A 41,326-nucleotide genomic window follows, 5' to 3' on the forward strand; every position below is an offset into this window, starting at 1 on the left:
GAGCCGAAGCAGAAACCGCCAGCGCGCTTGTTCGGCACGTAAGGGATGTCGTCGCCGAAGAACCACAGCACCGAGTTGGTCGCCGATTTACGCGAGGAACCGGTACCGACCACGTCACCGACGTAGGCGATCGGGAAGCCTTCGTTGCGCATCTGCTCGATCTGCTTCATCGGGCCGATGGCGCCTTGCACGTCCGGCACGATGCCGTCGCGGGCCATTTTCAGCATGGCCAGGGCGTGCAGCGGGATGTCAGGGCGCGACCAGGCGTCCGGAGCAGGGGACAGGTCGTCGGTGTTGGTTTCGCCGGTGACCTTGAAGACGCGCAGGCTGATCTTGTCGGCCAGGGTCGGACGCTTCTTGAACCACTCGCCGTCAGCCCAGGACTGCAGTACCGCCTTGGCGTGAACGTTGCCGTTCTTGGCTTTTTCGGCCACGTCGTGGAAGGCGTCGAACATCAGCAGGGTGTGCTTAAGCTGTTCGGCGGCAACGGCGGCCAGTTCGGCGTCGTCCAGCAGCTCGACCAGGGTGGCGATGTTGTAGCCGCCCTGCATGGTGCCCAGCAGTTCAACGGCGCGCTGCTTGCTGATCAGCGGGGAGGTGGCTTCGCCCTTGGCGACCGCCGACAGGAAACCGGCCTTGACGTAGGCGGCTTCGTCCACTCCTGGTGGTACGCGGTTGGTGATCAGGTCGACGAGGACGGCTTCTTCGCCAGCGGGGGGATTCTTCAGCAGCTCGACCAGGCCTGCGGTTTGTTCGGCGTTAAGCGGCTGGGGCACGATACCCTGGGCGGCACGCTCTTCGATGTGTTTGCGGTAGGCTTCAAGCACAGTTATTACCCTCATCAGTGGTCCCAAATGGGTGTCCGGGACGCTCATCCAGAATGGCCGGCACCCATGCGCAATACGGCTTTTTGAGCCGCGTAGCCAGGGTTGCAGGACATCCTTACAGAAGCTGCTTTCAAAGTTTTACGCCTGTAGAACGGAGGCTGATGAGGGCTGGCGCGGTGCATTCGATGTTCGAATACCCCGAGCCAACGCCGTTCTACCGGATCAACTGTGCTCGTGACGCTTTGAAAACAGCTTCTAACGGACATTGCTGCCTTAAAAAGGCCGGGTGATTCTACGGTAAAAACGCGCCAAAGGTAAGGCGATTGCAACGACTTTACGGCGTGACCCCCGTTAGACAAAGGGCTAACATGGCCGTCTGTTCCATCGCCATGCCGTTGAATCTTTCATGTCCAATCAGTCAATAAAAACGCCTTGTGTCGGCCTGTGTTCCACGGTTTACGGGGACCTGGTGTGTCGCGGGTGCAAGCGTTTTCACCATGAGGTGATCCACTGGAACGGCTACAACGACGATGAAAAGCGTGCGGTGTGGCTGCGCCTGGAACACCTGCTGGTGCAGGTGATGGCGGCCAAGCTGGAGGTGTTCGACGCCGACAAGCTGCGCGGCCAGCTGGAGCTGCGCAAGATTCGATTCGTGCCGCATCAGTCCGAGTATTGCTGGGCTTATCAGCTGATTGCGCGGGGTGCGCGGGTGATTCGCGAGCTGGAAGCGTACGGGATGGTGCTGCTGCCGGAGTTTCGCGACTGGGAGCTGCCCGAGCTGCGCGATGCCATCGATCGGGAATTCTTTCTGTTGTCCGAGGCGCATTATCAGCGCTACATCGCGCCGGGCTTTCTCAAGGATGCGCTGGGTTAAGCGGTGTTCCCATCGCGGGTCACGCCCGCGCCCACTGGATCACCGCTTACCCTGTGGGCGCGGGCTTGACCCGCGATGGGGTCTTCAGCCTCTGGCCAGCTCGTCCAGGTGCTTCACCTGGTCCTCGGTCTTGAGCACCAGCACATCGCATTCCAGCGAATCGAGCACCACCTCGGCGGTGTTGCCGATCAGCGCACCGGTAATCCCGCTACGCCCCACCGTACCCATCACCGTCACCACGGCTTCGTACTTTTTAGCCGTGTGCGGAATCAGCACGTCCGCCGGGCCTTCGGCCACATGCAGGCGATCGTCGGCGATATCGAATTCGGCCTGGAACGCAGCGCATTCGTCGCGGTACTTCTTCTCGATGGTGTCCTTGAGCTGGTACACCGGGTCCGCCGCCGAGAGCATGGGCGAGGGGTGGGCGCTGATCACGTGCAGGTTGCCCTTGGCCACGCTGGCAATGGCATAGCCGTGGTCGATGATGCTGGCGTGCAGCTTGCGATGCTCCTCATCGTCGTTGCCCACGTCCACCGCCGCCAGAATCACGCCACCGGTCCAGGGGCGCTCGGTCTTGACCATCAGCACCGCGCACGGGCACTGGCGCAGCAGTTTCCAGTCCGAAGGCGTCAGCAGGAACTTCTTCAGCGCGTTTTCCGGTCGGTGTTCCTTGATCACCAGCTCACAGCCTTCGGCTTTCTGCACGTCGATGATCGACTCGTGCAGGGTGTCGTGCCAGGCCTGCTCATAGGTGACATTGTCGTAGCCATCGTCGTGCAACTGGCTGGCGAGCAGGCTGAGCAGGGCACTGTGGTCCTGCTTCTTGTCGCACATCAGCAGGTGCAGGCGTGCCTTGGTGACGCCGGCGATCAGCTTGGCGCGGGTCAGGGCCTTGCTGTGGGCGTGGTCGGGGTCGAGCACCACCAGGATGCTGCGAACTTCTAAAAGCATGAGGGAGAACTCCTTCGACAATGGCATGCGATGCCTGACTATAGTCGGCGCCCCGGATGCGGTGGATGTTGATATGCATCAAGCATAGTCACTGGTGATCGCCACTGCCGCCGGTATAATCGCCGGTCTTGTCGACACCCCATGCCCGTTTGTGAGCCTATGTCCCTTATTCCCGAAATCGAAGCCTTCCTCGCCTGCCGCACCCCGGATGCCTGGGTCGATGCCGCCCTGGCCGACCAGGAGACGATGCTGATCGACCACAAGAACTGCGAGTTCAAGGCCGCCAGCACGGCGCTGAGCCTGATTGCCAAGTACAACACGCATGTCGACCTGATCAACATGATGTCGCGCCTGGCCCGCGAGGAGCTGGTGCATCACGAGCAGGTGCTGCGCCTGATGAAGAAGCGCAAGGTGGCCTTGCGCCCATTGTCGGCAGGGCGCTATGCCTCGGGGCTTCGCAAGGTGGTGCGCGCGCACGAGCCGGTGAAGCTGGTGGACACGCTGGTGGTCGGCGCGTTCATCGAGGCGCGCAGCTGCGAGCGCTTTGCTGCGGTGGTGCCGCACCTGGACGAGGAACTGGGCAAGTTCTACCACGGGCTGCTCAAGAGCGAGGCGCGCCATTACCAGGGGTACCTGAAGCTGGCGTACCAGTATGGCGAGGCGGCGGATGTGGAGCGCACCGTGGAGCGGGTGCGCGAGGTGGAAGCCGAACTGATCACCACGCCGGACGTGGAGTTTCGCTTCCATAGCGGCGTGCCGGCCTGAAAGCATCGCGGGCCAAGCCCGCGCCCGCAGGCTGATGACCCATCCTGTGGGAGCGGGCTTGGCCCGCGATACGGGCGCCGCAAGACCTCCTTTTGTCGGCCAAATAGAAAGCAAGCTAATTAATGCTTGGCCATTCGCTGCCTGGGCAGTAATATCTGCGGCATCCACTGCCTAAGCAGGTATCTCCCTTCATGCAGCACTTCACCCCCGAAAACTTCCAGTCCTGCACCATCGGCATGCTCCTGGGGCGCGCCGCACTGGTGAAGGACCGCATTCTGGACAGCCACCTGCAGGACTTCGGCGTCACCGCCGCGCAGTTCAAGGTGCTGATCATCGTGTCCCAGTACGGGGTCGATACCCCCGCCGAACTGTGCCGTTTCCTCAGCCTGGACAGCGGGTCGATGACGCGCATGCTCGATCGTCTGGAGCAGAAGGGCCTGATCGCCCGCAGCCGCTGCCCGCAGGACCGGCGCCAGGTACGTCTGGAGCTCACCGCCGATGGCGATGTGCTGGCCGGCCAGTTGCCCCAGATCGGTGCTTCGGCGATGAACGAGCTGGTTGGCGTGCTGGCCCCGGACGAGCTCAAGACCCTGGAAAAGATCCTGGCCAAGGTGCTGCTGGCGGCCGGCGATGCCGTCACCGCTCTGCGCGTGGAGGCCCAATGAAACCACGAGCCCTGCGTGCCGGTGCAAGCCTGCTGGTGCTTGCCCTGAGCCTGGCCGGTTGCGCCAACTACAGTGGCCTCGATACCCAGGGCCGGCGCCTCGGCGCCGCCGACCTGCAGGCTGGCAAGACCCTCGGCGGCGTTGCCCTGTCGCCTGCGGCCTGGCCCAAGGGCGACTGGTGGACCCGCCTTGGCGACCCGCAACTGAACAGCCTGATCGGCGAGGCCTTGCGCGACAGCCCCGACATGCAGGTTGCCAGCGCTCGTGCCCATCAGGCCAGCGCCGCAGCCTACGCTGCCGACGCCGAGCGCATGCCCACGCTGGATGCCAGCGCCGGGATCAGCCGCTCGCGCCTGGCCCGTGACCAGGACCCGACGGGGCAGGGCGGCAGCTACTCCACCCTGCGCAGCCTGAGCGCGACCTTCAACTACACCTTCGATCTCTGGGGTGGGCAACGCGATGCCTGGGAAGCCGCCCTGGGCCAGGCCCGTGCCGCCGAGGTGGACCGCCAGGCCGCACAACTGACCCTGGCCGCCGACGTTGCCCGTGCCTACAGCCAGCTGGGCCAGGCGCACATCGTCAATGACCTGACCCAGGAAGACCTCAAGCGTACCCGCCAGATGCTCGAACTCAGCCAGCGCCGGCTGGCCTCGGGTATCGACAGCCAGTACCAGCTGCAGCAGACCGAAAGCCTGGAGGCCAGCTCCCAGGAGCAGGCCATCAATGCCCAGAAGCAGCTACGCAGCGCGCAGATCGCGCTGGCGGTGCTGCTGGGCAAGGGCCCCGACCGTGGCCAGCAGATCGCTCGCCCCAATGTGCTCAAGCCTGCTGCGGTGGCGCTGCCCTCGGTGCTGCCGGCCGAGTTGCTGGGCCGGCGTCCGGACCTGGTGGCCGCGCGCTGGCGGGTCGAGGCGGCGAGCAAGTCGATCGATGCGAGCAAGACACGCTTCTACCCCAACCTCAACCTGAGCGCCGCCGCCGGCACCCAGGCACTGCTGGGCGATGCGATTTTCGGCGCGCCGAGCCGCTTCTTCAACATCGCCCCGACCGTGTCGCTGCCGATTTTCGACGGCGGGCGCCTGCGCGCCGACCTCGATGCCCGTGATGCCGACTACGACCTGGCCGTGGCGCAATACAACAAGAGCCTGGTGCGTGCACTGGGCGAGGTCAGCGACAGCATCGACCAGTTGCATGCACTGGGCCAGCAGATTGCAGCCAAGCAACGTGCCACCGACATCGCCCAGCAGTCCTACGACACCGTGATGCAGCGCTATGGCTCCGGCATCGGCAACTACCTGGATGTGCTGAGCATCGAACAGCAGCTGCTGCAGTCGCAGCGTCAGCTGGCCGAACTGAACGCCGAACAGATCGACCTGTCGATCCAGTTGATGCAGGCGCTGGGGGGCGGCTACCAGGCCGACACCCAGGCCGCCGCATTGCCCTCGACTTCCCGCAATCAATAAAACGCCAAGGTATTTCTCATGGCCACTGCATCCTCCCCGGACACTGCCCCTACCGAGCAGGACCTCAACAATCAGCGCAAGCGCAAGACGCTGCTGCTCGGGCTGCTGGTGCTCGTACTCGTGCTTGGCGCCGGTGTGTGGGCCTGGCACGAGCTCTACGGGCGCTGGAGCGAAAACACCGACGACGCCTATGTGAACGGCAACGTGGTGGAAATCACCCCGCTGGTCACCGGCACCGTCACCAGCATCGGCGCCGACGATGGCGACCTGGTGCACGCCGGCCAGGTGCTGATCCAGTTCGACCCGAGCGACACCGAGGTCGGCCTGCAGAGCGCCGAGGCCAAGCTGGCCCGCGCCGTGCGCCAGGTGCGTGGGCTTTACAGCAACGTCGACGGGCAGAAGGCCCAGGTGGCGGCGCGCAAGGCCGAGCTGCAGAAGGCCCAGGAAAACTACAACCGACGCAAGACCCTGGCCGCCGGCGGGGCGATCTCGCAGGAGGAGCTGTCCCACGCCCGGGACGACCTGGCATCGGCACAAAGCGCGCTGAGCAATGCCCAGCAGCAGCTCAACACCACCACCGCGCTGGTCGACGACACCGTGGTCTCCTCGCACCCCGAAGTGCAGGCTGCCGCCGCCGACCTGCGCCAGGCCTACCTGGACAATGCCCGCACCACCCTGGTGGCGCCGGTCACCGGCTATGTGGCCAAGCGCACGGTGCAACTGGGCCAGCGCCTGCAGCCGGGCACCGCGACCATGGCGGTGATTCCGCTGGATCAGCTGTGGATCGACGCCAACTTCAAGGAAACCCAGCTGCGCAACATGCGTATCGGTCAGCCGGTGGACATCGTTGCCGACCTGTACGGCAGCGACGTGAAGTACAGCGGCACCATCGACAGCCTGGGCGCCGGTACCGGCAGCGCCTTCGCCCTGCTGCCGGCGCAGAACGCCACCGGCAACTGGATCAAGATCGTCCAGCGCGTGCCAGTGCGGATCCACATCAACCCCGAGCAACTGGCCGAACACCCGCTGCGGATCGGCCTGTCGACCCAGGTCGACGTCGACCTGCACGACCAGAGCGGCCCGGTGCTGGCGCAACAGCCGCCGCAGAAAGCCTCGTTCGCCACCCAGGTGTACGACCGCCAGCTGGTGGAGGCCGATACCCTGATCGCGCGCCTGATCCATGACAACAGCGCCGCCAGCGGCAAGACTGCGCAGCGATGAGCGGGCAGGCTTCGTTCACCCCGCCAAGCCTGCTGCTGACCACCATCGGCCTGTCGCTGGCGACGTTCATGCAGGTGCTCGACACCACCATCGCCAACGTCGCCCTGCCTACCATCTCCGGCAACCTGGGGGTGAGTTCGGAGCAGGGCACCTGGGTCATCACCTCGTTCGCGGTGAGCAACGCGATAGCCTTGCCGCTGACCGGCTGGCTGAGCCGGCGCTTCGGCGAGGTGAAGCTGTTCATCTGGGCCACGCTGCTGTTCGTGCTGGCGTCGTTCCTGTGCGGTATCTCGCAATCGATGCCCGAGCTGGTCGGCTTTCGCGTGTTGCAGGGCGTGGTGGCCGGGCCGTTGTACCCCATGACCCAGACCCTGCTGATTGCGGTGTACCCCCCGGCCAAGCGGGGTATGGCCCTGGCGCTGCTGGCGATGGTCACGGTGGTGGCGCCGATTGCCGGGCCGATACTCGGTGGCTGGATCACCGACAGCTACAGCTGGCCGTGGATCTTCTTCATCAACGTGCCGATCGGCCTGTTCGCTGCCGCCGTGGTGCGTCAGCAGATGCGTACCCGGCCGGTGAGCACCAGCCGCCAGCCGATGGACTACATCGGGCTGCTGAGCCTGATCGTCGGGGTGGGGGCATTGCAGATCGTGCTCGACAAGGGCAATGACCTGGACTGGTTCGAGTCCAGTTTCATCGTCATCGGCAGCCTGATTTCGGTGGTGTTCCTGGCGGTGTTCATCATCTGGGAACTGACCGACAAGCACCCGGTGGTGAACCTGCGCCTGTTCGCCCACCGCAACTTTCGCATCGGCACCATTGTGCTGGTGGGCGGGTATGCGGGGTTCTTCGGCATCAACCTGATCCTGCCGCAATGGCTGCAGACCCAGATGGGCTACACCGCCACCTGGGCGGGGCTGGCGGTGGCGCCGATCGGCCTGCTGCCGGTGCTGATGTCGCCGTTCGTGGGCAAGTACGCGCACAAGTTCGACCTGCGTGTGCTGGCGGGGCTGGCGTTCGTGGCAATCGGTGCCAGCTGCTTCATGCGGGCAGGGTTCACCAACGAGGTGGACTTCCAGCACATCGCCCTGGTGCAGCTGTTCATGGGTATCGGCGTGGCGCTGTTCTTCATGCCCACCTTGAGCATCCTGCTTTCGGACCTGCCGCCGCAGCAGATCGCCGACGGCTCGGGGCTGGCGACCTTCCTGCGGACCCTGGGCGGCAGCTTTGCCGCGTCGCTGACCACCTGGATCTGGATTCGCCGGGCCGACCAGCACCATGCGTACCTGAGCGAAAGCATCAGTACCTATGAGCCGGCCACCCGTGACATGCTCGGCCACCTGGGCGGGGCGAACGGGCAGTCGTATGCGCAGCTGGAGCAGATGCTCAACAGCCAGGCGTACATGATGTCGACGGTGGATTACTTCACGTTGATGGGCTGGGTGTTCGTCGGGCTGGTGCTGCTGGTGTGGCTGGCCAAGCCGCCGTTCGCGGCCAAGGCCGGGCCGGCGTCGGCCGGGCATTGAGCCACAGCGTCAGCGCGCTGCGCTGACATCGCGGGTCAAGCCCGCTCCCACAGGTACATCAATGATCATCAGAGCAATGATCTACCTGTGGGAGCGGGCTTGACCCGCGATAGGGCCCGCACGGCCTTCAGGCAAAGTCGAAGGGGGCCAGCTGGAACCCTTGTTCATCCACCTGCAGCGCCCACCCCTGGCGATCCCAGTCGCCCAGCACGATACGCCGCGCCGGCGCATCGCCCACCATCAGCTTGTGGATCGCCGGGCGATGGGTGTGCCCATGCACCAGGGTGCGCACGCCATGCTGCTGCATCACCCGCGGTACCTCCTCGGGCGTCACATCGACAATGTCATTGGCCTTCATGCGCGTCTGCGCGCGGCTTTCGCTGCGCAGCTTGCGCGCAAGCTTGTGCCGCGTACGCAACGGCAGGTGGCGCAGCACCCACAGGCTCACGGGGTTGCGCAGGTAACGGCGCAGCTTCATGTAGCCTTCGTCACGGGTGCACAGGCTGTCGCCATGCATCAGCAGCACCGGCTCGCCGCCCAGCTCGACCACGCTGGGGTCGGGTAGCAGGGTGGCGCCTGCGGCCTTGCAGAACGCCTGGCCGATGAGGAAGTCGCGGTTGCCGTGCATCAGGAACACCTGGGTGCCCGTGTCGCTCAGCGCACGCAAGGCCTGGCAGATCGAGGCCTGGTAGGGCGTCATGGCATCGTCGCCTATCCAGGCCTCGAAAAAGTCCCCGAGAATGTACAGCGCTTGCGCGCTGCGGGCACGGGTGGCCAGCAGATCAAGAAACGCCCGGGTAATGTCCGGGCGTTCTTCTTGCAGGTGCAGATCGGAGATCAGCAGTATCACCCAATGATCTCGGCTTTCTCGATGATCACGTCTTCGGCTGGCACGTCCTGGTGGCCGGCTTTGGAACCGGTGGCAACGGCCTTGATCTTGTCGACCACGTCGGTGCCTTCGGTGACTTTGCCGAACACTGCATAACCCCAGCCCTGCACGTTCTTGCCGCTGTGGTTGAGGAAGCTGTTGTCGGCGACGTTGATGAAGAACTGCGCCGAGGCCGAATGCGGCTCCATGGTACGGGCCATGGCGATGGTGTACTTGTCGTTGCTCAGGCCGTTGTCGGCTTCGTTCTGGATGCTCGGGCGCTTGTCTTTCTTCTCTTTCATGCCCGGCTCGAAACCGCCGCCCTGGATCATGAAGTTGCCGATGACGCGGTGGAACACGGTGTTCTCGTAGTGACCGGCTTTGACGTACTCGATGAAGTTGGCCACGGTGATCGGGGCTTTCTCGGCGTTCAGCTCGATGACGATGTCACCGTGATTGGTGGTCAGTTTGACTTGGGTCATGCTCAAATTCTCGCTTTTCAGGCATTCAAGAAATGGGTGCGCAGGATCGCGTAGTAACCCTGACGCACAGTTTACAGGCCACGATACGCACGTCACGGCAGTTTTTTTGCCCGGTCAGCCGAATATAGCGCCAGTTTGTCGGCGCTGCCCTGTCGGCAGCTCGGGCGCTTGGGCTATGATAAGCGCTTTGATTCAGTCGGCCTACCCGGGCCGTGTACCGGTATTTCAAGGATCCTATGAGCAAGCCCACCGCTGACAACGCTCCCAACGCCGCTGCCAAAGGCGCGCCCGCCGTCCCTGTGAACTTCCTGCGTCCGATCGTGCAGGCCGACCTGGATTCGGGCAAGCACACCAGCATCGTCACCCGTTTCCCGCCGGAGCCCAACGGCTACCTGCACATTGGTCACGCCAAGTCGATCTGCGTGAACTTCGGCCTGGCCCAGGAATTCGGCGGTGCCTGTCACCTGCGCTTCGATGACACCAACCCGGCCAAAGAGGACCAGGAGTACATCGACGCCATCCAGCGTGACGTCAAGTGGCTGGGCTTCGAGTGGACCGGCCCGGTGCGCTATGCCTCGCAGTACTTCGAGCAGTTGCACGCGTGGGCGGTCGACCTGATCAAGTCGGGCAATGCCTATGTGTGCGACCTGACCCCGGAGCAGGCCCGCGAGTACCGCGGCAACCTGACCGAGCCGGGCAAGAACAGCCCGTTCCGCGAGCGCAGCGTCGAGGAAAACCTCGACCTGTTCGCGCGCATGAAGGCCGGCGAGTTCCAGGATGGCGAGCGCGTGCTGCGCGCCAAGATCGACATGGCCTCGCCGAACATGAACCTGCGCGACCCGATCCTGTACCGCATCCGCCATGCCCATCATCACCAGACCGGTGACACCTGGTGCATCTACCCGATCTACGACTTCACCCATGGCCAGTCGGACGCCATCGAGGGCATCACCCACTCGATCTGCACCCTGGAGTTCGAAAGCCATCGTCCGTTGTACGAGTGGTTCCTCGACCACCTGCCGGTGCCGTGCAAGCCGCGCCAGTACGAGTTCAGCCGCCTGAACCTGAACTACACCATCACCAGCAAGCGCAAGCTCAAGCAACTGGTGGACGAGCAGCACGTACAGGGCTGGGACGACCCGCGCATGTCCACGCTGTCGGGCTTCCGCCGTCGTGGCTACACCCCGGCGTCTATCCGCAATTTCTGCGAGATGGTCGGCACCAACCGTTCCGACGGCGTGGTCGACATGTCGATGCTCGAATTCAGCATCCGTGACGACCTGGACCGCACCGCGCCACGGGCCATGTGCGTACTGCGCCCGCTGAAGGTAGTCATCACCAACTACCCCGAAGGCCAGGTCGAGCAGCTCGAACTGCCGCGTCACCCCAAGGAAGACATGGGCGTGCGTGCACTGCCGTTCGCCCGCGAGATCTACATCGACCGCGACGACTTCATGGAAGAGCCGCCCAAGGGCTACAAGCGCCTGGAGCCGGCCGGTGAAGTGCGCCTGCGTGGCAGCTACGTGATCCGCGCCGACGAGGCGATCAAGGATGCCGAGGGCAACATCGTCGAGCTGCGCTGCTCGTACGACCCCGACACCCTGGGCAAGAACCCCGAGGGCCGCAAGGTCAAGGGTGTGATCCACTGGGTGCCGGCCGCGGCCAGCGTCGAGTGCGAAGTACGTCTGTATGACCGCCTGTTCCGTTCGGCCAACCCCGAGAAGACCGACGACGGCGGCAGCTTCCTTGACAACATCAATCCCGATTCGCTGCAGGTGCTGAGCGGTTGTCGTGCGGAACCTTCGCTGGGCCAGGCCCAGCCCGAAGACCGCTTCCAGTTCGAGCGCGAAGGCTACTTCTGCGTCGACCTGAAAGACTCCACGCCGGGTAAGCCGGTGTTCAACCGCACCGTGACCCTGCGCGATTCGTGGGGCAGCTAAGGAACTCTACGTGCTAAGCATCTACAACACCCTGAGCAAGACCAAGGAAGTTTTCGTTCCGCTCGATGGCAACAAGGTTCGCATGTACGTGTGCGGCATGACCGTGTACGACTTCTGCCACCTGGGCCATGGGCGCAGCATGGTCGCGTTCGACCTGGTCACGCGCTGGCTGCGCTACAGCGGCTACGACCTGACCTATGTGCGCAACATCACCGACATCGACGACAAGATCATCAACCGCGCCAACCAGAACGGCGAATCGTTCGAAGCGCTGACCGCGCGCATGATCGACGCGATGCACGAGGACGAGCGCCGTCTGAACATCCTGCCGCCGGACCAGGAGCCGCGTGCCACCGACCACATCGCCGGCATGCACGCGATGATCCAGACCCTGATCGACAAGGGTTATGCCTACGCGCCGGGCAATGGCGACGTGTACTACCGCGTCGGCAAGTTCGTCGGCTACGGCAAGCTGTCGCGCAAGAAGATCGAAGACCTGCGCATCGGTGCCCGCATCGAGGTCGACGAGGCCAAGCAGGACCCGCTCGACTTCGTGCTGTGGAAGGGCGTCAAGCCCGGCGAGCCGAGCTGGGAATCGCCGTGGGGCCCGGGCCGTCCGGGCTGGCACATCGAGTGCTCGGTGATGTCGACCTGCTGCCTGGGCGAGAGCTTCGACATTCATGGTGGCGGCAACGACCTGGAGTTCCCGCACCACGAGAACGAGATTGCCCAGAGCGAGGCGGCCACCGGCAAGCAGTACGCCAAGGCGTGGATGCATTGCGGCATGATCCGTATCAATGGCGAGAAGATGTCCAAGTCGTTGAACAACTTCTTCACCATTCGCGACGTGCTCGACAAGTATCACCCTGAGGTGGTGCGCTACCTGCTGGTGTCGAGCCACTACCGCAGCTCGATCAACTACTCCGAGGACAGCCTGCGCGAAGCCAAGGGCGCACTGGAGCGCTTCTACCATGCGCTGCGCGGCTTGCCGCGCGTGGCCGCGCAAGGTGGCGAGTCGTATGTCGAGCGTTTTGCCGCGGCCATGAACGACGACTTCGGCACGCCTGAAGCCTGTGCGGTGCTGTTCGACCTGGTGCGCGAGATCAATCGCGTGCGCGAGGCCGAGCCTGAGGTGGCCGCTGGCCTGGCGGGCCGTTTGCGCGAGCTGGCCGAGCTGCTGGGCGTGTTGCAGCTGGAGGCCGACGACTTCCTGCAGGCGGGCGCCGAAGGCAAGGTCGATGCGGCTGAAGTGGAGGCGTTGATCCAGGCGCGTCTGCAGGCACGTACCGACAAGAACTGGGCCGAATCGGACCGCATCCGCGACCAGCTGACCGCCATGGGCGTGGTGCTGGAAGACGGCAAGGGCGCAACGACCTGGCGCCTGGCTGACTGATCGCGCTGCCCTCATCGCGGGTCGAGCCCGCTCCCACAGTTTGATCACAGTGCTCTAGATCAGTGATCAACCTGTGGGAGCGGGCTCGACCCGCGATGAGGCCCTAACTGGCCACCTTCGGCCGACATTGCAACACCAGCCGCGCCCCGCCCAATTCGCTGTCTCCTACCTCCAGCTCAAACCCATGCAGGTCGACGATCGCTGCAACGATCGAAAGCCCCAGCCCGAACCCGTTGTGCCGATGACCTTCCTCGCTGCGGTAGAACCGCTTGAGCACGGCCTCGCGCTCGTCCGCCGGAATCCCCGGCCCGCTGTCCTCCACCTCGATCAGCACGCCCTGGGCGTCTTCACGGGCTCGCATCCGCACCTGACCACCGGCCGGGGTGAACTTGATGGCATTGCCCAGCAGGTTGGCCAGGGCCTCGAACAGCAGCTCGCGGTCGCCCTTGAGCGCCGGCAACTGGTCGGGCAGCACCAGGGTCAGGCGAATTTCGCCGTCCTCGGCCAGCGGCAGGTAGAAGTCATGCAGCTCTACCAGCAGGGCACGCGGGTCCAGCTCGACGAAGCCGGCACGGCGCTGGCGGTCTTCCAGTTCGCTGATGCGCAGCAACCCGCGAAAACGCGCCATCAGGGTGTCGGTTTCGCTGATGGCCTGGTCCATCTGGTCGGCCTGGATCGAGTCGTCGCCGACCTGCTGGCGGATCCGGTACAGCTGGGCCCGCAGGCGCGTCAGCGGGGTGCGCAGGTCGTGGGCAATGTTGTCGCACACGCCTTTGACCTCATGCATCAGCCGCTCGATGCGGTCGAGCATGGCGTTGACGATGGCTGCCAGCATGTCCAGTTCGTCACGGCGCGACGACAGCGGCAGACGGTGGGTGAGGTCGCCGGCCACGATCAGCTCGGCACTGGCCTGGATCGCCCTTATGCGCTTGAGCGGGCGGCGCCGCAGCAGGTACCAGCCGGCGATGCCGGGAATGATGGTCAGCGACAGCCCCCACAGCAACGCATGCAGAATGATCCGCGTGACCACGAACAGCGAACCGTTGTCGCGTACCAGCACCAGCCAGCGGCCATCGCGCACCTTGAGCGCCACGGCATCACAGCTGTCTTTTGGCATGCGCGGGTCGTCGGCGTCCAGGCAGCGGCTGAGCTCGTGGATCCTTCCATCCAGACCCAGCTCGGGCGGGATCTGGCGGATCTGCCCGCCCAGTGGGTTGAACTGCGCGTCGAACAGCCCGTAGGCATCGAAGCTGCGTTCGTCGAAGGCCTGGCTGGCGATCAGGGCGTCGTCGAGCTGCTTGCCGCTCATGTGTGCGAACAGATGCTGGCGCTGCAACAGGGAATGGCGGGTGAGCTTGTTCAGGTAGCCGGACACCTCGAAGTACAGCACCCCCATGAGGATGCTGCTCCAGGCCACGAACAGAAAGCTGTACAGCGCCAGCAGGCGGCTGGTGGACGAACTCCAGCCCTTAGACGGGTTCGGCAATGGCATAGCCGGAGCCCCGCACGGTGCGAATCAGCGGGGTTTGCCCGGCGGCGTCGATCTTCTTGCGCAGACGCCCGATGTGCACGTCGATCAGGTTGGTGCCGGGGTCGAAGTGGTACCCCCAGACTTCCTCGAAGATCATCATGCGGGTGATGACCTGGCCGGCGTGGCGCATCAGGAATTCCAGCAGCTTGTACTCGGTGGGCAGCAGGTTGAGGGTCTGCTCGCCGCGCCGGGCCTCGTGGCTTATCAGGTCCAGCTCCAGGTCGGCGACCTGCAGGCGGGTCTGGGCCATCGGCACGCTGTTGCGGCGCAGCAGCACTTCCACGCGCGCCGCCATCTCGTCGGAGGCAAACGGCTTGGTCAGGTAGTCGTCACCACCGGCGCGCAGGCCGCGCACGCGTTCGTCGACATCGGAGAGGGCGCTGATCATCAGGATCGGCGTGGCGATCTTGAGGTTGCGCAGGGTGGTGACGATTGTCAGGCCGTCGACTTCGGGCAGCATGCGGTCGAGGGTGATCAGGTCGTAGCCGCCGGCGATTGCCTTGGCCAGGCCTTCACGACCGTTGTCGGCCCAGTCGACCTCAAGGCCGTGGCTGGAGAGTTCGGCGACGATTTCCTGGCCGGTGACGGCATCGTCTTCGATAGTCAGTACGCGGGGCATGCTCTTACCTGGGCGGCGTGTGGAGACTCGATTGTGCCAAAGAATAGGCGGTGCCCGGGTTAAAGAAAAATTCATCTTGAAAAAGGGCTGCTGCGCAGCCAGTCACGGGTCGAGCCCGCTCCCACAGGGTTGCGATGAACCTGTGGGAGCGGGCTTGACCCGCGATGCATTCAGGCGACCTTGACGATCCAGCCCGCTGGCGCTTCGACGTCACCGCTCTGGATACCGGTCAGCTCGGCGTAGAGCTTCTGGGTCACCGGACCGACTTCGGTCTCGCTGTGGAACACGTGCAGCTTGCCGTTGTACTGGATGCCACCGATCGGGGTGATCACCGCAGCGGTGCCGCAGGCACCGGCTTCGATGAAGCGGTCCAGCTGGTTGATCAGCACGTCGCCCTCGATCACCTTCAGGCCCAGGCGCGATTCGGCCAGTTGCATCAGCGACAGGCGGGTGATGCCCGGCAGCACCGAGGCGGATTTCGGGGTCACGAACTCGTTGTTGGCGGTGATGCCGAAGAAGTTGGCCGAACCCACTTCCTCGATCTTGCTGTGGGTCAGCGGGTCGAGGTAGATGCAGTCGGCAAAGCCGGCCTTCTTGGCCTCATAGCCTGGTTGCAGGCTGGCTGCGTAGTTGCCACCGACCTTGGCGGCGCCGGTGCCCTGGGGCGCGGCACGGTCGAAATCGGAGATCAGGAACTTGTGCGGGGTCATGCCGCCCTTGAAGTACGAGCCAACCGGGATGGCGAAGATCGAGAAGATGAACTCCGGCGCGGTGCGTACGCCGATGTTGTCACCCACGCCGATCACGAACGGACGCAGGTACAGGGCACCCTTGCCGTGCGGCGGTACGAAGCGTTCGTTGGCCTGGACCACCTGCTTGCAGGCCTCGATGAACTGTTCGGTCGGCACCCGCGGCATCAGCAGGCGATCGCAGCTGCGCTGCATGCGCAGGGCGTTCTGGTCGGGGCGGAACAGGTTGATCGAGCCATCCTTGCAGCGGTAGGCCTTCATACCTTCGAAGCATTGCTGGCCGTAGTGCAGCGCGGTGGAGCCTTCGCTGATGTGCAGTACGTTGTCTTCGGTCAGGGTGCCCTTGTCCCACTCGCCATCACGGAAGTAGGAAAGGTAGCGCTTGTCGGTCTTGATGTAGTCAAAGCCCAGCTTGTCCCAGTTAATGCTCTCGTTACTCATGGCACCCTCGATCGGTTGGCAAATGCCTGTATGGTCAGGCCACGCATATTGCGCAAGCAGCCACGATAATACATCCCGTGCAGATCGGAAACGGGCAGATGCCGATTGCGCCGGTGCCCGGCCGCCAGCGCTTCAGGTCCGGCGTGACCGAGCGTGAGTCGTCGCGCCGCCATGGGCTTGACCGACGCAGGGCTCGTGGAGCATTGTGCGTGACATGAATATCGACCTGTTGACCTCGACCCGCACCACCACGACCGCCATCGGCGGGCGATGGGTGGCTGTGTAAAGCGAACGCAGCAGGTCACCCAAGGCCCCGCCAGCAATGGACGGGGCCTTTTGGTTGGCGCGTCCGGCTGGCATCTTAAGGAGAGACACCATGCCCGTACGGCGCGCGTTACTGATTCTGGATATGCAGGTCGGCCTGTTCCATGGACCCGAACAGCCCTGGCAGGGCGAGCGGATACTGGCCAACATCAACCGCCTGATCGGCACCGCACGGGCGGCCCGGGCGCCGATATTCGTCGCGCGCCACACCGGCCCGCAGGGTTCGCCGATCGAGGCCGGCAGCACACCCTGGCAACTGCTCCCGGCGCTGGAGGTAGACGAGCAATACGACCGCGTGTTCGACAAGTTCCGGCCCAGTGCCTTCTGGAACACGCCGCTGCGTGAGTGGCTGCAGCAGGCGGGCGTTGAAGAGCTGGTGGTGGTCGGCATGAAAACCCAGTACTGCGTCGATACCAATTGCCGCGTTGCTGCCGAGCTGGGCGTGCGCCCGGTACTGGTCAGCGACGCGCACACCTGCATGGATACCCCCGGCCTAGGCGCCGAGGCCATCGTCGCCCATCACAACCTCACCCTGGGCAGTGGCTTTGCCACCTTGTGCGTCACCGAAGCCGTGCAGTTCTGATTGCGGCATGCACAGCTGCCCCTGCAACTGCAGGTGTTGCAGGAACACCAGGTCATGGGACGCCACCAGCAGGGTCCCCTGATACTGGCAGAGCATCTGTTCCAGGGCCTGCAACGATGGCAGGTCGAGGTGGTTGCTGGGTTCGTCGAGCAACAGCAGTTGCGCTGGCTGGTCGCTGTAGAGTACCGCGGCCAGCGCTGCCTTGAGCCGTTCGCCGCCACTGAGCAGGCCGCTGGGCAGGGTGATGCGGTCTGCATCCAGGCCCAGTTGTGCCAATCGGGTGCGCACGCTGCTCTGGTCGAGTTCACGGCACGCCTCGCGCACATGCTCCAGCACGCATACGCTCGGGTCGAGCAGGCTGCACTGCTGGTCCAGGTACGCCACGCTGGCGCGGGTCTCGCATTCACCCTTTCTAGGCGGCAGTTGCCCGGCCAGCACCTTGAGCAACGTGGATTTGCCGCTGCCGTTGGCGCCGGTGAGGGCAAGGCGCTGGCCGACGTACAGCACCAGGTCGAGCGCGTGCGGATGCTCGATGTGGGGTAGCTCAAGGTCACGCAGCCAGGCGATCTGGCTGCCTGGCGGCAACTGACGTGCCGGCGCGTGCAGTACCACCGGCTGCTGTGGGTCCAGGCGTTGAGCGGCTTCACGCACCTGGGCGTCCATGGCCTGGCGCGTGGCCAGGTGGTTGCGCTGCTGCCTGCCTGCGGTGGCCTCGCTGCGTTGCTGTTGACGGTCGAGCAGGATCTTCGCCTGGTTGCTGTGCCTGGCCTCGTGGCCGACCCTGGCCTGGTGGCGTTCGAGGCGCTCGTGTTGACGCTGCAGGTCGCGGGCCTGGCGCTGGCGTTCGAGCTTCAGACGCTCGAGATTGCGCTCGGCCAGTTCGGTGTCGCGGGCCTTGCAAGCGGTGAATGCGCTGTAGTCGCCCCCGTAGCTGTGCAGGCCCGAGGGCGACAGCTCGACGATGCGCTGCATGCTGGCGAGCAGCATGCGGTCGTGGCTGATGACCAGCAGCCCCTTGTTCCAGCGTTCGAGCATGATCATCAGCGCGGCGCGGCTGGGGGCGTCCAGGTGGTTGGTGGGCTCGTCGAGAATCAGGTAGTCGGCGTCGCCGAGAAACGCACCCAGCAGTGCCACGCGCATGGCCTGGCCGCCGCTCAGCGTTTCGGCGGGGCGATCCCAGCGCAGCATGCCGAGCTGCTCGCGGGCCAGGTGGCTGTGCAGTTGCTCGCGTATGTTCCAGCGTTCGCCGACAGTCTCGAAGTCGCTCGCGGCGGTACTGCCAGCCTCGATGCGTTGGAGCGCTTCTATCACCTGGCGTACCTGGGCCAGGTCGGCGACCGTGGTGCGGGAGGTGATCGGCTGTTGAGCGAGGTAGTGCACGCGCCCCTGGCGCAGGCAGCGGCCATCGCTGGGCTCGAGCTGACCGGCCATCAGGCGTGCGAGTATGGATTTGCCCACGCCGTTGCGCCCCACCAGGCCGGTGCGGCGCTGGTCGAAACGTTCGGTGAGGGTGGAAAACAGCAGCCTGCCGTCTGGCAGTGCATAGGTGACGCTGTCCAGCGTCAGGGATGACGTGTTCGTCATGCGAACCTCCAAGGATGCCTGGTGCTTCCCCCGGTGAAGGGGCTGAAGACGGGCCGTCTGAAACGACGGTGGCATCAATGGCGCATTGGACGAATACCTCGGGATGCGGGAAAAGGCCTGTAGTCTAAGGGGATAGCGGCAGTCGGTAAAGGCCCTCCAGTGCCATTACCGGTCGAGTTTTTCATAGCCTATCGCGCCCGAGACGGGTTGTGCCCGGCTGATATCGAAGGCGTGTTCGAGTAGCGGCCTGGCTTGCTCCCATTGCGCGGCGCCCGTACCGTCGCGCCCTGTTACCGAGAGTGCGATCAGCTGTGCACTGAGATGCTTCAGATCAAGTGGCTGGGCGTCATTGGCCGTTTCCGGCAGCCTGTCTGCCACCTTGTGGCGGCTCGAGTCCTGTTTGGCATAGTTGCCGAACTGTTCGACGCCCTGCACCCCTGCCAGCCGAGAGACGTGCTCATCATGCAGGGGGAAGCGCCGTACATGGCTGTCGGAGAAGGAGTCCTGCAGCAGGTGCAGCAACGAGCCCAACGCCAGGTTCTGGATGGTGCTGGCAGCATGCTCATTGTGCGAATCGTCACAGCGCGACTCTGTCCAGCCGTGTCCTCGCAGCATTGCCTTGAGTGCGGGCATACGCGTGCAGTTCCTGCTGAAAAGGTCTTCGGGCTGCCATAGCAGCCGTCGGGTGTTGCTGTGGGTGAGCGACTGGCTGAACTGCTCGCCACCTTCGGGGCTCATCAGTTGCGGCACGCTGCGAAAGTAGCGGTTCTTGGGGATTTCTCCGGTGGAAACACGGAATGTGAATTCGGCCCACATCATGATTCTGGCGCGTGTTTGTGTCGTGGTTTCCAGAGCGCTTGAGGCCATGGCGTGAAGGTACTGCATGTCGCCGCAGTGGGTGCGATACATGAGGTCCCAGGTGGGATTGATCTGTGTTGAACGCTTGCACGAGTCTTTGAACGACAGGAAGAAATCCACTGGTACACCCGTCTTCATGAAACCCAGCGGATCATCGTTCCAGCGTGCGCCCGCGATGAGGCTTTCGATGAAGTTCTGATCCGCTTTAAGGGCATCGGGAATCGCTGCCTGCCTGATCGATGCCAGGGTCAGGTTTTCGTGTACCGCCTCGCTGAAGACACGAGTGTAGGCACCATTGTTCACCTTGCCGTAGGGTGACAGTTGGAAAGCGCTGGCCGATGCACTGACCAGGCACAGTGTTGCGGCGGACAGGATACGGTAGGCTCGCACGCTCGAACTCCCTTTCAGTGTGCCGGCAGGCTTTTGAGCAGCGTAGACGAGTTGCGTTTAGTGCGCGCGGGCTGAACGGCCCCTTTGGTCTATCCGGCAACGAGTACTTTGAAAGGGCGGTGCAGGTCAACGCTGTTGCACCAGGAAGGCTTCACCGCGGCTTGCCATACGCCTGGGTGATGCGGTCGATCACGATCGCCAGCGCAACGATGGCCAGCCCGGCCTCGACCCCCTTGCCCACGTTCAGTGTCTGGATGCCGGCCAGCACGTCCTCACCCAGGCCGCGCGCGCCGATCATCGAGGCCACCACCACCATCGACAGCGCCATCATCACCGACTGGTTCAGGCCGGCCAGGATGCTCGGCAGCGCCAACGGCAACGCCACCCGGCGCAAGCGCTGCCAGCGGTTGGCGCCCAGCCCCTGGGCGGCCTGGGTCAGTGACGGGTCCACCTGCGACAGGCCCAGTTCGGTGAGGCGTACCAGCGGCGGCAGGGCATACACCAGGGTGGCGAAGATCGCCGGCACCTTGCCCAGCCCGAACAGCATCAGCACCGGGATCAGGTACACGAAACTGGGCAGGGTCTGCATCACGTCCAGCACCGGCATCAGCAACCGGCGCGCCAGTGGCCGGCTGGCCAGCAAGATGCCGAACGGGATGCCGATCAGGAGGCACAGGCCGGTACTCACCAGCACCAGCGCGCAGGTCTGCAGCAGCTTGTCCCACAGGCCGACCACCCCGATCAGAAACAGCAGGCCGCTCAGCAGCAGCGCCCGCCGCACACTGCGTGTGGCGTGCCAGGTCAGCAGTGCCACCAGCGCCAGCAGCAACCACCACGGCGTGGCGCGCAGCAGGTTTTCCAACCCTACCAGCAGTTGCAGCAGGCCGTCCGAGACCGCCCGAAGCTGGTCGCCGTAGGCCAGCACCAGCCAGTCGACGAAGCGATTGACGCTGTCTGCGAACGAAACGTGCAGCGCCTCGGGAAAGCCCGTACTCACAGGGCCGACTCGACCCTGGTCGCCACCTCGGCGGGCAGCCAGGCCTTCCAGATGCTCGGGTTCGCCTTGAGAAAGGCCTGCGCTGCAGCGTCCGGCGCCTGGCGCTGCTCGCTCATCGTTGCCAGGGCGCTGTTGAGGGTGGCGATCGGCAGATCGACCTTGGCGAAGAATGCCACCAGCTCCGGGTACTGCTCGCGAAACGGCGCCGATACGCCGATCGACAGCCTGGCTGGCAGCGAGCGTGTGCCTTTGGGCTCGGGGTTGCCGGGGTCGGTGAGGGTGGCCCAGGCCTGGGCGTCGAATGGCGGCTCTTCAAGGCGCACCAGCTCGTAGCGGCCCATCAGCGGGGTGGGCGACCAGTAGTAGAACAGCACCGGCTTGCCACGGCGGATGGCGGAGGTGATTTCGGCGTCCAGCGCCGCGCCCGAGCCGCTGCGAAAGTTCACGTACTGCCCGTCCAGCCCGTAGGCCTTGAGCTTCTGGCTGTTGACGGTCTCGGAGGTCCAGCCGCTGGGGCTGTTGAGAAAGCGGCCCTTGTCGGGTGACTCGGGGTCCTTGAACAGTGGGGCATGGCGCTTGAGGTCCTGGACGGAACGCAAGTCCGGGGCCAGTGCCTTGAGGCCGCGCTGTTCATCGCCCTTGATCACGTAGGCGGGCACGTACCAGCCTTCGTCGGCGCCCTTGACCGTGTCCCCGATGCTGAACACCTGGCCGGCCTGCTCGGCCCTGGTCCAGGCCGGGCTGCGGCCAGCCCACTCCTCGGCGATCACCTGGATGTCGTTGCGCGCCAGCGCCACCTCCATGCTCACGGTGCTGCCGGGCAGGGTGTCGGTGGGGTAGCCGTAGCCTTTCTCGACGATAAAGCGCAGCAGTTGCGTGGTCAGGCTGCCGCTTTCCCAGGTGATGTCGCCAAAGTGGATGGGGGCCGCAGCGGGCGCCGCCAGGCTCTGGGAGGCTAGGCCCAGTGCCAGCAGGGCGCCGCCGATCAATTGTGTCAGTCGCTTCATGTCGTCTCACTTGCCGCGCCGCTTCAAGGTCAGGCAAGTGTAGTAGACCCGCGCCAGGGGTTTAGCGCAGTACCGCCAACTTGATGCTGAAGCCCACCAGGCACATGCCGGCCAGGCGTTCGAGCAGGTTCGAGACCTTGGGGTTGGCGCGCAGGCGGGCGGCCAGGTTGTGGGTCAGCAGCACGGCCACCAGGCCATACAGGAAGGTCAGCACCGCAATGGTCACCGCCATGAAGCCGAACGTCACGAAGCCCTGATGCCGGACCGGGTCGACGAACAGCGGAAAGAACGCCATGTAGAACATGATCGCCTTGGGGTTGAGCAGGGTGATCATCATGGTCTGGCGCAGGTAGTGCTTGGACTTCATCGGCCGTACCGGCGTGCTGCCGGGTTTGGCCAGGGCCATGCGCAGGCCCAGGTAGGCCAGGTACGCTGCACCCAGCCATTGCACGGTATGGAACGCTGCCGGGTAGGTGGTGAGCAGCGCTGCCACACCGGCCACGGCCAGCCACAACAGCACCTGGTCACCCAGGATGACGCCGAAGGTGGCGCCCAGGCCGCCTTTGATGCCGCCCTTGCCGGTGGCAGTGATCAGCGCGAAATTGCCCGGCCCCGGGATCGCCAGCAGCACCAGGAAGGCAATCACGAAGGCACCGTAGTCCGTTACGCCAAGCATGGGGAAACTCCGTGTTACCTATCAGGATTCGAGTGCATACGATACGCCTGCGCTGCGCCGGTGCGAACCCCGTGTTGTGCATCTGGCCCGAACAATCGCACAGCGATGTGCGCCTGCTGCCAGCCCGGCAGGTCACACCCGGGCCCGTGCAACTTCCGGTTTCTCACGTACACGCTGGGCTTTGCCCGGCTGATCCGGCCGGGCTGCGCTGTTCTACTGGGGGCTCTTTGTACCTCTGGAGCAGGCGATGCAACTTTGTTACGCAGCCAACGTGCACGGCATCTTCAACCGTGCTTTCCCTACCGAGTCGCAGCCTGTGGCTGGCGGTTGCCGGGTAGTCGTACACCGGGGCGTGCTCTATTGCGCCTACAACGCCGACGGCAACGTGGCCGAATTCGTCGCGAAAGTGAGTGGCATCGACGTATGGACGACGCCGACGGTGCTGCCACTGATGGTGACCCCGAGCAGGTCACTGGCGCTTTTTGTGTTCAAGGACAAGGTCCATGCGTTTCGAAGCGATGACCAGGGTGAATACACCCTGGCCTCCTACAACGACACGCTCATGGGGTTCGAGCCCATGACGTTGAGTCAGCCCATGCACGGCTCGCCGTCGCTGGTGGAGTTTCAAGGGCGGTTGCACGCCTTCTATCGGCACGGCCACACGAGGCAGATCGAGTGCCTGAGCAGTGAAGACCTGGAAAACTGGGGCAATGGCCCGGTGCTCAGGGCCAGGGGGGTAGCGGTGACCACCCCCGACGACCCGATCGCCATTGTCTACCAGGGCCTGATCCACCTGTTCTACAAGGATGGCGATGGTCGGACCCTGTTGGTGAAGTACGACGGCAAGCAGGCCTGGACCGAGCCACGGGTGTTCATCGAGCAGGCCTACCCGTTCATGCCGGGTGTGACGGTTCACGCGGGGCTGCTCAAACTCGCCTTCACCCGCAGCATTGCCAATGCCAACGGTCGCGCGCTCTATCAATACGCCTATGACGGCAATGCCCTCAGCCCGGCAACGGTCAGCAGCAACCTGGCCGCTACCGAGCGGGTGGGGCTGGGCGTGCTCGATGGCGAGCTGTTTGCGCTGTTCCAGAAGGCCTGACCCGGTGGAGGTGTTCCCATGCCCGTTGACCGTGTCATTGGCCTGTACATCGACAACAACCTGGTGCCCGACATGCCGGCCGTTGCGTTCGAAGAGCAGGTCGACGTGGTGTTCATGGACGCGGTGGCGCTGCTCGCCGCCGCCAGGCCCCGGGACTGCGTGCATACCCTGGTCTACCTGAACTACATCGTTTCGGCACGCCTGATACGCAGCAGCAACCATGAGGCACAGGCCGGCTATGGGGCATGCATGACCACCCTGTTGCGCCGCTGGTACAGCGACACCACGGTGCTGCAGCATCTGCAGGCCTCGCCAGGGCTGTATCGTCATGGCGTGATGATCGGGCTCTACCGTGTGCACCATGCCCTGGTCATGAATGGCCTAAGGAGCGTACAGGGGCCACACCTGCTGGATCCTGGCGACCCCTTGCGCATGCTCCAGCACGGGGTCATGGCCATCTTCGGCCCGTGGCATGCGCACATTCGCCTGCATGGGCGCATTCGTGATTACTACCACAGCCGATTGAACACTGCAGGGCCCTCGGCACAGATCGAAATAGGTCGCAGCGCGCGCACTGAGGTGCCGATACGGGTGGCCACCTGGAACCTGCAGGGCGCATCGGTCAGCACCGAGAGCAAATGGTTGACCGGGGTCCTGCCGCTGCTGCGCAGCAACGATGTGGTGGTTCTGCAGGAGGTCGGCGTTGCCCCGCATTCTGCGGTGTTCAGCCGCACCGAACGGGTGGCCGACCAGTTCGGCAGTCACCACGACATCCATGTCTACAGCTGGCAGGCCGGCACCCGCAGCCGGCCCGAGCGCTACCTGATCTACTTCCTCGATGTGCAGCGGTTGCGGGTGAACCTGGCGATCGTGATGCCTGACCCCGGCGAGTTCATGGTCAGCCAACTGGCCATCATCTCGGACGGGCAATTGCCGGTGGCGGGCCCGCCCCTTTACCGCCCGGCCATGGGGGTGCGTGTGAGGCGACGAGCGCTGGCGGGCAACACGCCGGAGCTGGCGATCTTCAACCTGCATGCCATTTCCGGCGGGGGCGTCAACGCCGCGCGCATGTTGAGGGAGATCAGCTGGCACACCGATACGCCGTTCGCGCTGCTGGGGGATTTCAACCGCGATCCGCGACCGACCACTCCCCCGGTGCCGACGCGTGGCAACTGGGTGTCGCCCGAAGACATCGCCCGTATCGAGCTGGCGGGCGGCAGTACCCACCCCAGCGTGGCGCCGAGCAACATGCTGGACTATGCGGTGACCAATGGCACCTCGCAGGTGCCGGCGCCGGGGAATGTCTCTGCGCCGGGGGCATCGGACCACCGCTCGGTGCATTACAACCTGACCTTCAACTGCTAGCGCCGGCAGGTGCCGCGGGATTTTCCCAGCGTCGCTAATTTATCCGCACGCCGCTTCGTCTCCTCCAGTAGCGCCCGTACGCCTCCCGCGCCACGAGCCTCATTCAACCAAGGAGACAGGCAATGACTTCCGTATTCGATCGCGACGATATCGTGTTCCAGGTTGTGGTCAACCACGAGGAACAGTACTCCATCTGGCCGGACTACAAGGCTATCCCCAACGGCTGGCGCACCGTCGGCAAGAGCGGTTTGAAGGCTGAGTGCCTGGCGTACATCGATGAGGTATGGACCGACATGCGCCCGCTGAGCCTGCGCCAGAAGATGGCCGAAACCGCTGCGGCGCAGTGAGGGGCGGCACGTGTCGTCACTGACCCTGTTGTGCCTGCCGTACTCGGGTGCCAGCGCCATGGTCTTCAGCCGCTGGCGGCGCAAGGTGCCCGCCTGGTTGAACGTGCGCCCGGTGGAGCTGCCAGGGCGGGGTGCACGCCTTGGCGAGCCGTTGTACACCGACATGCAGGCCCTGGCCCGGCAACTGGCCGCCGAACAGAGCCTTGTCGCCCACCAGCCCTACGCGGTGCTGGGGCACAGCCTGGGGGCGCTGCTGGCGTTCGAGCTGGTGCACGAGCTGCAGGCGCTGGGCTGCCCGCCGCCGGTGGCATTGTTTGCCAGCGGTACGGCGGCGCCGACCCGTCGAGAAGGCTACGACGATGAAAGCTGGCGCGAACCCAAGAGCGACCCGCAACTGATCGAAGAGTTGCGCACCCTGGGCGGTACTTCGGAGGAAGTGCTGGGCAACGAGGAACTGATGAGCCTGACCCTGCCGGTGTTGCGCGCAGACTTTCTGTTGTGCGGACGCTACGCCTATCGGCAGCGCCCGGCACTGCGTTGCCCGCTGCATGTGCTGGGGGGCGAGGAGGATCGCGCGACCCAGGAACAGTTGCTGGCCTGGCGTCAGGAGAGCCAGGGTGATTTCTCGCTGGCGCTCTTCCCCGGCGGGCACTTCTTCATCCATGAGCATGAAGAGCAGGTGCTGGGCGTGCTCAGCCAGGCCCTGGAGCCGCACCGCCTGACCGCATGAGCCTCGCGTGGTAGCATCCGACCGGGCCCGGGCAGCCATCGCGCTGCCCGGGTTTCTGTCCGCAAGCCGCCTGGCGGTGACACCCATCGCCCCGGCGCCCGCCATGGAGCGCACGCAATGCTGATCGACCCTACCCAGGCCACGCTGCTGGTCATCGACGTTCAGGAAAAACTCATCGGCGCGGTCAGCGACCCTGCCGGCACGCTGGCCCGCACCCGCTGGTTGCTGGCGGCGACGGCCGAACTGGGGTTGCCCACGGTGATTTCCGAACAGTATCCCAAGGGCCTCGGGCACACCGTCGGTGCGCTGCTCGAGGCGGCGCCCGCTGCCGAGGTGGTGGAAAAGGTGCACTTTTCCTGCGTGGCTGCCGACTGCCTGCCCGCCAGCCTGCTGGCCCGCCACCAGGTGATTGTGTGCGGCATGGAAACCCACGTGTGCGTGCTGCAGACGGTGCTCGGGCTGCTGGCGCTGGGCAGGCAGGTGTTCGTGGTGGAGGACGCCTGCGACAGCCGCAGCCTGCTCAGCAAGAGCGCCGGCCTGCAGCGCATGCGTGATGCCGGCGCGCAGATCGTGACTCGCGAGATGGTGCTGTTCGAGCTGCTGGGCAGCGCCGGCCACGAGAAATTTCGCCACATCAGCAAGACCTTCCTGGTCGGCGAGCAACCTTGAGGGTGGGCGGATCATGTTGTTCGTGGTGATGCTGGGGGGCAAACACCCCCGGGCCCGCATCGAAGTGCACGATGTGGTGTTCGTGGTGGCCCCGACCCTCGAAGCGGCCTACCCGCAATTGCGCGAGCAATGGTTCGGCAGCGCCAGGGGCGTGCACGTCGATTCCTGGCTGGAGGTCGACGGGGTCGACGGCTACAAGCTGCACTGGTCGGACATGCAGCCGGCTGCCGGCGAGCCACGCCTGTATTTCATCAACCTGGGCGGCTACGAGCCCGGTGCGTTCGGCGAGGCGCACCAGTACCTGTTGGTGGTGGCCACCAGCAAGGCCCAGGCCAAGGCCATCGGCAAGCAACGCATGGCACGTCACTGGAGCCAGGCGCACACCGATGCAGTGATGGACGTGGATGACTGCATCGCCATCGACCAGCTCGGTGGCCGATACGTGCGCCTGATTGCAGGCGAGCATGCCCCGCTGGTGCAGCGCAGCGACTACATCGTGCTGGGCTGATGGGCGAGCTTGATGGCTATTTGCCGTTAGCCTGGATTACAGTACGCGCTTCATTTTCTGCCCTTACAGGATGTTCCGATGCGTTCACGTGCACTGTCTGGCTTCTGCTGCGCACTCACCCTCAGCGCTCTGCCGAATCTGGCCCTGGCCCAGGCCACGGTGGCCCAGGTGTTCAATGGCGAGATGCTGGGCACCAACCTGCGTTTCTTCGAGTCGGTAGCCGGTGTTGCGCGTACCTCGTTCGGCGACACCCATACTTACAAGGTGCAAGGCTGCGAAATCACCGCCACGGCCGGCGGCGGCACGGTCAGCGAGCTGCGCATGGAGCTCTCGTCCACCTGCAAGGCAGACCTGAGCACGTTCATCGGCGACTTTGCGCCGCCGGCCGCGCAGCCCCTGACGTTCGGTGCAATGGCCGGGTCTTCGGGAGGCGGGCTGGAGTTCTACGCCAGTTGCCTGAGCATGTGCGGCAATGCCGCCGACCCGTCGGTGTACGCGCTCTGGCAAGGACCGCGGGCAGTGGGGTTTACCGAAGTGCTGCTGGAGGTGGTGCTGGTGGATGATGAGGCCAGCGCGGCGGCCGGTCACTGGAGCGAGGCCATGCAGAAGGCCAAGGGTGACGACTTTGTGGTGGACACCCGCTTCAACTGCGAGCGCACCTTCGATGAAGTGGCGCAGGCCAGCTTCGACAAGGTCAAGGTCAATGCGGTCACCATCGGCACCGAGTTGACCAAGCCGGGCTGCTGACGGTTTGCACGGGCCGGCCCCGGCTGTGTACTGTGGGGCCCTCGACCGATAGCCGGGGGCTGTATGCCTTTACGCGGATGGATGGTGCTGGCCACGCTGGCGCTGCTGTTGCAGGGGTGCGCCGGCCAGCGTGGGGCGCAACAGACCACGCCGGCCCAGGTGCGCGCCACGGTGGTTGCACTGATGCCAGCCGCCACTGGTGACCGTGAAGGGTGGGCGGCGGACATTCAGACGGCGTTTGCCGCACAGAAGCTCGACCCCAGCCGCAGCAACCTGTGCGCGGTGCTGGCGGTGACCGAGCAGGAGTCGACCTACCAGGCCGACCCGCAGGTGCCCGGCCTGGGGCGCATTGCCCGCGCCGAGATCGACCGGCGTGCGGCGCGTCTGCATGTTCCGCAGCGGCTGGTGGAGGCCGCGCTGCAAACCCACTCGCCCGATGGCAGAACCTACAGCCAGCGACTGGCGGCGGTGCGCAGCGAGAAGCAACTGAGTGCACTGTTCGACGACCTGATCGGTTCGCTGCCGCTTGGGCGTACCTTGCTCGGCGACCTGAACCCGGTGCGCACCGGGGGGCCGATGCAGGTCAGCATCGCGTTCGCCGAACGCCACGCCCAGGACTACCCCTATGCCTACAGCGGCACCCTGCGCCAGGAAGTGTTCACTCGGCGCGGCGGGCTGTACTTCGGCATCGCCCATCTGCTGGGTTACACAGCCAGCTACGAGCAGCCGCTGTATCGGTTTGCCGACTTCAATGCAGGCTGGTACGCAAGCCGCAACGCGGCGTTCCAGCATGCGGTCAGCCAGGCGTCGGGCGTGGAACTGGCGCTGGACGGCGACCTGATCGCGCCAGGGGCGATTTTTCCGGGGGCCACCGAACAGGCGGTACGGCGCCTGGGTGACAGGCTCGGCCTGCGCAACCCGACCATTCGCAGTCAGCTGGAGGAGGGGGACAGCCTGGCATTCGAGCGCACGCGGCTGTATCAGCGGGTGTATGCACTGGCCGAGGCGGCTGCGGGCAAGCCGTTGCCGCGGGCGCAGTTGCCAGGCATCGAACTCAAGAGCCCCAAGATCACCCGAAAGCTGACCACGGCATGGTTTGCCAAACGGGTGGATGAGCGCTATCGGCGCTGCATGCAGCGCTGATAGCACGGGGCAGGTTCAGGCGCTGGCCAGGGTCGCGCTGGCGCGGGCGTTGCTGGCGCGCTGGCCCAGGCTCTGGTACAGCGACTGGCCGATCTCGGCTGCGCGCACCGGCAGTACCGACAGCAGGGTATCGCTCAGGCCGTGTGACGCTTCGCAGAAGCCCTGCAGGTAGACCGCCGCGTTGAGCTCCGGGCTGGCCAGCACGCGATAGTCGCGGTCCACTTCGAAGTCCTTGAGGTGCTGTTGCAGCGGCGCCAGCAGCTCGCGATGGGAGCGGCGCTCATAGCCGGTGGCAAGAATCACCGCGTCGTACACGTGGGTCTGCTGGATGCCGGTGGCCAGGTCGCGCAGGGTCAGCTCGATGCCCTTGTCGGTGCTGACGGCGGCCTCGATGTTGCGTCGGCACAGAACGGCGTGACGGTACTGATGGGCGACTTTCTGACGGTAGAGCATGCCGTAGATGCGTTCGATCAGGTCGATGTCCACTACCGAGTAGTTGGTGTTGTGGTACTCGGAGATCAGCTTGGCACGCTCGGCCTGGGGCTGGTTGAACACCAGGTCGGTGTAGTCGGGGGTGAAGACCTCGTTGACGAACGGGCTGTCATCGGCCGGCTTGAGTGCCGAGCCGCGCAGGATCATGTCGGCCTTGACCGACGGGTAGCTGTCGTTCAGGTCGATCAGGGCCTCGGCGGCGCTTTGCCCCGAGCCGATGATCGCGATGCGCATGGGCTTGCCCTGGGTGCACGGCAGTTGTTCCAGGCTGTTCAGGTACTGGGAGTGGTGGAACACGCGCGGATCGTCCTTGAAGGGCGCGAATACCGGCGGGATCTTCGGCGTGCCGCCGCTGCCCACCACCACCGAGCGTGCCCGGCGCAGGCGTTCATGGCCCTGGGCGCTGCGGGAGATCACGCGCAGGTGGTCGATACGCCCGTCCAGCAGTTCAGGTTCCACGCGCAGGATCTCCTCGCCATACACCGCCTGGGTGGCGAAGTGCTCGGCGGCCCAGCGCAGGTAGTCGTTGTACTCCAGGCGGCAGGGGTAGAAGGTGCCAAGGTTGATGAAGTCGGCCAGGCGCTTCTTCTGGTGCAGGTAGTTGACGAAGCTGTAGGGGCTGGTGGGGTTGCGCAGGGACACCAGGTCCTTGAGGAAGGAAATCTGCAGTTCACTCTGGGTGGCCAGGGTGTTGCCGTGCCAGCGGTAGTCGCTCTGCTTGTCGATGAACAGCGCATCGAGGGCATGGCCGTTGGTCTGGGCGAGTTCTTCCAGGGCGATGGCCAGGGCCAGGTTGGAGGGGCCGAAGCCGACGCCGATCAGGTCGTGGATTGTTTCGGATGATGCAGTCTGGCTCATGGGTGCGATTCCTTGGAGGGTCGAGTGGGGGGCGTGTGTGGCGCGCGCCCCGAATCCTGCGCAAATACACCGATAGAACGAGCTGTCAGAGCCAGAATTTACTCGACCTCTTCGGCATGCACAGGCGGTCGGCCAGTTGAAGTTCTCGCACATTGAAGCGCAGCAGGGGAGTGGGGCTTGGCAGTAAAGCCCGAAGGCTGCCGCGTAAGGCGCGGCAGCCTCGGCGGGTCAGTCGACCGCAGTGCGGTTCTGGCTGCGTTCGGCCTTGTAGCGGATCGCGACGGCCGGGGCGGGTTTGGCGTCGCCGGTTTCCAGCCATTGGCGCATGCGGCTGGCATCGGCGAAATGGGTGTACTTGCCGAAGGCGTCGAGTATCACCATGGCCACCGGGCGATTGTCCATCCGCGTCAGCAGCACCAGGCAATGGCCGGCCTCGTTGGTGAAGCCGGTCTTGGTCAGCTTGATGTCCCAGTTGCTCTTGTTGACCAGGTGGTCGGTGTTGCGAAAGCCCAGGGTGTAGTTGGGTTTCTTGAAGGCCACGGTCTTTTCGCGGGTGGTGCTCAGCTCGCTCAGCAGCGGGTAGCTGCGCGCGGCCAGCAGCAGCTTGCTCAGGTCGCGAGCGGTGGACACGTTGCTGGTCGACAGGCCGGTGGGTTCCACATAGCGGGTATGGCTCATGCCCAGGGCCTTGGCCTTGGCGTTCATGGCCTTGATGAAGGCGGCGTAGCCACCGGGGTAGTGGTGCGCAAGGGTCGCGGCGGCCCGGTTTTCCGAGGACATCAGGGTAATCAGCAGGGTGTCGCGACGGTTCAGCTCGCTACCCAGGCGAACCCGCGAGTACACGCCCTTCATTTCCTTGGTCTGGGCGATGGTGATGGTCAGGGGTTCGTCCATGGCCTGCTTGGCATCGAGCACCACCATCGCGGTCATCAGTTTGGTGACCGAGGCGATCGGCACCACACGGTCCGGGTTGCTCGCATACAGCACCTTGTTGGTCTGCAGGTCGATCAGCAGTGCACTGCCCGAGGCCAGGTGCAGCTTGGCAGGGTCGCGCTGGACCTGGGGGGCCGGTTGGGCAACAGCGTTCGACGTGACGCTGGCAGTGCCAGTGAGCATCAGCAGCAGGCTGAGAATAGACAGGGAGGTTTTCACGTTGGTGCTCACTAAATGTAGGTATGTCGTTGGCTGTGCACGGGTTTTTTATTACAAGCCGTTACATTCTAGGAGTATGGTCGAGTCTGTGTCGATTGCCCCGTAAACATTGGGCGAACTATGAAATTTATTTAACCCTGGGCTTCGTTTGCAGCGGCTGGATCGGCGTGCCGAACCAGCCGAGCGGGACCTTAGCGTGACTTGAGGTAGCCGGCGGTGACGGCCTTGAGCAGCTCGTGGCCTGCCTCGGCCGCCTTGGCGGGCGTCTGTGGCAGCTTGTACTGGCCGCTGAGGATGATCGCCAGGGTCATCTGCTGCGCGGCGGCAAGGGGGTGTTGGGCTGGGTCGAGCGGGGCTGGAAATCCTTTTTCAGCGGTCATGCGAACTCCTGGGTTCAGGCTGTGAGGGTTTGCCAGCCTAGGCCTGAACGGCGATCAAGCCAATGCGGGCGGTTTCCCCGACAGCCTGCGCCCTGCCCGCAGGCAGGGCGCAGGGCCGGTGCTACCAGCGGGGCGGTCCGTAGTACACCGGTGGCGGGCCGTAGTAGCGCTCGCGGTAATACGGCGGCGGCACCGGTACGTAGCGCTCCACAACCGGATACGGCGGGTACGGCTGGTAGTACACCGGCGGCGGCGGGGCCTGGACATACACCGGCGGGGGACCGTAGTAGGCCGGCTGGCGCTCGACGTAGACGGTACGGTCGTGGTTGCCGGACACCACCGCACCCACCACGGCACCGACGACGGCCGCGCCAAGCACCGGGCCGGCACCGCCGTGCCAGCCGCCGCCACCACCGTGGGCGGCCGCTTGCCCGCAGACGGCCAGGGCGCCAACCAGCAGGGCGATTCTCGGGATGTGACGGTTCATGAAGACTCCTCGGTTTGCAGCCCCGGCGCTGGTGCTGTCGAGACACCCAAGACGTGGCGCGGGGATACCCATAAGACCGCAGCCCCCGGAAAAATGGCACGGGCGTTGAGTAAAGGTTGTGTAAGCCCCGATCAACGGTTCGGTGGGCAGTGAGTGCATACTGGTGCCCCTGCCGTTTTCAGGAGCCAATCGATGACCCCCAGCAAAGACACCGTTTTGTGCATGTCCCTGGCCGGGCGCCCCGGTACCTTCGGCGTGCGCTTTCATAACCATCTGTACCAGCAGCTGGGGCTGGATTACTACTACAAGGCCATGACCACCACCGACCTGCCGGCCGCCGTGGCCGGCATTCGCGCGCTGGGTGTGCGTGGGTGCGGTGTGTCGATGCCGTTCAAGGAGGCCTGCATCGCGTTGCTCGATGAACTGGACCCCTCGGCGGCGGCCATCGATTCGGTGAACACGCTGGTCAACACCCAGGGGCATCTCAAGGGCTTCAACACCGATTACCTGGCGGTGCGTCAACTGATTCACCAGCATCGCCTGGACCCTGCATGGAGCGTGGCGCTGCGCGGCAGCGGCGGCATGGCCAAGGCGGTGGCGTGCGCGCTGCGCGATGCCGGTTTCAGCGACGGCACGATCGTTGCGCGCAATCGCGAGGCCGGCGAGCGGCTGGCCCGCACCTGTGGCTATCGCTGGCAGGCCGAGCCACACGGTGTGCGGGCCCGGTTGCTGGTGAACGTGACGCCGATCGGCATGGCGGGCGGGGCCGAGGCGCAGCAACTGGCCTTCGAGCACGAGCAGATCGAGGCGGCGCAGGCGGTGTTCGACGTGGTGGCGATGCCGGCGCAGACGCCCTTGATCGTGGCCGCCCAGGCTGCTGGCAAACCAGTGGTTAGCGGGCTGGAGGTGATTGCGCTGCAGGCGCTGGAGCAGTTCGTGCTGTATACCGGGGTGCGCCCCGATTCACGGCAGATCGCCGAAGCGGTGGCGTTTGCGCGGGGCGATTGAGCCCTGCAGGCAGGTTCGCGCCAGGCAGTGAGCGGGAGCGGCTGAACGTGCTCCCGCAAAGCATTGCTCGACCCTGTGCCGAGCTGGCTACTCCAGCTGCGCCAGGCGTTCTTCCAGCGCCGCGATACGCGCCTCCAGTGCCTCGATGCGCTCGGCCGACACGCCGCCGACAGGGCGTTCCGCGCCTTGCTGGCGTGCCGCCAGAATCGCTTCGATGTCGGCCGGGTCGCCGAAGGCATGGGTGTAGCGGTCTTCGCGCTGGCCGGGCTGGCGCGGCAGGTGCAGGGCAAAGCCCCGGGCTACCAGGCGCTCCAGCTGATGCAGCACCTGTTCGGCATCCTCGAATTCATGCATGCGGTTGCTGCGCGTCAGCAGCTCGCTGACCGTCTGCGGCCCGCGCAGGAACATCAGCCCCAGCAGCACCTGTTGCGCCGGTACCAGCTCCAGCGCCTTGTCGACGCGGTGCTCCCAGCGGTCGGCCCGGCTGCCCATCTGCAGGCGCGCCAGGCCCTGGCTTTCGAGGGCACGCAGGCTCTGGCCGACCTGGCCCTGGGTCAGGTTCATCACCGGCTCGCGGCTGGTCTTCTGGTTGCAGGCCAGCACCACGGCGTTGAGGGTGAGGGGGTAGGTTTCGGGGCTGGTGGCCTGCTTTTCGATCAAGGCGCCGAGGATACGGATTTGCGTGCTGTCGAGGCGCTGCTCGTCAACGGGGGTGTCCAACTCAGTGCTCATCGCGCGTTCCCTATGCTGTGGAAGGCAACTAGCCTAATCCTTGCAGAATAAAAGACAAGCCGCCGGGCGGCGCCAAGCGTGTCTATAATCGGCCACGCTCAATCCATCACCCAGCGAGACTGTCATGACCATTTCCCTGTACGCCGCCTCTGTTCCCGTTTTCAAGCAGATGCTCAATGCCCTGAGCGATGTGCTGGGCAAGGCCCAGGCGCACGCCGAGGCGAAGAATATCGACGCCAATGTCTTCCTGCAGGCGCGCCTGTACCCCGACATGTTCCCGCTGGTTCGCCAGGTGCAGATTGCGGTGGACTTCGCCAAGGGGGTTTCGGCCCGCCTGGCCGAGGTCGAACTGCCCAAGTACGACGACACTGAAACTACATTTGCCGATTTGCAGGCGCTGATCGCCAAGGTGTTGGCCTTTGTCGAGCAGATCGAGGCGAAGCAGATCGACGGCAAGGAAGGTATCGAGATCATCACCCGTCCGGGTACGCCGAAAGAAAAACGCTTCACCGGCCAGAGCTACCTGCTGACCTACGGCCTGCCGCAGTTCTTCTTCCACGTGACCACGGCCTACGCCATCCTGCGCCACAATGGCGTGGAAATCGGCAAGCGCGACTACATGGGCGCGTTCTGATTACCCAGGCATGAAAAAGCCCAGCAAGGTCAACGCCTTGCCGGGCTTTTTCATGCCTGCCAGGATCAGCTCGCCTGGCGTTCCTCGGCCTCGCACGCGGCGGCCGTGAACAGCACGTCGGTGGACGAATTGAGCGCCGTTTCGGCCGAGTCCTGCAGGATGCCGATGATGAAGCCTACCGCCACCACCTGCATGGCCACCTCGCTGGGAATGCCGAACAGGCCGCACGCCAGCGGAATCAGCAGCAGCGAGCCGCCCGCCACCCCCGAGGCGCCGCATGCGCACACGGCGGCGACCACGCTGAGCAGGATGGCCGTGGGTAGGTCGACGCTGATGCCCAGGGTATGCACCGCCGCCAGGGTCAGCACGGTGATGGTGATGGCCGCGCCGGCCATGTTGATGGTCGCACCCAGCGGGATCGACACCGAGTAGGTGTCTTCATGCAGCCCGAGCTTTTCGCTCAGGGCCAGGTTGACCGGAATGTTGGCGGCCGAGCTGCGGGTGAAGAACGCGGTGATTCCGCTTTCGCGCAGGCACAGCAGCGTCAGCGGGAATGGGTTGCGACGGATTTTCCAGTACACGATCAGCGGGTTCATCACCAGCGCCACGAACAGCATGCAGCCGATCAGCACCGCCAGCAGGTGCAGGTAGCCCAGCAGGGCCCCCAGGCCGGATTCGGCCAGGGTCGCCGCCACCAGGCCGAAGATCCCCAGAGGCGCGAAACGGATGACCATGCGCACGATCAGCGTTACGCCCTTGGACAGGTCGTCGACCACGGTGCGGGTGGTTTCACCGGCATGTCGGATAGCCACGCCCAGGGCGATCGCCCAGGCCAGGATGCCGATGAAGTTGGCCTCCATCAGCGCAGTCACCGGGTTGGCCACCACGCTCAGCAGCAGGCCTTGCAGCACTTCGCTGATGCCACCAGGCGGGCTCATCGCCACATCATGAGTGGCCAGCACCAGCTGGGAGGGGAACAGCATGCTGGCGACCACCGCCACTACCGCTGCGGAAAAGGTGCCGAAAAGATAGAGCACCAGAATAGGGCGGATATGGGTTTCCTGGCCGTGCCTGTGGTTGGCGATGGAAGCCATCACCAGGATGAACACCAGAATGGGTGCCACCGCCTTGAGTGCACTGACAAATACCTTGCCGATAAATGCCAGGTTCAGCGCGGCGGCTGGCCAGAGCAGCGCCACGGCAATGCCGGCCACCAGGCCGATCACGATCTGCAGTACCAGACTGGTACGGTTCAACAGGTTCAGAAGTGGGGTCATGACAGGTGTTTCTCGTTCTTGTGCAAGGTCCGGGAGGCCCGGATAGCGTAGCAAAGGCATGCCGCGGGCAAGCCCTGCGGCGAAAGGGGCGGGACTTTAGCACAGCACGCGGGCCCTGACCGCAGCACACTGCCTGGCGGTAGGTGGGGCGTGTTGTCGCGATGCGTCGGCGCGTCCTTCTATCGACGGTTCGGGCCGCGGAATGTTTAGGCCCGGGATGTGATGTCGGTGCCGTGTGTCTCTCAGGGCGCAGGCCAGTTGAACAGCTCGCGGCGGGCACCTTCGGTGATCGCGACGATGCCCGGGTGCTTGACCTTGCGCTCTACCGAAATGGCATAGAACGACTCGGTGACGGCATCGGTCTGGCCGATCAACTCCACCCCGTACTGGCGGCAGACCTCGTCGGCGATCACGCTGGGGGCGATGAAGATGCCGCTGCCCGACTGCCCGAATGCCTGCATCAGCGCACTGTCATCGAATTCGCCGACGATGCGCGGCTGCAACTGTTGCTCGGCGAACCAGCGAAGCAGCCGGCTGCGCACCACCGTCTCCTGGCCGGGAATGAGCATCGGTGCATGCTGCAGGCCGACAGGAAAGGGCGCCGGATGCAGGGCAGCCAGTGCCGGGGTGGCGAAGAAACTGATGCCGCACTCCCCGAGCTTCTGGCTGTAGCCCTTGATGTCCAGATGGCTGGGCATCGGGCTGTCGGAGATCACCATGTCCAGGCGCTGTACTGCCAAATCTGCCAGCAGGCGTTCGAGCTTGTCCTCGCGGCAGGTCAGGCGCAGCGGGTCGGGCAGCTCCATGGTCGGCGCCAGCAGCCGGTACACGATCGACTTGGGCACCACGTCGGCCACCCCCACGCGAAACAGAATCTGCTGCTCATTGGGCTGGGCGCGCAGCACTGCTTCCAGTTCGCCGCCAATCTGGAACATCTGCTCGGCGTAGGACAGGGCCTGGCGCCCGGTCTCGGTCAGTTCGAGCTGGCGTCCCACACGGCGAAACAATTCGATACCGTAGCTATGCTCAAGCAGGCTGATCTGCCCGCTGATGGTCTGCGGGGTGAGATTGAGCTGCTCGCCGGCACGCACGATGCTGCCGGTCTTGGCCACGACCCAGAAGTAATGCAGTTGTCGGTAGTTGAGCATGTGCATCTCCGATTCGTAAAAACCGAAGTATAACTGCTGAAAATACGAATTTTCCGGATGTTTCAGTCTCTTTAGAATGCGTCGCTATCAAGGCAAGACCTTCAGAGAGGAACCCATGCTGTATTTCAAATCGATTGGCACACCCCTGGTGATGGCGCTGGCGCTGCTGGCCATGAGCGGTTGCGAGCAGGCGGAAAAATCTGCCCAGCAGATGCTCAACCAGGCTGCCCAGTCGGCCAAGGAAGCGATCGACAAGACCAACGATGCCGCCCAGCAGGCGCTCAGCGACGCGACCGGTTCGCCCCTGGCGAAAAAGCCCGATGAGGCGCAGGACAAACCCGAGCACGACGACAGCGCCCGGGAAATCTGATTTTTTTACCCACACTGATTCAGGATTGATTCATGGAATACCTGTTGGAACTTGCTGCAAGCCCGACCGCCTGGGTGGCCCTGGCTACCCTGGTGGCCATGGAGATCGTGCTGGGCATCGACAACCTGATCTTCATCTCGATTCTCACCAACAAGCTGCCTGAGCAGTTCCGCTCCAAGGCACGGCGCATCGGTATCAGCATGGCGCTGGTGATGCGCCTGGGCCTGCTCAGCACCGTGGCGTGGATCGTGCAGCTTACCGAGCCGGTGGTGGACGTGTTCGGCCATGCCTTCTCGTGGAAGGACATGATCCTGATCGCCGGTGGCCTGTTCCTGCTGTGGAAGGCGACGTCCGAGATTCACCACAGCGTCGACCCGCGTGCCAAGGAAGAGACCAAGGCGTCGTCTACCGTGACCCTGGGCTTTGCCGCGGCGATCGGGCAGATCCTGGTACTGGACATCGTGTTCTCGATCGACAGCATCATCACGGCCGTGGGCATGACCGAGCACTTGCCGATCATGATCATCGCGGTGATCAGTGCGGTGATCGTGATGCTGGTGGCCGCCGACCCGCTGGCCCGGTTCATCAACGACAACCCTACCGTGGTGATGCTGGCCCTGGGCTTCCTGATCATGATCGGCATGACCCTGATCGCCGAAGGCTTCGGTGCCCATGTGCCCAAGGGTTATGTGTATGCGGCGATGGCGTTCTCCACCGCGATCGAGGTGCTCAACATCATGTCGCGCCGGGCTCGCGAGCGGCGCGAGGCACTGCAAGCGAAACCTGACTGACCGCTTCGCCAGCGACGTCGGCTCTGCAGGACGCACCTGCAGACGCCGGCGTTGTCGGCGAAGGTGGTTATGCAGTGTCGCGTCAGTGCGCGTTGGCGTGGCGGCGAGCGTGCCGCTGTGCCTCGGATGCAGCCCTGGTCGGCTGCGGATGGTGCAGATGGTGGCGGCGCGCGATGCGCAACACCCCCCAGAGCATGGCTGCGGCTACCACCAGCCACGTGCCTATCAACAGAAAGATTCCCATCGTCAGACTCATTGCGTGCCTCCTTCGACTGGGCAAGCTGCACTCGCCATTCGGACACAAGCTCAGTCTAGCCCATCGTCTGTGACAGACGGTTGACCAGTGGTCCAGCGCCTTGGTTCAGTTCGCTCTAAGCGTGCCGCGGGCTATACCGCAGGCCTGCGCCAGCCTATGATCGCAAGCCAGGGCCGGGCGTCGTCTGCCCGGCATCAGCACAAGCGAGTGTCCATGTTGCCCACCGCCCCCAAACGTCGCGTGTCCCACCGTCTGCTGCTGGCTTGCCTGCTGGCCGCCAGCCTGGCCGGTTGCGCCAGCCAGCCTTCATCCCAGCTCAACAGCCTGCCCCAGCGCGTGGAACTGGGCGCGGTGCCGTTCTACCGTGGTAACGCCAACCAGAGCGCGCCGATGGCGCTGGCCGCGATCCTCTCGCAGCAGGGGGTGCGCATCACCCCCGGCCTGCTCGAAGGGCCCTTGCAACTGCCACAAGGTGTCGACAGGCTGCAGGCCTCGGTAGCGACCGTGGCACGCCAGTACGGCATGGTGGTGTACCCGCTCGATGGCACCCTGCCGGCGTTGCTGACCCAGGTGGCCGCGGGCAATCCGGTGCTGTTGCGCTATCAGGAAGGTTCGGCGTTCTGGAGCGAGCCGCGCTATGCCCTGCTGGTGGGCTATGACCGCTACAAGTCGCGGGTGCTGCTGCGTGCGGGCAACAATCGGCGCTTGCTGATGGACTTCGACGATTTCGCCGCAGCCTGGAAGAAGGAGGGGAGCTGGGCGGTGCTGGTGCAGCCGCCCGGCCAACTGCCGGCCCAGGTGGACCGCCAGCGCTGGCTCAAGGCCGCCAATGAACTGGCCCAGGCAGGCCAGGAGCAGGCGGCCCGCCAGGCCGTCAATGCCGTGGGGCAGTGACGGCCCGGGGTTGCCGGCTTACACGCCCAGGCGGTCGCGCAGGCTGTAGTACCACGCGCCCAGGGCACTGAACGGTACGCGCAGCATCTGGCCACCCGGGAACGGGTAGTGCGGCAGTTCGGCGAAGGCGTCGAAACGCTCGGCCTGGCCGCGCAGGGCCTCGGCCAGCACCTTGCCGGCCAGGTGGGTGTAGGTGACGCCGTGGCCGCTGCAGCCCTGGGAGTAGTAGATGTTGTCGCCCAGACGACCTACCTGCGGCAGGCGCGACAGGGTCAGCAGGAAGTTGCCGGTCCAGGCGTAGTCGATCTTCACGTCCTTGAGCTGCGGGAAGGCCTTGAGCATTTTCGGGCGGATGATCGCCTCGATGTTGGCCGGGTCACGCGCGCCGTATACCACGCCACCGCCGAAGATCAGGCGGTTGTCGCCGGTCAGGCGGTAGTAGTCGAGCAGGTAGTTGCAGTCTTCCACGCAGTAGTCCTGCGGCAGCAGGGTACGTGCCAGCTCTTCGCTCAGCGGCTCGGTGGTGATCACCTGAGTACCGCATGGCATCGACTTGGCGGCCAGCTCCGGTACCAGGTTGCCCAGGTAGGCGTTGCCCGCCACGATGATGAACTTGGCGCGCACCTTGCCCTGCGGGGTATGTACGACCGGGTTGGCACCGCGCTCGATGCGGATGGCCGGGGACTGTTCGTAAATCTTGCCACCCAGCGATTCCACTGCGGCGGCTTCGCCCAGGGCCAGGTTGAGCGGGTGGATATGGCCGCCGCTCATGTCCAGCATGCCGCCGATGTAGCTGTCGCAGGCGACCACTTCACGGATGCGGCGCTGGTCCATCAGTTCCAGCTGGGTGTGGCCGTAGCGTTCCCACAGGCGTTGCTGGGATTCCAGGTGGCCCATCTGCTTTTTGGTCAGGGCGGCGAACACGCCACCGTCCTTCAGGTCGCACTGGATGTTGTACTTGGCCACGCGCTCGCGGATGATGCGCCCGCCCTCGAAGGCCATCTGGCCGAGCAGCTGTGCCTGTTTGGGGCCGACGGTACGTTCGATCACGTCGATGTCGCGGCTGTAGCTGTTGACGATCTGACCGCCGTTGCGGCCAGAGGCACCGAAGCCGACCTTGGCGGCTTCAAGCACGGTGACGCTGAAACCGTTCTCGAGCAGGAACAGGGCACTGGACAGGCCGGTGTAACCCGCACCGATCACGCAGACGTCGGTCTGTACTTCTTCCTGCAGGCTCGGGCGCTGCGGAACGGGGTTGGCCGATGCGGCGTAATACGACTGGGGGTAGGGGGTGTTGGCCATGTGCGGGCACCTCAGGGTTTGTAGTTGTATGTTCTATATTTTTTACGATTGTGCAGATCGTATCAACAATAATAAACACCCGCCAGCCAGACGGTAAAAATCGCGCAAACCCGAGCTGGGGTAAAAAATATTAGTATTCAGTGGCTTAGCGTGAAAAAAAGTATTGACACGCTGCGTCGATTGCGTAGAATGCCGCCTCA

The 41,326-nt window shown here is 64.6% G+C and carries 43 protein-coding genes (1 of these 43 only partly in view); 22 read left to right on the forward strand and 21 right to left on the reverse strand.

Features of this window, described 5'->3' with window-relative positions:
• Positions 1-827 carry the 5' portion of a bifunctional aconitate hydratase 2/2-methylisocitrate dehydratase gene (gene acnB / locus DN387_RS16930; protein WP_054915695.1) on the reverse strand. It extends 1,783 nt beyond the left edge of the window, so the window shows 827 of its 2,610 coding nt (coding positions 1-827); its start codon is at positions 825-827; its stop codon lies beyond the left edge, outside the window.
• 406 nt (positions 828-1,233) lie between these two features.
• On the opposite strand from acnB, the gene DN387_RS16935 reads away from it, so the two are divergent.
• Positions 1,234-1,701 (forward strand): DUF1289 domain-containing protein, encoded by a 468-nt coding sequence (locus tag DN387_RS16935; RefSeq protein WP_043863069.1) that lies wholly within the window; start codon positions 1,234-1,236, stop codon positions 1,699-1,701.
• A gap of 84 nt (positions 1,702-1,785) precedes the next feature.
• On the opposite strand, the gene DN387_RS16940 is transcribed toward DN387_RS16935, so the two are convergent.
• Entirely contained in the window at positions 1,786-2,652 is an 867-nt protein-coding gene (locus DN387_RS16940) for a universal stress protein (protein ID WP_054915696.1), read from the reverse strand.
• Between the two features lie 159 nt (positions 2,653-2,811).
• On the opposite strand from DN387_RS16940, the gene miaE reads away from it, so the two are divergent.
• The 5 genes from miaE to DN387_RS16965 all read left to right on the forward strand — a co-directional run bounded on the left by miaE (position 2,812) and on the right by DN387_RS16965 (position 8,292).
• Positions 2,812-3,417: a tRNA-(ms[2]io[6]A)-hydroxylase gene (miaE, locus tag DN387_RS16945; RefSeq protein ID WP_043863067.1), complete on the forward strand. Its 606-nt coding sequence runs from the start codon at positions 2,812-2,814 to the stop codon at positions 3,415-3,417.
• A gap of 191 nt (positions 3,418-3,608) precedes the next feature.
• Positions 3,609-4,082, forward strand: a complete 474-nt coding sequence (locus tag DN387_RS16950; protein ID WP_054915697.1) for a MarR family winged helix-turn-helix transcriptional regulator — start codon at positions 3,609-3,611, stop codon at positions 4,080-4,082.
• A complete protein-coding gene (locus DN387_RS16955) occupies positions 4,079-5,545 on the forward strand; it encodes an efflux transporter outer membrane subunit (protein ID WP_054915698.1) in 1,467 nt (488 codons plus the stop codon). The genes DN387_RS16950 and DN387_RS16955 overlap by 4 nt, the downstream gene beginning before the upstream one ends.
• Positions 5,546-5,563: 18 nt before the next feature.
• Positions 5,564-6,766, forward strand: coding sequence for an HlyD family efflux transporter periplasmic adaptor subunit (locus DN387_RS16960; protein WP_043863064.1), 1,203 nt, complete (start codon positions 5,564-5,566; stop codon positions 6,764-6,766).
• Positions 6,763-8,292: a DHA2 family efflux MFS transporter permease subunit gene (locus tag DN387_RS16965; RefSeq protein WP_043863063.1), complete on the forward strand. Its 1,530-nt coding sequence runs from the start codon at positions 6,763-6,765 to the stop codon at positions 8,290-8,292. Before DN387_RS16960 ends, DN387_RS16965 begins: the two co-directional genes overlap by 4 nt.
• A 127-nt stretch (positions 8,293-8,419) precedes the next feature.
• Here DN387_RS16965 and lpxH read toward each other — a convergent pair whose 3' ends face one another.
• Positions 8,420-9,142, reverse strand: coding sequence for a UDP-2,3-diacylglucosamine diphosphatase (gene lpxH / locus DN387_RS16970; protein WP_043863062.1), 723 nt, complete (start codon positions 9,140-9,142; stop codon positions 8,420-8,422).
• On the reverse strand, positions 9,139-9,642 hold the full coding sequence (locus tag DN387_RS16975; protein WP_043863061.1) for a peptidylprolyl isomerase: 504 nt from the start codon (positions 9,640-9,642) through the stop codon (positions 9,139-9,141). The genes lpxH and DN387_RS16975 overlap by 4 nt, the downstream gene beginning before the upstream one ends.
• Positions 9,643-9,878: 236 nt before the next feature.
• Here DN387_RS16975 and DN387_RS16980 point away from each other — a divergent pair, with 236 nt between their 5' ends.
• Both DN387_RS16980 and cysS read left to right on the forward strand, forming a co-directional pair.
• Positions 9,879-11,582, forward strand: coding sequence for a glutamine--tRNA ligase/YqeY domain fusion protein (locus DN387_RS16980; RefSeq protein ID WP_043863060.1), 1,704 nt, complete (start codon positions 9,879-9,881; stop codon positions 11,580-11,582).
• A 10-nt stretch (positions 11,583-11,592) separates the two neighbouring features.
• Positions 11,593-12,975 carry a cysteine--tRNA ligase gene (cysS, locus tag DN387_RS16985; RefSeq protein ID WP_054915699.1) on the forward strand — a complete coding sequence of 461 codons (1,383 nt, stop codon included), beginning with the start codon at positions 11,593-11,595 and terminating at the stop codon, positions 12,973-12,975.
• Between the two features lie 103 nt (positions 12,976-13,078).
• Here the strand turns inward: cysS and DN387_RS16990 are convergent, their stop codons facing one another.
• From DN387_RS16990 to DN387_RS17000, 3 genes are all read right to left on the reverse strand, one after another.
• Complete coding sequence (locus tag DN387_RS16990; RefSeq protein ID WP_054915700.1) at positions 13,079-14,467, reverse strand: HAMP domain-containing sensor histidine kinase; 1,389 nt, start codon at positions 14,465-14,467, stop codon at positions 13,079-13,081.
• Positions 14,445-15,125 carry a response regulator transcription factor gene (locus DN387_RS16995; RefSeq protein WP_043863057.1) on the reverse strand — a complete coding sequence of 227 codons (681 nt, stop codon included), beginning with the start codon at positions 15,123-15,125 and terminating at the stop codon, positions 14,445-14,447. Before DN387_RS16995 ends, DN387_RS16990 begins: the two co-directional genes overlap by 23 nt.
• A 170-nt stretch (positions 15,126-15,295) precedes the next feature.
• The gene (locus DN387_RS17000; protein ID WP_043863056.1) at positions 15,296-16,315 is read right to left on the reverse strand and encodes a branched-chain amino acid aminotransferase; all 1,020 of its coding nucleotides are present in this window, start codon (positions 16,313-16,315) and stop codon (positions 15,296-15,298) included.
• Between the two features lie 376 nt (positions 16,316-16,691).
• On the opposite strand from DN387_RS17000, the gene DN387_RS17005 reads away from it, so the two are divergent.
• A complete protein-coding gene (locus DN387_RS17005; RefSeq protein ID WP_043863055.1) occupies positions 16,692-17,222 on the forward strand; it encodes a cysteine hydrolase family protein in 531 nt (176 codons plus the stop codon).
• On the opposite strand, the gene DN387_RS17010 is transcribed toward DN387_RS17005, so the two are convergent.
• The 5 genes from DN387_RS17010 to DN387_RS17030 all read right to left on the reverse strand — a co-directional run bounded on the left by DN387_RS17010 (position 17,133) and on the right by DN387_RS17030 (position 22,734).
• Entirely contained in the window at positions 17,133-18,806 is a 1,674-nt protein-coding gene (locus DN387_RS17010; protein ID WP_082405759.1) for an ABC-F family ATP-binding cassette domain-containing protein, read from the reverse strand. The two genes, DN387_RS17005 and DN387_RS17010, sit on opposite strands and share 90 nt — an antisense overlap.
• A gap of 165 nt (positions 18,807-18,971) precedes the next feature.
• A complete protein-coding gene (locus DN387_RS17015) occupies positions 18,972-20,054 on the reverse strand; it encodes a hypothetical protein (RefSeq protein ID WP_054915701.1) in 1,083 nt (360 codons plus the stop codon).
• 151 nt (positions 20,055-20,205) lie between these two features.
• Positions 20,206-21,051 (reverse strand): proline/glycine betaine ABC transporter permease, encoded by an 846-nt coding sequence (locus DN387_RS17020; protein WP_043863053.1) that lies wholly within the window; start codon positions 21,049-21,051, stop codon positions 20,206-20,208.
• Positions 21,048-22,058, reverse strand: coding sequence for an ABC transporter substrate-binding protein (locus tag DN387_RS17025; RefSeq protein WP_054915702.1), 1,011 nt, complete (start codon positions 22,056-22,058; stop codon positions 21,048-21,050). The genes DN387_RS17020 and DN387_RS17025 overlap by 4 nt, the downstream gene beginning before the upstream one ends.
• A 61-nt stretch (positions 22,059-22,119) precedes the next feature.
• On the reverse strand, positions 22,120-22,734 hold the full coding sequence (locus DN387_RS17030) for a LysE family transporter (protein ID WP_043863051.1): 615 nt from the start codon (positions 22,732-22,734) through the stop codon (positions 22,120-22,122).
• 247 nt (positions 22,735-22,981) lie between these two features.
• Between DN387_RS17030 and DN387_RS17035 the strand changes: the two genes are divergently transcribed.
• From DN387_RS17035 to DN387_RS17070, 8 genes are all read left to right on the forward strand, one after another.
• Entirely contained in the window at positions 22,982-23,836 is an 855-nt protein-coding gene (locus DN387_RS17035; RefSeq protein ID WP_054915703.1) for a hypothetical protein, read from the forward strand.
• An 18-nt stretch (positions 23,837-23,854) separates the two neighbouring features.
• Positions 23,855-25,201 carry an endonuclease/exonuclease/phosphatase family protein gene (locus DN387_RS17040; RefSeq protein WP_054915704.1) on the forward strand — a complete coding sequence of 449 codons (1,347 nt, stop codon included), beginning with the start codon at positions 23,855-23,857 and terminating at the stop codon, positions 25,199-25,201.
• A 122-nt stretch (positions 25,202-25,323) separates the two neighbouring features.
• Positions 25,324-25,548, forward strand: coding sequence for an MbtH family protein (locus DN387_RS17045; RefSeq protein ID WP_043863048.1), 225 nt, complete (start codon positions 25,324-25,326; stop codon positions 25,546-25,548).
• A 10-nt stretch (positions 25,549-25,558) separates the two neighbouring features.
• Positions 25,559-26,278 (forward strand): thioesterase II family protein, encoded by a 720-nt coding sequence (locus DN387_RS17050; RefSeq protein ID WP_043863047.1) that lies wholly within the window; start codon positions 25,559-25,561, stop codon positions 26,276-26,278.
• A gap of 117 nt (positions 26,279-26,395) precedes the next feature.
• The gene (locus tag DN387_RS17055) at positions 26,396-26,947 is read left to right on the forward strand and encodes a hydrolase (protein WP_043863046.1); all 552 of its coding nucleotides are present in this window, start codon (positions 26,396-26,398) and stop codon (positions 26,945-26,947) included.
• 13 nt (positions 26,948-26,960) lie between these two features.
• Positions 26,961-27,455, forward strand: a complete 495-nt coding sequence (locus DN387_RS17060; protein WP_054915705.1) for a DUF1543 domain-containing protein — start codon at positions 26,961-26,963, stop codon at positions 27,453-27,455.
• A gap of 78 nt (positions 27,456-27,533) precedes the next feature.
• Positions 27,534-28,202 carry a hypothetical protein gene (locus DN387_RS17065; RefSeq protein WP_054915706.1) on the forward strand — a complete coding sequence of 223 codons (669 nt, stop codon included), beginning with the start codon at positions 27,534-27,536 and terminating at the stop codon, positions 28,200-28,202.
• 63 nt (positions 28,203-28,265) lie between these two features.
• Entirely contained in the window at positions 28,266-29,345 is a 1,080-nt protein-coding gene (locus DN387_RS17070; RefSeq protein WP_054915707.1) for a DUF1615 domain-containing protein, read from the forward strand.
• A 15-nt stretch (positions 29,346-29,360) separates the two neighbouring features.
• Here the strand turns inward: DN387_RS17070 and DN387_RS17075 are convergent, their stop codons facing one another.
• The 4 genes from DN387_RS17075 to DN387_RS17090 all read right to left on the reverse strand — a co-directional run bounded on the left by DN387_RS17075 (position 29,361) and on the right by DN387_RS17090 (position 32,714).
• The gene (locus DN387_RS17075) at positions 29,361-30,695 is read right to left on the reverse strand and encodes a lysine N(6)-hydroxylase/L-ornithine N(5)-oxygenase family protein (RefSeq protein ID WP_043863042.1); all 1,335 of its coding nucleotides are present in this window, start codon (positions 30,693-30,695) and stop codon (positions 29,361-29,363) included.
• A gap of 228 nt (positions 30,696-30,923) precedes the next feature.
• Complete coding sequence (gene pbpG, locus DN387_RS17080) at positions 30,924-31,847, reverse strand: D-alanyl-D-alanine endopeptidase (protein ID WP_054915736.1); 924 nt, start codon at positions 31,845-31,847, stop codon at positions 30,924-30,926.
• Between the two features lie 191 nt (positions 31,848-32,038).
• Positions 32,039-32,227, reverse strand: coding sequence for a hypothetical protein (locus DN387_RS17085; protein WP_043863041.1), 189 nt, complete (start codon positions 32,225-32,227; stop codon positions 32,039-32,041).
• 121 nt (positions 32,228-32,348) lie between these two features.
• Positions 32,349-32,714, reverse strand: a complete 366-nt coding sequence (locus DN387_RS17090; RefSeq protein ID WP_054915708.1) for a hypothetical protein — start codon at positions 32,712-32,714, stop codon at positions 32,349-32,351.
• A gap of 192 nt (positions 32,715-32,906) precedes the next feature.
• Here DN387_RS17090 and DN387_RS17095 point away from each other — a divergent pair, with 192 nt between their 5' ends.
• On the forward strand, positions 32,907-33,722 hold the full coding sequence (locus DN387_RS17095) for a shikimate 5-dehydrogenase (RefSeq protein WP_054915709.1): 816 nt from the start codon (positions 32,907-32,909) through the stop codon (positions 33,720-33,722).
• A gap of 87 nt (positions 33,723-33,809) precedes the next feature.
• Here DN387_RS17095 and DN387_RS17100 read toward each other — a convergent pair whose 3' ends face one another.
• Positions 33,810-34,454, reverse strand: a complete 645-nt coding sequence (locus DN387_RS17100) for a YceH family protein (RefSeq protein WP_043863038.1) — start codon at positions 34,452-34,454, stop codon at positions 33,810-33,812.
• 124 nt (positions 34,455-34,578) lie between these two features.
• On the opposite strand from DN387_RS17100, the gene DN387_RS17105 reads away from it, so the two are divergent.
• A complete protein-coding gene (locus tag DN387_RS17105; protein WP_054915710.1) occupies positions 34,579-35,088 on the forward strand; it encodes a DUF1993 family protein in 510 nt (169 codons plus the stop codon).
• A 65-nt stretch (positions 35,089-35,153) separates the two neighbouring features.
• Here the strand turns inward: DN387_RS17105 and sstT are convergent, their stop codons facing one another.
• Positions 35,154-36,365: a serine/threonine transporter SstT gene (gene sstT, locus DN387_RS17110; protein WP_043863036.1), complete on the reverse strand. Its 1,212-nt coding sequence runs from the start codon at positions 36,363-36,365 to the stop codon at positions 35,154-35,156.
• 242 nt (positions 36,366-36,607) lie between these two features.
• Positions 36,608-37,513, reverse strand: coding sequence for a transcriptional activator NhaR (gene nhaR, locus DN387_RS17115; RefSeq protein ID WP_054915711.1), 906 nt, complete (start codon positions 37,511-37,513; stop codon positions 36,608-36,610).
• A gap of 115 nt (positions 37,514-37,628) precedes the next feature.
• Between nhaR and DN387_RS17120 the strand changes: the two genes are divergently transcribed.
• Positions 37,629-37,883 carry a hypothetical protein gene (locus tag DN387_RS17120; RefSeq protein WP_054915712.1) on the forward strand — a complete coding sequence of 85 codons (255 nt, stop codon included), beginning with the start codon at positions 37,629-37,631 and terminating at the stop codon, positions 37,881-37,883.
• A gap of 32 nt (positions 37,884-37,915) precedes the next feature.
• On the forward strand, positions 37,916-38,674 hold the full coding sequence (locus DN387_RS17125) for a TerC family protein (protein WP_043863034.1): 759 nt from the start codon (positions 37,916-37,918) through the stop codon (positions 38,672-38,674).
• Positions 38,675-38,756: 82 nt separating this feature from the next.
• Here the strand turns inward: DN387_RS17125 and DN387_RS17130 are convergent, their stop codons facing one another.
• Complete coding sequence (locus DN387_RS17130) at positions 38,757-38,930, reverse strand: hypothetical protein (protein WP_167400240.1); 174 nt, start codon at positions 38,928-38,930, stop codon at positions 38,757-38,759.
• 156 nt (positions 38,931-39,086) lie between these two features.
• Here DN387_RS17130 and DN387_RS17135 point away from each other — a divergent pair, with 156 nt between their 5' ends.
• Positions 39,087-39,824: a peptidase C39 family protein gene (locus tag DN387_RS17135; RefSeq protein WP_054915713.1), complete on the forward strand. Its 738-nt coding sequence runs from the start codon at positions 39,087-39,089 to the stop codon at positions 39,822-39,824.
• A gap of 18 nt (positions 39,825-39,842) precedes the next feature.
• Here the strand turns inward: DN387_RS17135 and DN387_RS17140 are convergent, their stop codons facing one another.
• Positions 39,843-41,126 carry an FAD-binding oxidoreductase gene (locus tag DN387_RS17140; RefSeq protein ID WP_043863032.1) on the reverse strand — a complete coding sequence of 428 codons (1,284 nt, stop codon included), beginning with the start codon at positions 41,124-41,126 and terminating at the stop codon, positions 39,843-39,845.
• Positions 41,127-41,326 lie beyond the last annotated feature (200 nt).

Source organism: Pseudomonas sp. FBF18, from assembly GCF_024261405.1.
Lineage (GTDB): Bacteria > Pseudomonadota > Gammaproteobacteria > Pseudomonadales > Pseudomonadaceae > Aquipseudomonas > Aquipseudomonas palmensis.

What these genes read in the sequence shown, in the direction of transcription:
- DN387_RS16935 (WP_043863069.1), top strand. Translation starts at nt 1,234, where the DNA reads ATGTCCAATCAGTCAATAAAAACGCCTTGTGTCGGCCTGTGTTCCACG.
- DN387_RS16940 (WP_054915696.1), bottom strand. Translation starts at nt 2,652, where the DNA reads ATGCTTTTAGAAGTTCGCAGCATCCTGGTGGTGCTCGACCCCGACCAC.
- miaE (WP_043863067.1), top strand. Translation starts at nt 2,812, where the DNA reads ATGTCCCTTATTCCCGAAATCGAAGCCTTCCTCGCCTGCCGCACCCCG.
- DN387_RS16950 (WP_054915697.1), top strand. Translation starts at nt 3,609, where the DNA reads ATGCAGCACTTCACCCCCGAAAACTTCCAGTCCTGCACCATCGGCATG.
- DN387_RS16955 (WP_054915698.1), top strand. Translation starts at nt 4,079, where the DNA reads ATGAAACCACGAGCCCTGCGTGCCGGTGCAAGCCTGCTGGTGCTTGCC.
- DN387_RS16960 (WP_043863064.1), top strand. Translation starts at nt 5,564, where the DNA reads ATGGCCACTGCATCCTCCCCGGACACTGCCCCTACCGAGCAGGACCTC.
- DN387_RS16965 (WP_043863063.1), top strand. Translation starts at nt 6,763, where the DNA reads ATGAGCGGGCAGGCTTCGTTCACCCCGCCAAGCCTGCTGCTGACCACC.
- DN387_RS16975 (WP_043863061.1), bottom strand. Translation starts at nt 9,642, where the DNA reads ATGACCCAAGTCAAACTGACCACCAATCACGGTGACATCGTCATCGAG.
- DN387_RS16980 (WP_043863060.1), top strand. Translation starts at nt 9,879, where the DNA reads ATGAGCAAGCCCACCGCTGACAACGCTCCCAACGCCGCTGCCAAAGGC.
- DN387_RS16990 (WP_054915700.1), bottom strand. Translation starts at nt 14,467, where the DNA reads ATGCCATTGCCGAACCCGTCTAAGGGCTGGAGTTCGTCCACCAGCCGC.
- DN387_RS16995 (WP_043863057.1), bottom strand. Translation starts at nt 15,125, where the DNA reads ATGCCCCGCGTACTGACTATCGAAGACGATGCCGTCACCGGCCAGGAA.
- DN387_RS17000 (WP_043863056.1), bottom strand. Translation starts at nt 16,315, where the DNA reads ATGAGTAACGAGAGCATTAACTGGGACAAGCTGGGCTTTGACTACATC.
- DN387_RS17005 (WP_043863055.1), top strand. Translation starts at nt 16,692, where the DNA reads ATGCCCGTACGGCGCGCGTTACTGATTCTGGATATGCAGGTCGGCCTG.
- DN387_RS17010 (WP_082405759.1), bottom strand. Translation starts at nt 18,806, where the DNA reads ATGACGAACACGTCATCCCTGACGCTGGACAGCGTCACCTATGCACTG.
- DN387_RS17025 (WP_054915702.1), bottom strand. Translation starts at nt 22,058, where the DNA reads ATGAAGCGACTGACACAATTGATCGGCGGCGCCCTGCTGGCACTGGGC.
- DN387_RS17030 (WP_043863051.1), bottom strand. Translation starts at nt 22,734, where the DNA reads ATGCTTGGCGTAACGGACTACGGTGCCTTCGTGATTGCCTTCCTGGTG.
- DN387_RS17035 (WP_054915703.1), top strand. Translation starts at nt 22,982, where the DNA reads ATGCAACTTTGTTACGCAGCCAACGTGCACGGCATCTTCAACCGTGCT.
- DN387_RS17040 (WP_054915704.1), top strand. Translation starts at nt 23,855, where the DNA reads ATGCCCGTTGACCGTGTCATTGGCCTGTACATCGACAACAACCTGGTG.
- DN387_RS17045 (WP_043863048.1), top strand. Translation starts at nt 25,324, where the DNA reads ATGACTTCCGTATTCGATCGCGACGATATCGTGTTCCAGGTTGTGGTC.
- DN387_RS17055 (WP_043863046.1), top strand. Translation starts at nt 26,396, where the DNA reads ATGCTGATCGACCCTACCCAGGCCACGCTGCTGGTCATCGACGTTCAG.
- DN387_RS17060 (WP_054915705.1), top strand. Translation starts at nt 26,961, where the DNA reads ATGTTGTTCGTGGTGATGCTGGGGGGCAAACACCCCCGGGCCCGCATC.
- DN387_RS17065 (WP_054915706.1), top strand. Translation starts at nt 27,534, where the DNA reads ATGCGTTCACGTGCACTGTCTGGCTTCTGCTGCGCACTCACCCTCAGC.
- DN387_RS17070 (WP_054915707.1), top strand. Translation starts at nt 28,266, where the DNA reads ATGCCTTTACGCGGATGGATGGTGCTGGCCACGCTGGCGCTGCTGTTG.
- DN387_RS17075 (WP_043863042.1), bottom strand. Translation starts at nt 30,695, where the DNA reads ATGAGCCAGACTGCATCATCCGAAACAATCCACGACCTGATCGGCGTC.
- DN387_RS17085 (WP_043863041.1), bottom strand. Translation starts at nt 32,227, where the DNA reads ATGACCGCTGAAAAAGGATTTCCAGCCCCGCTCGACCCAGCCCAACAC.
- DN387_RS17090 (WP_054915708.1), bottom strand. Translation starts at nt 32,714, where the DNA reads ATGAACCGTCACATCCCGAGAATCGCCCTGCTGGTTGGCGCCCTGGCC.
- DN387_RS17095 (WP_054915709.1), top strand. Translation starts at nt 32,907, where the DNA reads ATGACCCCCAGCAAAGACACCGTTTTGTGCATGTCCCTGGCCGGGCGC.
- DN387_RS17100 (WP_043863038.1), bottom strand. Translation starts at nt 34,454, where the DNA reads ATGAGCACTGAGTTGGACACCCCCGTTGACGAGCAGCGCCTCGACAGC.
- DN387_RS17105 (WP_054915710.1), top strand. Translation starts at nt 34,579, where the DNA reads ATGACCATTTCCCTGTACGCCGCCTCTGTTCCCGTTTTCAAGCAGATG.
- sstT (WP_043863036.1), bottom strand. Translation starts at nt 36,365, where the DNA reads ATGACCCCACTTCTGAACCTGTTGAACCGTACCAGTCTGGTACTGCAG.
- nhaR (WP_054915711.1), bottom strand. Translation starts at nt 37,513, where the DNA reads ATGCTCAACTACCGACAACTGCATTACTTCTGGGTCGTGGCCAAGACC.
- DN387_RS17120 (WP_054915712.1), top strand. Translation starts at nt 37,629, where the DNA reads ATGCTGTATTTCAAATCGATTGGCACACCCCTGGTGATGGCGCTGGCG.
- DN387_RS17125 (WP_043863034.1), top strand. Translation starts at nt 37,916, where the DNA reads ATGGAATACCTGTTGGAACTTGCTGCAAGCCCGACCGCCTGGGTGGCC.
- DN387_RS17130 (WP_167400240.1), bottom strand. Translation starts at nt 38,930, where the DNA reads ATGAGTCTGACGATGGGAATCTTTCTGTTGATAGGCACGTGGCTGGTG.
- DN387_RS17135 (WP_054915713.1), top strand. Translation starts at nt 39,087, where the DNA reads ATGATCGCAAGCCAGGGCCGGGCGTCGTCTGCCCGGCATCAGCACAAG.
- DN387_RS17140 (WP_043863032.1), bottom strand. Translation starts at nt 41,126, where the DNA reads ATGGCCAACACCCCCTACCCCCAGTCGTATTACGCCGCATCGGCCAAC.